The sequence below is a fragment of the Maribacter algarum (ex Zhang et al. 2020) genome (assembly GCF_005885635.1).
In the GTDB taxonomy this organism is placed as follows: Bacteria; Bacteroidota; Bacteroidia; order Flavobacteriales; family Flavobacteriaceae; genus Maribacter_C; species Maribacter_C algarum.
Window position 1 is genome coordinate 346,029 of sequence record NZ_VATY01000002.1, and the last position, 57,671, is coordinate 403,699.

A 57,671-nucleotide genomic window follows, 5' to 3' on the forward strand; every position below is an offset into this window, starting at 1 on the left:
ACACTTTTGGCAAATGGAGGTGCTGGTTTGGCTATCAAAGTAAAGAATGAATTGTTAGATTTAATGGGCGTAGTAGAACTAAATGGTTCTATTAATTATGTTGTTTCTGATGGAAACTACATATTCGCTGCCTCCGGAAATTCAGGTTTGCAAATCATACACAAAATACGAACTCAAGAAAGTCTGATTATACCTGAGGGTGATTATCTTATTAGAGCTCGGCATAGCGGTCGTGTTTTAGGACTGTCTAGTTTATCTTCAGATAATGGCATAAATATTTCACAAGAGAGCACAACAGGACAAGCTGAAAGTGAAGAATGGAATCTAGAGATTCTCGATTCTGGTGCGTATGTGATTAGATCAACGTATTCAAACAAGGCCGCTCAAATGGAACCGGTATCGGGGCAACGCTATAATAATGTTCAGCAATGGGAATATGAAGGCCAAACAAGTCAACAATGGGCAATAGAACCTGCCGCAGAAGAAGGTTATTTTTATATCAGAAACCTTTCAGATAATCAATATATGGATGTTTTTGGACGAAGGACTTCAGCTGGTACGAATCTTATTACATGGCCATTTCATGGAAGAGGTAATCAGCAATGGGAATTTGAGCGAATAGATCAATAAAAGCTTTGTCGGTTTAAATACGCTTTTTAAATATCCCGAACAGTTCATTGCCAATTCTAGGTGGAATAGAGTTATGGCATCTTTCAAAAGTAATGGTTTCGAAATAGGGCTGTAAATAACTTAAATACAAATCTTTATCGCCGCCAAAAGGTCGTTTTTCCATATCACCAGTCAAGGGAATATCAAACCAAACTCCGACAAGTTTTCCGTTTGATTTCAACAAAGAAGCCATTTGTTTTGCGTACCGATTTCTATTAGCATCCGTAGGAACAAAAGAGCAGAAAAACGTCTGTTCAAAGATGAGGTCGTATTGGTTTTCATGCTGAAAGAAATCGGCTAACAGCAATTGCTCCCCTGGAAAATCAGGATTCCGTTTTTGAAATTGTATTAGAGGAAATTCAGAAATATCCATCACAAATACATTTTGAAAACCTTGCTTCCATAGATATTCCGCTTCGTAGGCATTTCCGGCTCCTGGAATTAAAATTGAAATACCCTTATTATCAAGTTGGTCGATATATTCTTTTATAGGTCGGGAAGGATAGCCAATATCCCATCCTGTCCGTTCTTCTTTGTAGCGAAGAGTCCAATAATTTTGTTCATCGGAATTATTCATAAGTGAAAGATAGCATCATTATGAAAACTACGTTAAAAAAGGAGCTAGATTTTATCCCTTTTCCTATCTTTCGCGACAACTTTCAATTATATCTTTAATTTATGAAAACCAAACCCATTGTTATTCTCGCCTTATTTTGTTCTCTTCTAAGTTTTTCGCAAATCGAACCACAATGGGCAAGATATCCATCAATTTCTCCTGACGGAAATACCATTGCATTTACGTATAAAGGTGACTTGTATAGGGTTGCTGCACAAGGAGGCGACGCCACTCAACTAACCTTTCATGACGCCCATGATTACCGTGTAAAATGGAGTAAAGATGGTAAAACCCTGGCTTTTGCATCTGACCGTTATGGTAATTTTGATGTGTATACTATGGATGCCATGGGAGGCCCTGCCACGCGGCTTACGTTTCATAGTGCTGACGAGAAACCATATTCTTTTTCGTCTGATGATACTGCAGTTCTTTTTGGGGCTATGCGCCAAGATGATGTCAAGCATCGACAGTATCCTACGAGCAGGCAACCTGAGCTGTACAGTGTTCCAGCAAAAGGCGGTCGGGTACAACAGGTATTGACGGTTCCGGCAGAAGATGTGCAAGTGAATGCCGACGGAACTCAAATGGTTTATCATGATTTAAAAGGGTATGAAGATGAGTTTAGAAAGCACCATACTTCTGCTATTACCCGTGATTTATGGACTTATGATACGACTGCAGATACTCATAAAATGGTTACGTCTTTTAAGGGTGAGGACCGCAATCCAGTGTATTCAAAGGACGGGACCGCCCTTTTCTATTTAAGCGAAGAAAGTGGCACTTTCAATGTGCATCGAATGACATTGGATAATCCATCCGAAAAGGTGCAGGTGACCGAATTCAAAACGCATCCTATTCGCTTCTTGAGTAATGGAAATGGAATATTATCCTTTTCTTATGATGGAGAGATATACACCATGGCAGAAGGAGGAGAGCCTAAGAAAGTGAAAATCAATATCCGTACACAGGCGGGTTCGAATGCTGATAAATATGTTTCGGTAAATGGAGGTGTTCGTGAAATGGATATTTCTCCGGATGGAAAAGAAATTGCTTTTATCTCACGGGGAGAAGTATTTGTAACGTCCGTTGATGGTTCCTTAACAAAAAGATTGACCAATACTCCTGAACAAGAACGTTTTGTAAAATTTACACATGACGGAAAGGCGGTAAGTTATTCAAGTGAACGCAACGGAAAATGGGATATCTATCAAACCAAGAAAGTGCGAAAAGAGGAAAAGTATTTTTTCGCGGCAACGCTGGTAAAAGAAGACACGCTGATTAGTAATGACAAAGATAATTACCTACCAGAGTTTTCGCCCGATGGAAAGTCCGTCGCATTTATAGAAGGTCGTAGAACACTTAAAGTAATGAATCTAAAGACGAAACAGACGGTTACTTTGCTAACCCCTGAAGAACTGTATCACTTTTCAGATGGGGACAAATATTTTAAGTGGAGTCCGGATAGTAAATGGCTTTTGGTCGATTGGGGACAAACGTTGAGCAATAGCGAGGTGTTATTACTTTCTGTTGATGGAAAAAAACGTAAGAACCTTACGAAGAGCGGTTACTATGATATGTCGCCCAAGTGGGTCAATGAAGGAAAGCAAATGCTTTGGTTCAGCAATAGAAACGGATTAAAAAGTTATGCTACCAGCGGAAATAGTGAATTTGATGTCTATAGCATGTTTTTTACTAAAGATGCTTATGACAAGTTTAATCTGACCAAAGAGGAATATGACTTGATGAAGGAACTCGAAGAAGGTGATAAAAAGGATAAAGATGATTCGAAGGATGATGAAAAAGATAAAAAAGGGAAGAAGAAAAAAGGCGAGGACAAAAAGGAAAAACCGGTAACGCCCCTTAAGTTTGATTGGGAAGATATGGAACTACGAAAAAGTAGATTAACTATTCATTCTTCGCGATTGAGTGATGCCGTATTGTCAAAAGACGGTGAAAAACTCTACTATCTCGCTCGTTTTGAGAAAGATTTAAACCTTTGGGAAACAGAAATTCGTACAAAAGAAACCAAGATGTTGATTTCTTTAGGAGCTAAATCGGGCAGTTTACAATGGGATTCGAAGCAAGAAAACCTTTTTCTGTTAAGTGATGGTAAAATTGCAAAGGTCGATTTAAAGGGTTCGAAAACAAAACCGGTCAAAATCAAATCAGAAATGAAACTTGATGCTGACGCTGAACGCAGATATATGTTCGACCATGTTTGGCTTAGGACTAATGCTATTTTTTACCATTCCAACTTTCATGGCATCGATTGGAAAGCCATGCGAGCGGAATATGAAAAATATTTGCCGCATATTGGAAATTCCACTGAATTTGCGGAGTTGCTTTCTGAACTCTTGGGCGAATTGAATGTTTCGCATGCAGGGGGGCGCTATAACGACAATATAGCGAACGGAGACGCCACTGCTTCATTAGGTATTTTTATGGATTACGAACATGAAGGAAACGGAATTAAGATTGCTGAGGTAATCAAAGGAGGTCCACTTGACAAGGCCGATTTCAAATTAGGCCCTGGAATGCTTATCGACAAAATAGATGGGGAAACCATAACACCCAATCGAGATATTGCACGTTATTTGAACCGAAAAGCAGGCAACTTTACGCTGCTCGACATTGTAAATTCTTCAGGTAATCGAAAGCAAATTACGGTAAAGCCCATATCATTGCGCGAAGAATCATCGCTACTTTACAGAAGGTGGGTTAAGAAAAATGAGAAAGAGGTATTGGAAAAAAGTAACGGTGCTTTAGGTTATGTTCATATTCCCGGAATGAGCGACGAGCCATACCGTTCAATCTATGAGCAAATGATGGGTAAGTTTTCAGATAAAAAGGCAGTAATTGTTGATACGCGCTTTAATGGTGGAGGCGACTTGGTGGCCGATTTGGCCATGTTCTTTACGGGAATTCCTTTTTTATCTTATGAAACCGAGTCTAAAGTAGTAGGGGGAGAGCCAACTTCGCGATGGACAAAACCAACCTTGGCCATGTTCAATGAGTCCATGTATAGTGACGGTTCTTGTTTTGCTAGTGGTTATCGCGATTTAAAAATAGGAAAGACTGTAGGAATGCCGGTTCCTGGAACCTGTAGTTTTGCTGGATGGGAACGCCTTCCAAACGGTGGTGTTTGGGGTGTAGTGCCCGTAAGTGCAAAAAACAAGGCAGGCGAGTGGTTAGAGAACAATGAGACCGACCCTGAGATTCAGGTTAAGAATAATCCTGATGTTATTGGAAAAGGCCGCGATGAGCAGTTAGAACGCTCTATCGAAGAATTGATGAAGGAAGTAAAATAATTAGAGAAAGCGGACCAGGAATCTACATACCTGGTCCGTTTTTTAGTTCTGAGCGGCATGTTTGGCTACAATGGCAAGTTTTTCCTCGATTTCTTCTTTTGGGATCCATCTCCCTTGTAACATGACACCTGAGATTTCTTTTAGGGCATTCAAATTTTCTAACGGATTAGAATCCAATAAAACCATATCGGCATCCAAGCCTTCTTTGATTTCGCCGAAAGTATCTTCCATATCAAAGTATTTTGCTGGATTGATAGTGCCGGATTGAATGATTTCCAAGGGAGCCATCCCAGCACCTAGCATGCCATTTAATTCATGATGAATTGAAAACCCGGGAACATTAAATAGTTGTGGGGCATCAGAGCCTAATAACATTCCGTGTCCATTCTTACTTAAAGCCTTGATGAGTAGTTTTCGAATACTATCAAACATTTGCCATTGCGGTGCATTGAATCCCGTCTCTGAATCGGTGGATGCTTCTTTACGCTCTTTCCAATTTTTCAATGTAGCTCCTGGCATATATTTCATTTCAGGTTGTTTGAGCAGTTCATCAGCTGAAATAGGAGCGAACCATCTTTCAAAAAGACTTTGGGTGGATACAATCCATACCTCATTTTCCTTTGCCATTTGAACCAACTCATCAACTTTAGAAGTATCGGCTAGGGGAGTAAAAGCAAAACCGAAGAAACCATTTTTAGTTGGATCTACATTTTCTGATTCTGGAACGAGTCCTTCCAAAAATCCATCAACATGATCAATAGAGGCGTATTTACTTTCTAGGGCATGACGAATGCCGACATCAACTGGTACATGACCGGCAAAAGGGATTCCAACTTCGTTCGCCGTTTTTACAACTTGGTTAAAAACATCTCTTTGAATCCCCGGATGAATCTTTAAAAAGTCATATCCTGCTTTTTGATATGCTGTTACTTTTTCAGTGGCTTCTTCAATTGTTTTAACTGAGTTTCCATTTAAAGAAGGACTCGAAGTGAAAATACGTGGACTGATAATTTTACCTTCCTTGGCCGTAGCGCGTAAGCTTAAATGAGCCGGATGCCCCAACATACCCCGAATCGTAGTAATACCATTAGCGACATAAAGAAAAAGAACTTCTTCAATACGTTCAGAATTGGTTGATGGCGACGGAATATGAGCGTGCATTTCCGCTAGTCCAGGCATAAGGTATTTCTCGCTACCATCTATAACAGTGGTGAATATTTTTCCATTCGCATTGGATTCGGAGATACTTTTTATTTTTCCTGAGTCGATAGCGACATCACGATTTTTAAGAATTTCACCTGAACGAACATCAACAATATTCGTATTGGAAATCAAGGTTTCTGTTGGACTTGCTTTTTCCTGTGCTTGGTTACAAGCACATAGAAGTATGATGGTTAGGATAAATACTGTTTTTTTCATGATTTTTTATCTTATGAATATAGATTCCTCCTTCAAAGGGGGAATTGTTTTGGCAGCCTCTAAAAGCCCCCTTAATTGTTCTTTCGAATGAGTTTTTCCACTTTTAATTACAGTATGAATCTTCTGAGTGTTTTCTATGTTATCCAAGGGATTAGCATCCAAAATCACCAAATCGGCTACTTTTCCTGGGGAGATATTACCATAATCTGCTTCTTTTTTTAGAAACTTAGAACCGTTGTATGCTGATGTTTTTAAGGCATTCAATGGCGATATTCCGTTTGCGACCATAGCTTGTAATTCATTGTGCAACGAAATTCCGGGATAGGTATATGAGTTGTAGGCTCCGCTATCGGAGCCGGCTAACAATCCGACACCAGCCTCATTAAGTGAATTTGCAAGCTTTCCAAAGAACCTATCCAATTCTTTTCTATCGGCAATCGCTTTTTGGGTAGATTTTTTTACGCGATTGATGCGGCCCTCATAGGTTTTGATAATACCCGTACTCATGTACTTCAAGTATTTATCATTACTGTGGTCAACTTCATCTAGATAGCTCAATGTTTTTCCAATATGCAATGTAGGGACCACATAAACATTATTTCCCTTTAAATGGAAGAACATTTTTTGTGCAGTGGAATCTTCATAGTTTTCCATAAGCAAGGGCATGGCATCCCAAAAACCGATTTCATTATTTTTTAATTGTTGGGTGATTTCTTTTTCGTTGGAAGCACAGCCTTTCATTACGTAATACAAATGTTCGATAGCATCAATTCCGGAATCTACTGCTTGATTAAGTTCCACAGTGAAAGGCATGTGTCCGGAAACAATCAGGTCTCGCTTTTCTGCTTCAACGATTGTTTTTAGGTACATTTCTCCAGAAATTTTACTGTCGTAGAGTTTTACGTAATCGCTAGGTATTCTTTGTAATATATCTAAAGCGTTTCTAACGTCAATTTCATTTTCTACCTCTAAAGAACCTTCCCAAGTACCCGCTACGCCATCTATTTTTGGACCTGAAGTAAATATCGTAGGTCCGACTAGACTTCCCTCTGCAATTTGTTTTCTCCAATCTAAAATGGCAGTGGTTAAATCGCCGCCAGCATCGCGGACAGTAGTTATTCCATTGGCAATAAAAAGATTTAGGAAATTCTTGTTGGCATCAATTAAGCTATCCCCTCCTCGAAAATGCACATGATTGTCCCAGAATCCTGGTAAAATAAACTTCCCGGATGCATCAATGATTTTTTTGACTTCAAAGGAGTTTGTTTCTTCTATGTCATTGACCTTTATAATCCTTCCCTCTGAAATAAATATACTTTGTTTGGTAATGTTTCCCGTCTCTAAATCTATGCTATTTCCGTTTTGGATAACTAGGTCAAATTGCTCTTTTTCTTCCAAAGAACAGTTTAAATTCAAGGCAGCACAAAAAACAATAAGGAGTAAGATTCGCATACCTGAAAAATATGGAAAATTACCGATTTATTAATCTGCGAATTGCAATAAATACCAGAATAAAAATAGAATATCCGATAAAAAACGGAATGATATATTGCTTTAAATCGAGAGCTAACATGATACCAATAAGCAATAATTGAAATCCCAATCCGAATGTAGAAACCGCTGTCATAAACCAATTTGGTAGCTTTTGAGCTTCTACCGCTTTGGCATCCATTTTATAAATGATTTTATCAAAAACCCCATAAGATAGGGTGTAGAGCCTGAAAAGAATGTTGACGTTGCTTTGCTTTTCTCCCTTCAAGGCTTTAGGTGTTTTATTTTCAAAAACCCTACTGGTGGTATCTCCGTTATGCTTATTTCTGAGAATAACGTAGTAGTAATTGTAGAGCGTGCCCTGCAGCTGAATTCCAAAAAAGGCCAGAATAGTGAGTGCCAATGACTCATCTGTAACATACCAAATGGTCATCAAAATCAGAAGGTTCAAAATGATATCGGAGACGGAATCTAAATACCGGCCTGTATAAGACGGCGTGTTCTTAATTCTAGCTAATTCACCATCTGCGGCATCTAGAATGGACTTTAAAACCAAAAAGAATGCAGTTGCCCAGTAATAATGATTTAGAATACAGGCGATTGCTATTAAGCCCGAAATGACAAATGCAATGGTGACATGGATAGGAGTGAAGGAAGTGTCTTTAAGCGATTGCGCGATAACTTTTGCAAAAGGTCTTCCATAATCAGATAAATCCAAGAACTGATTTTCCTTGGGTAACTTTGACATAGCGTTCAAGTTCTTGAAGAAAACCAGTAACGGAAACACGTTAGCCTGGTACACTCCGCAGAACTTAAGACAAAGGTAAGATTTAATTTACATTTTGTAAAAGGTTCAATAGGTTCTTAGTATCTTCCCATTAATGGAAAAAAAAGCCCCTTGGTATTATCTTATACTTTTAATTTTAGCAGGGGAAGCTGTATTTATACTACCCTTTGTCTTGCCCCGTATTTTTAGACCGACCATATTAGACCTTTTTCAACTTGATAATACCCAACTCGGACTCTGTTTTTCAGTATATGGTATAGTTGCGGTCTTTTCGTATTTATTTGGTGGTCCCTTGGCCGACAAGTTCCCGCCTCGAAAGCTAATGGCTATCGCCCTTTGGTTGACTGCCTTAGGTGGATTGGTTTTTGTTACCTTCCCTGATTTTACAACGCTACAATTTTTGTATGGTTATTGGGGATTCACTACGATTTTTCTTTTTTGGGCACCTATGATTAAATCAGCCCGTCTTTGGGGAGGTTTAAATTCTCAAGGGAAAGCCTTTGGCTTGCTCGATGGTGGACGCGGACTCACAGGAGCACTTTTTGGTTTATTAGGCGTTGTGGTCTTTGCAATGTTTATTTCAGAACATGTTGTGACCGCCCAATTGCAGGAAAGAGAAGAAGCATTTCAATATGTCATATATTTTTCGGTAGCTATCATTGGTCTCATTGGGGTACTAACGTGGTTTTTTATGAAATCGGGTGTCGACGAAAAGGAGATTCTTTTGGAGCGAATTTCCGTTCATCAGATAATTTCCGTGCTTAAACTTCCTGCGGTTCAGCTACTAATGGTTATCATTCTTTGTGCCTATGTAGGATATAAAATTACCGATGTACTCTCTTTATATGCAAAAGAAGTTATGCAATACAATGAAGTGAAATCGGCTCAGGTAGGCACTTTTTTACAGTTTTTAAGACCTACCACTGGAATTTTATTGGGTTTGTTGGTTGACCGTTTTCGAATTAGTTTGGTACTGGTATTTAGTTTTTTAGCCTGTATTATTGGCGGTGTTCTTTTTGCTTCCGGACTCATTGCACCCTCAACGACAGCCTTATTTTTTATCTCAGTTGTGGTTATTGCTGTTGGTGTTTACTCGGCAAGGGCTTTGTATTTTGCTGTAATGCAGGAGGGAAAGATTCCTTTAGTTCTCACAGGAACGGCCGTAGGTTTGATTTCTTTAGTTGGATATACACCTGATATCTTCGCTGGACCCGCTTATGGATATTTATTGGATGCACACCCGGGGGAAGAAATCGGACACCAAAATGTTTTTTGGATGCTCACTGCTTTCTCATCTGTAGGATTTGTAGCTGCAGTACTATACTATCGCTTGTTTGGAAGAAAAGAAACCACTTAACTTCCCCAGCCACCACGAGCTTTGATGTTTTTTGCACAAAGACTGACGATTTCAGTAATCCGTTTTTGACGGGTTTCTTCCCGCTTGGCTTGATTTAGATAGTATAAATAACTCTTACGCTGTCCTCTGGTAAAGTTTTGGAAGTTGGCAAAGGCTGTTGGGTTTTTATCAAAAGCATCTTTTAATTCCTTTGGAATGATTCCATTTTCAACATCATCTAAAGAAGTCCAAGAACCATTCTTTTTGGCCACTTTTATGGATTCCAATCCGCTTTGGTGCATCAGTCCACTTTTCTTAAGCACTTTGATATGGTCTTTGTTGACTCTGCTCCAAACACTTTTGGGCTTTCTTGGGCAGAAGTATTGACGTCGTTTTCCTGGCCCGATATTTTTGACAGTACTATCAATCCATCCGTAGCATAGTGCTACCCGAACCGCTTCTTCCCAGCGCATGCTTTCATTTTTGTGGGAAACTGCATAAAATATCAAATAAATACCTTTTTCGACGGCATAATTTTCATGGAGCCACGCCCTCCATTTGGTATCGTTCTCAAAATAATATTCTTGAATTTTTTTCATTCTAAACTGTGAATTGGCTCAAATTCTTTAAAAATACGGTTTTCTAATAGATGTTCTATGGGCGTTTAAAGCCTAATGTGTATTTTAGAGACTTCACTTAACTCAAACAACAATTTAAATGAAAAAGTTAGCTATTGCTATAGTGGTAATCTTCGGATTAGTCCTTGGAAGTTGTACTAATAAAAGAGAAGGAAAACCTAAAGTTTTGGTCTTCTCGAAAACCATGGGATTTAAACATGCCTCAATTCCCGTAGGAATCGCAGCTATTGAAAAGCTTGGTGCCGAAAATGGTTTTGAAGTTGACACTACCAAAAATGGGGAGTTGTTCAACGAAGACAATTTGAAACAATACTCTGCTATAATTTTCTTAAGCACCACTATGAATGTGCTCGACCATACTCAAGAAGCGGCTTTTGAACGCTATATTCAAGCAGGTGGGGGTTATGTGGGTGTGCATGCAGCAACTGATACGGAGTATGACTGGGGCTGGTACAACAAATTGGTGGGGGCACAATTTCTGAGTCATCCAGCGGGTACTCCAGAAGCTGATTTTATTATCAAGGATAACGGTTTTATTGCAACAAAACATTTTACCGATTCTGTTTGGCACCGCTCCGATGAAATTTATAATTATAAGAACATCAATCCCGATGTCAATGTTTTGATGACCATTGACGAATCGACTTATGAAGGTGGAAAAAACGGTGATTATCATCCTTTTGCATGGTATCACGAATTTGACGGCGGACGTTCCTTTTATACAGGCGCGGGCCATACTGATGAAAGTTATGCAGAAGACCCTTTCCTAAAACATTTATTGGGTGGCATTCAGTATGCCATCGGGGAGAATTTAGAGTTGGATTATTCAAAAGCCACTTCGCAAATACCACCAGAAATTGACCGTTTTTCCAAAGTTGTTTTATCAGAAGGTGAATTTTTCGAACCTACAGAAATGACCATTTTGCCAAATAACGATGTGCTCATTGGACAACGTCATGGTGAGATTTTACGCTATAACGCGGCAACAAAAGAATTGACCGAGATAGCAAAATTTGATGTGTATGATAAAACATTGAATACACCTGGAGTAAACGCTGAAGAAGGTTTGATGGGAGTCCAGAAAGACCCGGACTATGCCACTAATAATTGGATTTATGTGTATTATGCCCCAACTGGTGATGAGGAAGTCAATCGCTTATCAAGGTTCAAATATTCAGATGGAAATTTTGATATGGCTTCCGAGCAAAAAATTATCGATGTGTATTCACAACGTGAAATTTGTTGCCATACTGGAGGTTCAATCGCTTTTGGCGGTGATGGACTCTTATACCTATCGACAGGGGATAATTCAACTCCCTTTGACGAGAAAGGTGCAAAATACGTGAATAACGGTTTTGCTCCCTTGAATGACCTTCCAGGAAAACAGCAATATGATGCGCGTCGTTCTTCTGGAAATACCAACGACCTTCGTGGAAAAATACTCCGTATTAAAGTTAATGAAGACGGGAGTTATGATATTCCGGATGGTAACCTATTCCCTGTAGGAACGGATAAAACCCGTCCTGAGATTTACACCATGGGACATCGTAATCCCTATCGTATTTCGGTAGATTCTAAAAGGGGCTATGTATACTGGGGTGACGTCGGACCCGATGCCCGTGAAGATCAATTGGGCACGCGTGGTCCAAGAGGTCATGATGAAATGAATCAAGCTCGCGAGGCTGGAAACTTTGGATGGCCTTTATTTATAGCGGATAACAAGCCGTATATCGACTACGATTATGCTACTGGAGAAAGTGGAATAACTTTCGACCCTGAAAAGCCAATCAACGATTCTAAAAACAATACAGGTTTGACCGAACTTCCACCGGCACAGCCAGCTTATGTCTATTATCCGTATGCTGAAACTTCCGAATTTCCGCAGGTTGCCACCGGAGGTAGAAATGCAATGGCTGGGCCAACCTATTATTCCGATGAATATGCGAACGGTGGTGGATTGCCCGCCTATTATGATGGAAAAGTAATTATCTATGATTGGATGCGTGGCTGGATGATGGCCGTACATTTGTTTGAAGACGGTAGTGTCAACAAAATGGAACCTTTTGCTTCGGATATCAAAGTTAACAATTTGATTGATGTGGAAATGGGCCCAGACGGAAGAATGTACCTTTTAGAATACGGTAGTGGCTGGTTCTCGGCGAATAAGGATTCCGGATTAAGTTATGTAGAGTTTAATGGCGGTAATCGTCCACCTGTTATTGATAACATGATAGTGGACAACACTTCAGGAAAACTTCCTTTGACAATTAATGCAAGGGTCGAAGCAAGGGATCGCGAAAAAGATGCGATTAGTTATGTTTGGGATTTAGGGAATGGTGAAACTAAGGAAACCAGTGAGCCAAAAATATCACATACTTACGCGGAAGCTGGAGAATATAATATCTCAGTAGAAGTAAAGGATACCGGAGGTGAATCGGCAATTAGCGCGAGTACCGCTGTAGTGGCTGGAAATTCGAGACCTGAAGTGAATATTGCTATTACGGGTGGAAATAGCTCCTTCTATGTGCCAGGGCAACCTGTTAATTATGAAGTATCCGTAACAGATGCTGAGAGCAGTGACATTGACCCAGAGAATATTTTTGTTTCTGTGGACTATTTAGAGGGAATGGATAAAGTGGCAATGTCTTTAGGACACCAACAAGTTTCTGCATCGGTTACCGGTAAGGCCTTGACCCAAGCGATGGATTGTAAAACCTGTCACAAGGAAACAGAGGTCTCAATCGGACCAAATTACAGGGATATTGCTGCAAAATACAAGGATGATAAAAATGCCAAATCCTATCTTCAAAGGAAAATAAAAGAAGGTGGTTCTGGTGTTTGGGGTGAGGTGATGATGGCTGCGCACCCAAATATCACCTCAAATGAGACAAGTCAAATAGCGACCTATATCATGTCATTGAATGGAGATGGAAGTATGAAACCATCATTACCTCCAAAAGGTTCTGTAAAAGCAGAGGCCACAACTCCCGGAAACTTAATGGTATTGACAGCTAGTTATACGGATGGAGGTGCTGAAGGTGCTGTTCCATTGACAGGTTCTAAGTCCGTCGCCTTGGCTAGCAACACTGTTGGTTTTTCGGAAGCGACTAAGACCAAAGATATGATGGCCGTTACGTTTGGAGGACAAGATTTATTGGTGCTCCAAGGAGCCAAAGGATGGTTTGAATTGGATGATATTGACCTTACAGGAGTAAGCGCTGTAGTTTTGACGGTAGGCTGGCAGGAACCTCCCAAAGTTGCGTATAATTTTGATATTCGTTTAGATTCGGCAGAAGGGGAAATTATTGGTAAAGGTAATTTGGCCGTTCAACCTCCAGGAACGCCTGGTAGCGCAATAGTGATGCCCTTAACGAAGAAACCTAGTGGAAAGAATAAACTGGTTATTACTGGTGCCGTAGAAAAGGGTAAGACACCGGCCTTGGTAGCAGTAGTAAATGCTATGTTCAATTAAATTGTAAAAATCGAACAAATGAAAGCATCCGATAAAATCGGATGCTTTTTTATATTCCGTTTTAATGATAACCAACACCACAAGAAGATTTTGGTACGCCTTTTTAATGTCAATGGCATTTTTAGTGCGTAACCGAAGTATGCGTAAGTGGTTTTGGGTGCCCATTGTGATTATAGGTATTGGTTTTCTACTCCCGCAAAATATGATTATACCTGTAAAGGACGCAACTACTAGTAGCTGGGATGACGAATCATTCTGGGCTTACCCATGGGGGACTTCAATTACACATAAAGGAATAGATATTTTTGCAGATAAAGGTACTGACATTGTCTCCGCAACAAACGGAATTGTAATTTATACATATGAAGGAGGCAAAGGAGGGAAGTCCGTTATGGTTCTAGGTCCCAAATGGCGCTTTCACTATTATGCGCACATGGATGAAATTAAAACCTTTGTTTTCAAACCCCTAAAAAGAGGAACCGTTATTGGTACCGTCGGTAATACGGGAAATGCCATAAATACACCGCCGCATTTGCATTATGCGATTACGACACCTTTTCCCTATCCGAACTTATATGATGATGAATCCGTTCAGGGCTGGAAGCGTATGTTTTATTTAGATCCTGATATTTGGTTGAGGTAATATACTTTTATTCTATGAACTATCAAGAATTCAAAAAATTGCTAACTGAAGAGTTGCCACCTAAAAATTGGGCAGGACCCCTAAAGGCTCTTTGGTATGATGCAAAAGGGGATTGGGACACTGCTCATAAGATTGTAGACGGAATGAACAATACAACCGCGAAATGGATTCATGCATATCTACACCGCAAAGAAGGAGATGATTGGAATGCCGGTTATTGGTATCGGCAAGCTGGAAAAAAAATTCCAAAAAGCAGTCTAGAAGAGGAACATCGCGAACTGGTGGAGTACATTCTCAATAATTAAGAGGTTTTCTTGAACTTTTTCCTGGGTTTTAAAGAAAGCATCAATACCAGTAAAATTGGAGTCCATAAGGCAAAAGCCCAACCAATCAAAAATAACATCGAAATGCCTATTACCGCAAAAAGAGCAAAAGCTGCTATATACAACAATCCTTTTTTAGTATCATTCTCATGATACGCATCTACCAAATAAAAAAGCACAGGAACTATTGTTAATAAAGGTAGAATACTCATAAAAAAGGTCGGAGTTTTAATTACCAAACGACCATTTGCTTCATATGTTATTTAGTTCTGAGACCAATTTGAATATTAATAATCTGAATACTCCGTAGGATACAAAAATAGTGTAACATTTTTCGAAACAGTGTTTTGATACTTCGGCATTACCTTAAGTTTTGACCATTCAGGCGAATCGACAAATGCCTTCCAGTTCGCATCCCTGCTTTCTTGATTAGCGTGGGTAGTCATGTACATGAGATTAGGCATCGTTGGGCCAGATAAAACTTCTGCATAGAAAACAGCATTAAAGCCTAGTCTATCAAACAGTTTTACTTCACCACCGGCGTTGAACATATCCACTTTGCTTTTATAAAGGGCTTCGGTGGCCGCTTCATAGCTTCGGAGCTCATAGATTCGGTCTTTACGCGCACCATCTAATTTTGATGCTTCCATTTTTGGCATATCAATAAAGGCTTTCATCAATACGGATTCAATGCGCTGATAGGGCGGATTGTCATGAGATGCTTCTAAATACGCCTTTCCATTTTCTTGATAGGAGGTATTGGCTGCCAAAGCATCATCCAATAGTCGGAACTGTACTAGGGAAGAGAAGGGAATCAATACATACGTTTTTTTAGGCGTAACAGAATCCATTGGCTTTGGTTTGAAAACTCCGACATTCTGAATATCGAACTGCTTTAATGCTGGTAGGAAAGCATTTTTCAGGAAATCATCGGTTGTCTTTTCTTGTGCCTCCGTATCAAACGAATAGGTTTTAAGCTGATAGTATTCTTGGGTCTGTGCGGTTGCAATAAATATTCCAAATAGGCATAAAATTACTAGAAGGTTTCCTAATGTTCTCATAATAAACGGATTTAGCTTATGAAGATACATTTTTTTCGAAGCAGACGCTATTTTCAATGCCTTGATATTGACCATAATTGGATATTCGCCGATAGCCGTTCTTTTCATAAAGCGCAATGGCTTCCGGCTGTCTTTTTCCAGTTTCCAAAATGCAATGTGTATTTCCTAACTCTTTGGTCCAAAGTTCCAATTCCTTTAGCACCTTGGTTGCGTATCCTTTTCCTCTTTCCTCAGAAGGAACAAACATTCGTTTAACTTCCATAGAGCTGTCGTCAAATTTCTTTATCGCCCCGCATGCAACAGCTTTTTTATCCTTATACAAAACCACAGTGTGATTCAAATTAGAAATACTATTGAATTGATTGTAAAAAGCATGGTCTTCTCCATCCCGTTCCGCTAGATTGGCATCGAGCTGTTCAACAAGCTTAATAAAATCTGGATTTTTAGAATTTGTTCGTTTTAAAGTAAACATGGTAATTGAATATCAAACGGTTATCGAAACCCCTTTTGTTCTATTATTTTTTGAACTGTCAAAATAGAAATCAATTCGGCCTAAGTTGATTCCAAAACAGCCTACTTGATTTACGAGCACCTCTTTGCCTTTATTATTTCTAACAATTGTAGGCTTGTCTAAAAATGTATGGGTATGTCCACCAATAATAAGGTTGGTATAATCTGTTTTTGAGGCAAGTGTAAGGTCGTCGGGCCTCTTCTCCCAAGCCTCATAGGCATATCCCAAATGTGATAAACAGATAACGAGGTCACATTGTTCTTCTTCTTTCAATTTACGTTCCGTGTCGAGGGCGATTTCATAAGGGTCTAAATAAACGGTTTCCCTATATAGCTTCTTGCTTACCAGTCCTTCAAGTCCGATGCCGATTCCGTAAACTCCAATTTTTATACCATCACGATTATAGGTTTTATAGGGTTTGGTATGCCCGTTCATCAAAGTATTGCTGAAATCATAATTTGCACTTAGCAATTCAAATTTGGCATTTGGTAGTTGCGCGTAGAGTCCGTTTAATCCATTGTCAAAATCGTGGTTTCCAATGGTAGCAGCATCATACTTGAGCATGCTCATGAGTTTAAATTCCAGTTCTCCGCCGTAAAAATTAAAATAAGGAGTTCCTTGGAAAATATCCCCTGCATCAAAAAGTAAAGTATTCTTGTTTTCTATTCGAATTGATTCGACTAAGGCGGCTCTTCGTGCTAGACCTCCAAGATTTGGGAATTCAGAATGGTCTTTGGGAAAAGTGTCAATGTGGCTATGGACATCATTCGTATGTAAGATAGTGATATGCTTTTTAGAATCTCCAATACAAGAGTTCAATGAAAATCCGCTTAAGCCTGCTATTGCTGCTGTCGAGGTGTTTTTTAAAAATTTTCTCCTTTTCATTTTTTACTGCTGTTTGTAGAATCTATCATCTACCGGCGAGTTAATGGTATCGACCTTTGCAAAATAATCAATCATGGCATTTCGTATCAAATAGTCTGTATCGGTTGTTCCAATTAATTCTTTAAAGAACCCCATATTATCACCTCCAGTTACTAGATAATTCGAAGTAGCCACGAAGTAATTTTTGTTCACATCAAAAGTTTCTCCTTGAATTTTTAAGGAGGCTAAGCTGTTGTTAGCGTCTAGAACTATCTGCATTCCTGCAATCGGATGTGCTCGTTTCGAATGCACTAAAAAATCTATCATTTCCAAAACAGATTTTCCGGTTAATTCAACTACGACAATGGAATTTTCAAATGGCATAACTTCATAAGCTGTTCGTGCGGAGACCTTTCCCTTGGAGATAGTAGAGCGAATTCCTCCGTGGTTCATCAGCACAAAATCAATATCTTTTCCTGTACGGGATTTGAAAATTGGGCTCGCTTCTTCAAGAATAATATCAGCCATAAGATTACCCGCTGAGGTATTGTATTCTCCATCCGTTTTTGTGAGTGTAGTAGGGGCATAGGCCAAAGTGCTATCCAATGTTTGGTTAACCCTTTCGCGATATGGAGCTACAAAGATTTCAATGGAATCGATACCGACAAAAGTACTATCAATAACCAAGTGTTTGGCATCGATTTGGGACAGGATAGTAGGGGTATCTCTACAGGAGGCAAAAAGTAATGAAGTTATAATTATAACAAATTGTTGTATTTTTAAATTCATAATCCTTTTTATCTTGCGCCCGAAATATGTATCGATATTCTTTACATTTGTCTAAAGACAAGTTCCAAAGGTAAAAATACATGTTTAAGGGAATAAAAGATAAATTCAAGTATAAATCAGGCGTTAAATTTTTAAAAGAAGAGCTTAAAAAGCCATTCAATCCTGTGCACCGTAAAAAGGGTATTACCTCGGTGGCTTGCTTGGTCGATTTGGATGCCTTTGAAAATGCGAATTTATTTTATGAGTTTGTCGAGGATTATGGATTACGACCTAATGCAGTTAAAATAATAGGATATAAAAGTTATTATGATAAAAACTCCCCTTATTCTACTCCGGTTTTCTCGGATAAGGATTTGGGTTGGAATGGAAACATCGAAAATAGTTATGTACTAGAATTTTTAAGTCGCGAGTATGATATGCTGGTCAATTACTATACGCAGGAAAATCTGCTTTTACAGATTATGAGTGTAAAGACTAGAGCTAGGGTTCGTGTTGGATTTAAAGAGGTCGATTCGAAGTACAATGATTTGATTTTAGATACTCCGATTAATGATTTTAAAGTATTTAAAAAGGAATTAAAGAAATACCTGAAGGTTCTTAACGAAATAAAATAATGAAGCAGATAGTAGGTACAGGTGTGGCGTTGGTAACTCCGTTCAAAAAAGATTTTTCTATAGATACGGATGCTTTAGGACGCATTGTGAACTATTGTATAGACGGTGGAGTTGACTATCTTGTGGTTCTAGGTACTACAGGTGAATCAGTTACCTTGAATAAGGCAGAAAAAATGCTTGTCATGGACACGATTGTCAAAGCCAATAGGGGACGATTACCTTTGGTTTTGGGAATTGGCGGCAACAGTACCCATCGCATCGTACACGAGGTTCAGGCATTTCAATCAGATGATTTTGATGCTATTCTTTCCGTTGTGCCATATTACAACAGACCTACCCAGGAGGGAATTTACCAACATTTTAAGGCTATATCAGAAGTTGCCAAAAAACCAATAATTCTTTATAATGTTCCTGCCAGAACAGGTAGTAATATGCTACCGGCTACGGTACTTCGACTTGCCGCCGATTTTGATAATATTATAGGGATTAAGGAAGCTGTTGGAGAAATGAATCAAGTTAAAGAACTTGTTGCTGGTAAACCTGAAGGGTTCCATATTATTTCAGGAGATGACCCTACGGCATTAGATACTGTTTTGGCCGGTGGTTCCGGAGTTATTTCTGTCCTAGGGCAGGGACTTCCAGAAGAATTTTCAAGTATGATTCGATTGGGATTGGATGGTAATCGAGAAGAAGCTGTAAAACTTCATGAAGCATTGTCGGAAGGGATGAATCTTATTTTTGAGGAAGGAAATCCTGCAGGTATTAAATCAGTTTTTGAAACTTTTCAACTTTGTGATGCTACTGTAAGACTTCCATTGGTTGAAGCGACATCTGGCTTGAAAGCTAGAATCTCAACCTTCGTAAAATCCTTTGGAAAAATTACTGCTTAGGAAAATATTTAAGTCGCCAACAGTTAAATCTTCGCTAAAACTATTGTCTATGGCCTGCCAACAGTCTATTTTCGTAGGGTAAAAATGTTTTTTATATCCGCTGATAATCCGTAATTTTGCAAAATGTTTTTGAAAATGAAGCACATCCTGCCTTTTTTAATAGTTATTCTATTTCTTACATCCTGCAGTGAGTACCAAAAGGTGCTTAAAGAAGTTGATGTGAAGCCAAAGTATGATTTGGCGCAGAAACTTTATGATGAGGGAGATTATAAAAGGTCACTCAGACTTTTTGAGCAAATTGCTCCGAAATATGTGGGAAAACCTCAAGGGGAAAGGGTCATGTTTTTTTTGGCGGACAGTTATTTTAAGCGGGAGGACTTTAATATGGCCGGTTATCAATTTGAGCGTTTCATCAAGTCGTACCCAAAAAGTGACAAAGTACCAGAGGCCGCATTTTCAGGTGCTAAAAGTTATTTTGAACTTTCACCCAGCCATTCTTTGGACCAAACTGATACCGACAAGGCTTTGGTAAAACTCCAGGGTTTTATTAATACATATCCTGATTCTGAGTTTTTTGCTGAGGCCAATGATATGGCGAAGGAGTTAACGACCAAAAAAGAACGGAAGGCATTTGAGATAGGAAAACAGTTTAACAAGTTAGGTGAATTTAATTATGATGTACTAAGGTCTGCCGTAGCTTCGTTAGATAACTTTGTTTCTGATTATCCGGGTTCTATTTATCGAGAAGAGGCGCTATATTTAAAACTAGAGGCTAGCACTGGTATGGCTTTGAACAGTTTTGAATCTTTGAAACAAGAGCGTTTAGAAAATGCGAAGGAGGCTTACCGGGTTCTTAAAAAACAGTATCCAGAAACAAAGTTTACCAAAAAGGCCGATAATTTACTAGAGAAAATAGAGAAAGAATTACGAAATTCTTCAGATATAACCGCAACAAAATAAATAGCTATCATTATGAACATGAATGATTTAAAAAACTCGAAAGCTCCTGTTTCTACGACAACGATTAACAAGAATGAGTTTGATGCACCAACCGATAATATCTATGAAGCAATTTCAATTGCTTCGAAAAGAGCAATTCAAATTAATTCTGACATTAAGAAAGAGCTGCTTGAAAAATTAGAAGAGTTTGCTACATACAGCGACAGTCTTGAAGAGGTTTTTGAAAACAAAGAACAGATTGAAGTTTCTAAATTCTACGAAAAATTACCAAAACCACATGCTTTAGCTGTTGAAGAGTGGTTGACCGATAAGATCTACTACAGAAATACTGAGAAAGACGCATAAATTATGCTGGGTGGCAAAAATATCCTATTAGGGATTACTGGAGGAATAGCCGCTTACAAAACTACCTTTCTCATTCGTTTACTTATTAAAGCTGGTGCAAATGTCAAGATAATCTTGACAGATAGTGCCAGCTCTTTTGTTTCCCCCTTAACGCTAGCGACACTTTCTAAGAACCCGGTGCTTTCTTCTTTTGTAAAAGAGGAAAATAATACTGTGGACTGGAATAACCATGTAGAATTAGGGCTTTGGGCTGATTTGATGCTAATAGCTCCTGCCACCGCAAATACTTTGTCAAAAATGGCAAATGGTACCTGCGATAATTTGCTTTTGGCTACTTATCTCTCGGCAAAATGTCCTGTTTTCTTTGCTCCAGCGATGGACTTGGATATGTACAAACATCCATCTACTAAAGCCTCTTTTGAAAAACTTGAATCTTTTGGCAATATTATGATTCCTGCGACCTCTGGAGAGTTAGCGAGTGGTTTACATGGAGAAGGACGCATGGCTGAACCAGAAGATATCGTACATTTTATAAAACAAATTTTATCCGAAGGGCTTGCGCTGAGTGCTAAAAAGGTACTCATTACCGCAGGACCAACATATGAAGCTATTGACCCGGTTCGTTTTGTAGGAAATCATTCGTCAGGATTAATGGGTTACGAGTTAGCGGAGGAAGCTGCAAGGTTAGGTGCAGAAGTTATTTTAATTTCAGGCCCCTCGAGTCTCAATGTTAAAAATGATTTCATCAACTTAATACGTGTGGTGTCTGCAGATGAGATGTACGATGCGGTGCATGCTCATTATTCGAATACGGATATTGCCATATGTGCTGCTGCTGTGGCTGATTATCGCCCCAAAATAGTAGCAAATCAAAAGATTAAGAAAGCCTCTGAAGACTTGTCTATTGAATTGACCAAGAACAAGGATATTCTTTTATCCCTTGGGAAAGAGAAGAAAAATCAATTTTTAGTAGGGTTTGCCCTTGAGACGGAAAACGAACTAGAAAACGCCAAAGGAAAACTTAAAAAGAAGAATCTAGACGCCATTGTTCTAAACTCTCTTAACGATTCGGGAGCTGGTTTTGGAAAGCAAACGAATAAAATCACATTTATAGATAAGAATTCAGTTATTAAAACGTTTGCTTTAAAAAGCAAGGCAGCGGTCGCTGTGGATATTTTTGAAGAAATCACAAGTAGAATCAATGCGTAATTTTTTAATTCCTATTTTTTGCATCCTTTTTTCATTAGCCACGAACGCTCAAGAGTTGAATGCCACTGTAACGGTAAACTCTAGTGAACTTCCCCAAGGTGACTTACCGGTTTTTAGGACTTTGGAAAGGTCATTGAATGATTTTGTCAATAAAAACAAATGGACCAATAGGGTTTACAAGGAAAATGAACGCGTCAATGCTCAGATGATTATTACTCTTTCTAAATACGAATCCAATCGATTTGAGGGAAATATAGTAATTCAATCTTCGCGACCCGTTTTCAACACTTCGTATGAAACGCCCATTTTTAATTATAAGGATGGCCAATTTTCATTTCAATATATCGAATTTGAGCCTTTGGTCTATAATGAAAATAATTACAGTTCAAATTTAGTTGGTGTAATGGCATACTACGTGTACGTAATTTTAGGTATGGATGCTGATACTTTTTCCTTAGAGGGAGGAAGTGAATACTTTAAAGAAGCCCAAAAGGTTGTTACGCAAGCCCAAGGTACTAATTTTAAAGGATGGAGCAATACTGGCAAAGACCGTAATCGTTTTGAATTGGTTGATGACCTATTGTCAAATACCTATCGTGAATTTCATGTGGCGATGTATAATTACCACAGAAAGGGTCTAGATATTTTGGGCGATAATAACAGTACTGGCAAGCAAGTGATTGCAGGTACTATGAAATTGTTCGAAGCTATTCAGAAGCGTAGACCTAACGCTTTTTTGATTCAAACCTTTTTTGACGCGAAGTCAGAAGAGATTAAAAGTGTCTTCTCTGATGGACCAAAGGTTGATGTTGTAAAGTTAAAAGAAACTTTGAACAATGTAGCCCCTTTATTTCGTTCAGCTTGGGACGATATTAAATACTGATTTCTTCTATTATTTAAAATATCAATTATCTTTACTGCACTAATATTTTTCAATAGTGCTATCAAACCTATCCATTAAAAATTACGCCTTAATAGATTTTTTAAACGTTTCATTTTCTGATGGTTTTACCATTATAACAGGTGAAACAGGGGCAGGTAAATCGATTCTTTTAGGGGGGCTCTCCCTTGTATTAGGAAAACGGGCTGATTTAAGTGCGCTTCGTGACAAAGACAAGAAATGCATTATTGAAGCTGAGTTTGAAATTAAAAAGTATAAGCTTAAATCTTTTTTTAAAGGGAATGATTTAGACTACGAGGATACAACTATTGTTCGACGAGAGATACTCCCTAGTGGAAAATCGAGAGCTTTTATTAATGATACCCCAATTACACTAGACATACTTTCGCAATTAGGAAATCAGCTAATCGATGTGCATTCACAGCATCAAACTTTACAACTAGGAGATATTGATTATCAGATGAAAGTTATAGATGCTTTAGCAGATAATACATCTACTCTGCATAATTATTCCGAGAAGTTGGAGCACTACAAGAATACTTCAAAAGAACTGGGTCAACTTGTTGATTTTCAAAATAATGCGGATAAAGAATATGAATACAATAGCTTCTTGTTGAAGGAGTTGGAAGAGGCTTCGTTAAAAGTTGGAATGCAGCAGGAACTTGAAAAGCAGTACGAGCAGTTGAACAATGTAGAGGCCATTACAGAACAATTGTCTATAAGTGGGCAATTGATGAATGGTGAGCAAATTGGTATATTAAGTATGTTAAGTGAACTGAAACAGGCTTCTAACAAATTATCTGAATTCGGAAGTCAATATTCAGATTTAAACGAGCGCATACAATCCGTTTTTATAGAGCTTAATGATATCGCTGGTGAGATATATTCGTTACAAGAGCAAACGGAAGCAAATCCTCAATTGTTAGAAGAATTGAGTGGTAAACTACAGCTGCTATTCAACTTACAAAAGAAACATTCTGCCTTAGATATTGCTGAGCTACTAAAAGTAAAAGAAGAACTCACCGAGAGTGTTGGAGCAACGGAAAATATTGAATCTAATATTGATAGGCTACAAGAAGAACTATTAGAAAGTGAGAAAGATTTAAAAACAGTAGCTGAAACACTTACAAAACGGAGATTATCCGTTTTGTCAAATTTAAAACAACAACTTGAGGATAGTTTGGCCTTGTTGGGAATGCCAAGTGCAGAATTTCAAATAGAGATGCATCTCTCTTCAGAATTTAAATCAAATGGTTGTGATAATCTTACTTTTTTGTTCTCTGCGAATAAGGGTAGTGGTTTTGGTGAGTTAAAGAAAGTAGCCTCAGGAGGTGAGCTTTCAAGAATTATGCTTACGATTAAAGCGATTTTGGCCAAATATGACCATTTACCAACAATGATGTTTGATGAAATTGATACAGGAGTTTCAGGTGAGATTTCGAATAAAATGGGAGATATTATGGCGGCCATGAGCAAGAATATGCAAGTGTTTTCAATTACACACTTACCTCAGGTTGCTTCAAAAGGCAACGAACACTTTAAGGTCTATAAAACCGAAGAGGGTAAAACTACAAACACCAAAATGAAAAAGCTTTCCCAAGATGAAAGAGTGGTGGAATTGGCCGAAATGCTTGGAGGTGCTGATCTTTCTGATTCCGCAATTGCACATGCAAGACAGCTTTTGAATTAGTTAAGGACTTCTGCCAACTTTTTTGAATATCTTTGACAACTTTAAAGAACAATTGAAAACGAAAATACATGTCTTACGATTTATTAAAGGGTAAAAGAGGAATCATTTTTGGTGCTCTTGATGAAAATTCCATTGCTTGGAAAACCGCTGAAAGGGTTCATTCCGAAGGAGGAACTTTTGTACTGACAAATGCTCCGGTTGCAATGCGTATGGGGCAAATCAAAACTTTGGCTGAGCAAACGGGATCTGAAGTAATTCCTGCTGATGCTACCAATCAAGAGGATTTGGAAAATTTGGTAAGTAGGTCGGTGGAGATTCTTGGCGGTAAGTTGGATTTTGTTTTGCACTCTATTGGAATGTCAATTAATGTTCGAAAAGGAAGGCATTATACCGATGAAAAATATGATTTCACTGCTAAAGGATGGGACATTTCGGCACTTTCATTTCACAGAGTTATGCAAACTTTATATAAGGCTGATGCAATGAATGAATGGGGAAGTATTGTTGCCCTAACTTATATGGCTGCACAACGAACTTTTCCAGATTATAATGATATGGCTGACAATAAAGCTTATTTGGAATCGGTAGCACGTAGTTTCGGCTATTTCTTCGGAAAAGAAAAGAAGGTACGCGTGAATACCATTTCTCAGTCGCCGACAGCAACAACAGCAGGTTCAGGAGTAAAAGGATTTGACGGATTTATCAGTTATGCGGAAAAAATGTCTCCTTTAGGAAACGCTTCTGCCCAAGATTGTGCTGATTTTACGGTTTCCTTGTTTTCAGACCTTACTAGAAAAGTTACTATGCAAAACCTATTTCACGATGGAGGTTTTTCAAATACAGGAGTGAGTCAAGAAGTGATTGAAAAGTTCGAGTAGGAAACCACTCAAGTCCTTACTTTTTATCGGTTTATCAAATTCAAACAAATGGAGCTATCCTTTTCCTTTATTATTCCTGTATATAATAGGCCTAATGAGATTGAGGAATTGCTTGAGAGTATAGAGGCACAAACTTTTCATAACCCTTTTGAGGTGGTTATTATTGAGGATGGTTCGACTGAAACATCCGAGGAAATTGTCAGGAAGTTTCAGAACGAAATCTCCATTTCCTATTACAAAAAAGATAATACAGGTCCGGGTGATTCACGTAACTACGGTATGCAAAAGGCCCTGGGCAACTACTTTATTGTGCTTGACTCAGACTGCATCCTTCCTGTGCAATACCTAGAAGTTGTTTATCAATCCCTAAAAGAAAGCTATGTACATTGTTTTGGAGGTCCTGATAATGCTCATGAGTCCTTTAGTTTGGTACAGAAAGCCATAAATTATGCAATGACCTCGGTCTTAAGCACAGGAGGAATTCGGGGAGGTAAAAATTCCGTAGATAAATTTCAACCACGGAGTTTCAATATGGGTATTTCAAAAGAAGCTTTTGAAGCTACAAACGGTTTTGGAAAAATCCATCCTGGAGAAGACCCAGATTTGACCTTTCGTTTATGGAACAAAGGATATGAAACCCGTTTGATTCCGGAAGCTTATGTCTATCACAAGCGCCGAATTGATTGGGGCAAATTTTATACTCAAGTGAATAAGTTCGGGATCGTACGCCCAATATTGAACAAGTGGCACCCCCAAACGGCTAAAGTTACCTATTGGTTTCCAATTCTTTTTTGCCTTGGTTTCGTTGTCGCATTGATTTTGACAACAGTGGGTATATTAGTTCCTTTATTCCTTTATGGGGTCTATTTTCTAGTTGTTTTTATCGATGCACTATTTAAGACAAAAAGTATAGCAATTGCTTTGTGGGCGGTGCTTGCTGTACAAATACAGTTTGTGGGCTATGGATTAGGTTTTTTAAAATCAACAGTTCTTCTTAACTTCACAAGTAAGAAGCCTCAAGAGATTTTCCCAAAATTATTCTTTTAAAATGCCTACACGTGATACAAAAAATCAGAAACAGCTTAAAAAAGCGAAAAGTTAAAGTCTTTTTGGTGTTCTTATTTTGCTCAACTTCAGCTTGGTTCATTAGCAATTTATCGGAATCTTATATTAGCAATACAACTTTCGAACTGGAATATGCAAATGCCAAGGAAGATCTTATGCTGGTCAACTCTTCCCAAGATAAAATTAATGTGAAATTGGAGGCCGTAGGTTTTCAATTCTTAGGATTCAATTTCAAAAAGAAAAATATTGCTATTGATTTATCCGCCGTTGCAAAAGAAGGGCGTCAATATTACTTGTCCTATCAAAATTATAGGGCCCAAATAGAAAAACAACTTCCAAGTTCAATGCGGCTGATAGACATCGAAAAAGATACCTTGTTTTTTGATTTTCAAGAAGTTATTTCTAAGGAAGTTCCGGTTAAGCCCCAATTAAATTTAAGTTTGGAGCAAAATTATTTGTTGGATGGAAAATTAAAAGTTACTCCTGCCACAGTTATTATTAAAGGCCCAAGGAACGAGATTGATACCATTGCAAATGTGAAGTCATCTAAAATAAACCTTATCGATTTGACTTCTGATTTTACTCGTAAAGCCACTGTCATAGTTCCTGTTGGATTACGCTTTAGCACCTTCTCTGAAACATCGATTACGGTTTCTGGAAAGGTTTCAAGATTTTCTGAAAAAATGATTACCATTAAGGTTAAAGTGTTGAACCTTCCAACAGGAACATCGGTCAAAATGTTTCCTGATAAAGTTAATGTTTTATGTAAAGGTACAATTGGTGCTCTAAAAGACCTGGAACCTTCTGATTTTACTGTAATTGCAGACTTCGACAAAAAGAAGAACAGCAAATCGAAAAGAATTGCTTTGAGACTGAACAAAATACCAGAGCAACTATCTAGTGCTATACTGCAAGAAATGGAAGTAGAATACATTCTAAAACGAGAATAATGATTGTAGGTTTAACCGGAGGAATAGGTAGTGGTAAAACCACGGTTGCTAACTTTTTCAAAGAATTAGGTGTCCCAATTTACAATTCTGATAAGGAGGCACGTAAATTAATGAGGACTTCGAAAAAGGTAAAAAATGCTATAATTGAACTACTTGGCGAAGAAGCCTTTACAGGTAAAAAGTTAAACAAAACGTTGATTTCTGATAAAATTTTCAATAACAAAAAGCTGCTACAAAAGTTAAATTCAATTGTGCACCCAGCTGTTAGAGCTCATTTTGTAAAGTGGGAAAAGAAGCAGGATGCTCCTTACGTAATACAAGAAACCGCACTTATTTTTGAAAATAAATCCCAAGATTTTTATGATAAGATTATTTTAGTTGTGGCCCTAGAAGCTCAAAGAATACAAAGAGTTTCGGAACGAGACGGTATTTCTGAGGAGCAAGTTCAAAATCGATTAATGAACCAGTTGGAAGATGTAGAAAAAATACCATTTGCCGACTATGTTATCGAGAACACCAACTTATCGAAAACCAAAAAAGAAGTCAATCGAGTGAATAAGGCTCTCCTTGATTATTGCTAGAGTTCCACGTTTTTTTAACATTTTTGTTAAGGTTTGGTTAAAGCCGTAATTTGCCCGAAGTATAATCTTTAAATTAGCTTAGAGATGAATAAAAGATTGTTTATTCTTTTGGTAATCTTAATGAGCCTCTCACTTATTGGAATAATTTTTGTCCAGTTTTATTGGATAAAAAAGTCGGTAGAAGACAAAGAAGAACAATTTTCCAATGCTGTTACAGAGGTTTTAAGTAAAGTTACTGATAAGATAGAAGGAAGGGAGCGGAAGGATTATTCTGATCGCTATTTAAATCAAAAAGATAGCATTGGCGAATTGAAGGACGCCAATTATACCAATATCATGTTTGGTTATCGCGACTTTGATTCGAACGAGTTGCGTTTATACGAACATGGTATTTTAGAAGAAGATTACAACATCCCCTACACGTTCTTTGACACTAGCATTGGTGATACGACTACTATTAAGAGTTACACCAGCAAGCGAACTACAACTGTTTTGAAGGAAGAGTTTGGATTGGACGGAAAAGAATATCGTTTGACTCCACTTCAAAAATATCAAAAAATCGGTGGGTTAAGTGCAATAGAAAAAGCCCAGTTCGAGGATATTTTCAGCGAGTTCGCCAAGAAAGTACCTATCCATGAAAGAGTCTCTACCCAAGAGGTAGAACTTTTGCTCAATCGTGAACTCAAAAATAGAGGGGTTGATACGGAATATGAATATGGCATTTATAGTAATGGTTTGCCTACTAAGGTTAAATCAAAGCGATTCAAGTATAAGGTCAATACATTTTATGAAGCTCCGATTTTTGTCGATAGCGAAGGAAAAACTAATTTTTCACTTTTACTTTCTTTTCCAAAGAAAAAGAGCTTTCTAATAAGTTCAATACTTGGGTTGGCAATTTTATCGCTTTTGTTCACTTTGGTAATTGTAGCCTCCTATTCGGGTGCGATTTATCAGTTAATCAAACAAAAACAGATTTCTGAAATTAAGTCTGATTTTATTAACAATATGACGCATGAGTTTAAAACTCCAATTGCTACGATAAATTTAGCGGTCGAAGCGATACGGAATCCGAAAATTATCGATGATAAGGAAAAAGTGATGCGTTATTTGCAAATGATACGTGACGAGAACAAGCGAATGCATGCGCAGGTTGAAAACGTTTTACGTATTTCAAAACTTGAGAAGAATCAGCTTGATATTAGTAAGGACAGAGTAGATGTTCACGACATAGTACAAGACGCTATAGCCCATGTCGAACTTATTGTTGCTGACCGTGGAGGATATATAGAAACCCATCTAGATGCAGATAGAAGAGAGGTTTTAGCGAACGAAATGCATTTTACCAATGTAATTGTGAATATACTTGACAATGCTATTAAATACTCAGTTGAACCTCCCAAAATAGATGTGTTCACTGAATTGGCGAAGAATAATATTATTATAAAAATACAGGATCAAGGTGCCGGAATGAGTAAGGCGGTACTTAAAAAAGTTTTTGAGAAATTTTACCGTGAACACACCGGTAACATACATAATGTAAAGGGACACGGATTAGGGCTCTCTTACGTAAAAAAAATAATAGACGATCATCAAGGTGAAGTTTATGCAGAAAGTGAGAAAGGAAAAGGAAGCACTTTTTACATTAAACTGCCTTTAATTTAAATTTTATGGAAGCGATAAACAAAAAAATTCTTTTAGTAGAGGATGACCCAAACTTTGGTATCGTACTGAAGGACTATTTGTCAATGAACGATTTTGATGTGGTTTTGGCAAAAAATGGAATGGAAGGTTTTGAGAAATTCAAGAAAGACAACTATGATGTTTGTATTCTTGATGTAATGATGCCTTATAAGGATGGATTTACTTTGGCTAAGGAAATACGTGAGAAGAATGAAAATGTTCCTATCGTATTCCTTACAGCCAAGACAATGAAAGAAGATGTATTGAAGGGATACAAGGCCGGTGCGGATGATTATCTAAACAAGCCTTTCGATTCTGAGGTATTATTGATGAAGTTGAAGGCAATCTTGCAAAGAAAAGCTTCTAATACGCTTGCGGATAGTAGAAAATTTGAGTTCCAGATTGGTGGTTTCCATTTGAATTCAAAACTTCGTTTCTTAAAGTACAAAGAAACAGATGCTATCAAGCTTTCCCCTAAAGAGAATGAATTGCTTCGTCTTTTGGCTTTACATGAAAATGATTTAATGCCCAGAGAGTTGGCACTTACCAAGATTTGGAGAGATGACAACTATTTCACGTCTAGAAGTATGGATGTGTATATCGCAAAACTTCGCAAGTATCTCAAGGTTGATGATACGGTTGAAATCCTAAATATTCATGGTGAAGGATTTAGATTGGTGGTAAAGACAGAAACTGAATAATAGCTAATAACAAGAATAAGAAAGCCTTGGCATTTAAGTCAAGGCTTTTTTGTTTTATAAAGCTCAATCACTTCGGATAGTATTTCTACTGGCGTTTTCATGATAGAAACGGTTATCGCATCTGAGGGTATTTCTAAAGCATCGAACTGCGATTGCAACAAACCTGATGGCATAAAATGATTCTTTCGTTGTAAAAGGCGTTCCGATATCTCTTCGAAGGTTCCACTTAAATAGACAAACTCTACTTGACTTGCCACATGCTTGCGAAGTATTTCTCTATAGACTTTTTTCAGGGCAGAACAGGCAATTACAAGACCTCTATCTTTATGGTCTAAAGATAAAGTATTTAGTTGCTCAAGCCACCCTTGCCGGTCATCATCGTTTAATGGATTGCCTGCGGCCATTTTTTTAACATTGCCCTCTGGATGGTAATCGTCCCCATCAAAAAAGGGAATGCCAAATTCCTTCGCTAGGAGTTTTCCAATCGTGCTCTTTCCGCAACCGGAAACTCCCATAACATAAAAAATTGGGGCTTTATTCATTACTTATTTTGCTTTCTATTTTTCGCAAGATTTCCGAGCTATTTTCTTCAAAATCAACCCAAAGGGTTTCTTTATTTTTTTTGAACCAAGTTAATTGACGTTTTGCAAATCTACGGGTGTTTTTTTTGATTTCAGATAGGGCAAAATCAAGTTCCCACTCACCCTCAAAAAATTTGAATAGTTCTTTATAACCGACTGTTTTAAGGGCATTAAGTTCTTTATATTGGTAAACGGACTTCGCCTCTTCTAAAAGCCCTTCTGCCAACATTGAGTCTACTCGTCGATTAATGCGGTCATAAATAATTTCTCGATCTGCACTAATGCCCACTGTACAAATATCAAAAGGTCTTTTTGATTTTTCTTGATTGATGAAATAGGAGTAGGGCTCACCCGAACCAATGCAAACTTCTAATGCGCGAATCAATCGATGTGGGTTTTCTAAATCTACTTGGGCATAGTAAGACGCATCAAGTTCTTTAAGTCGTTCTTGTAGATGGGTTATTCCGTGTTCTTTTAATTCGGTGTTCAACTTTGTCCGTATTTCTGGGTTGATTTTTGGAAAGGTATCTAAACCCTTTGTGACGGCATCCACATATAATCCGCTTCCACCAACAAGAACTATAATGTCTTTTTCTTTAAATAGAGAATGCAGAAGTTCTATAGCATCCCTTTCAAAATCACCGACGGAATACGATTGGTTTATGCTTTTATGTTGAATAAAATGATGTGGAGCACTATACAGTTCTTCTTTAGAGGGGACAGCTGTACCAATTCTCATTTCCTTAAAAAACTGACGGGAATCCGCTGAAAGGATTTCTGTCTCAAAATGCTGCGCTATGGCGATAGCTAATTTTGTTTTCCCTATAGCCGTTGGGCCAACAACGGTAATCAGTGTTTTCTTCATCACAATTCACTTCCGCAATTAAAACAATGTGAAGCTTCATCGCGATGACCTTCGCAAGAACATGTCGGACAGGATTGTGTGTTGAGATGAATTTTATCCTCTTCGGTATTACCCTGTTTAGTAAATTCTGAGGTAACTATTCCCGTAGGTACAGCGATTATCCCGTAACCCAATATCATTACTATGGTCGCTATAAGTTGCCCTAAACTTGTTTGAGGAGCAATGTCTCCATAACCTACCGTAGTTAAGGTTACGATAGCCCAGTAGATACTTCTCGGGATACTTGTGAAACCTGCAGCATCATCTTCAACTAGATACATGATGGTTCCCATAATAACAGATAAAATCAAAACCGCGTAAATAAATACCGCGATTTTCGCTCTACTTGCCTTCAATGCTCTCGTAAGTTGAGAGGCTTCGCCTAAGAACTGAACCAACTTTAGAATTCTAAAAACACGTAATAATCGGAGTGCTCGAACCGCCAATAATACTTGAGAACCTGCAAAAATATAAGAGATGTAAAGCGGTATAGTGGAGATTAAATCTATAATCCCATAAAAGCTAAATATGTACTTGAATGGTTTTTTTATACTTACGATACGCGCTATATATTCTACTGTAAAGAAGATGGTAATTACCCATTCAAGGCTTAGTAGAATATCATGGTATTTAGTATCAATTTCCTTAACACTTTCAAGCATTACCAAGATGACGCTCGTAATAATTAGAATAAAAAGGACGATATCAAACCACTTGCCCATGGGCGTATCCGCCTCATAGATGATTTCATGAATTTTACTTTTCCAGCCTTGGTTCGGTTTCTTGTTTTTCAAAGCGTATACTTTATAAGTCGATAACTTTCTTTACACGACGCTTTCGTAGGTATGATTCAATGATATGGGTGGTATTGGCATTACTTTTCATGGGAGTGATAATCGATTCTAAGATATGAATATTATTTATTTGATGATTCAAATCGTAAAATCCTATACCTTTGAGTTCTCCATTTTGAATTAGAATGGCACTGTATTCACCCACCTCACGGCCTTTATCAGTAAGAATGCAGTTTTTCATTGATAAGGAAAAGGTCTTCAGTGCTTCCAAAGCCCTTTCATTATACGTATCCACCCCTTCTTTTTGAATACAAGCTCCTTTACAGTTACCTTCTTTGTATTTTGAGCAATTACTTTTGGCTTCTGAGAGTCCGTTTATCTTGTCACATAGATTAAAATCTTTGCTAATCTTATAGAGTAGGTTTTTAGCACTTGCATTGCTGCTGAAAGTAGTGACCAATCCCGTACTTCCTTTTGCATTTATAGCGGCTGTGTAGAATTGGATATATCCATCCTCCGAAATCGTTTGATACAAACCATGGGAAAATAGTTTTGGTTTTACTCGGTGATTGTATCTAGGTTTGTTTCGTTTTAATTCTTCGTTCTCCTTTAAGAGCGCGATTAATTCGCTTCCCGTTTTCTCGAAAGTTACTTTTTTTGTCTCTTTTTGGAGTTTTCTTGCCTTATTTCCACTCTTGGTAAAGTGTTGATTTACCCTTTTTTTGATGTTACTGCTTTTCCCTAAGAAAATAATCTCGCCATCCTTATTGTGCATGTAGTAAACTCCAGTTTCTGAAGGAAGTGTATCAACAATATCAAGCTGACGTGTCGACAATTCTCCCAACGTTTCGGCACGTACTACCGTTTTTATAATGGACTTATCTAAGTCTTTACTAAGTAATAATCGAAAAAGCTTTAAAGTCGCTAACGCATCTCCATTAGCACGGTGGCGGTCGCTGACCGCAATACCAAGAGAACGGACCAACTTTCCTAAACTATAGGATTCAGCATCTGGCAATAATTTCTGCGATAACTCAACTGTACAAAGGGTTTTACGCTCAAAATTGTACCCCAATCGTCTAAATTCTGTTCTTAGAATACGATAATCAAATTGTGCATTGTGAGCTATGATAACAGCACCTTCGGTGATTTCAACAATGCGTTTCGCTACCTCATGAAACTTGGGAGCAGTGCGGAGCATCTTATTATTAATACCGGTCAGTTTGACTACGAAAGGTTGTATATCTTTCTCAGGATTAACCAAAGAGATAAACTTATCCACCACCTCATGTCCGTCATATTTATGGATTGCAATTTCCGTTATGCCTTCCTCATTGTATTTTCCTCCGGTAGTTTCAATATCTAGTATTGCGTACATGTAGGGTATTCAGATGTTTTCTAGACCAATTCGGCCTTGCTAATAATTTCTTGTTCCAAAGATACTACTTCCAATGCGCACCATGGTGCTGCCTTCTTCAATTGCCATTTGGTAGTCACCGCTCATGCCCATCGAAAGAATACCGAGGTTTTCGATTTCTTTTTCAAGTGTAGTATAGATGGATTTCAATTGTTTAAATTCCCTTCGGATTTGTTCTTGATTTTCAGTAAAAGTGGCCATTCCCATAAGCCCGACAACCTTGATGTTTTCTAACTGATGGAATTCTTCGGAAGTAATAATTTCATTTAACTCATTTTCATCTAATCCGAATTTGGTATCCTCTTCTGCAATATGAATCTGTAAAAGGCAATCAATAACACGATTGTGCCTTTTGGCTTGCTTATCAATTTCTTTGAGCAATTTAAAAGAGTCCACACCGTGGATTAAGGAAACGAATTTAGCCATGTACTTGACTTTATTGCGCTGTACATGCCCAATCATATGCCAGTGGATATCTTTGGGCATGGCTTCCCACTTTTGTGTCATCTCTTGAATTTTATTCTCTCCAAAAACCCGCTGCCCAGCGTCGTATGCTTCCAGTAAATCGGATACGGGTTTGGTTTTGGAAACCGCAACTAGCGTGACTTCTGAAGGAAGTGAATCTTTAATTTTTTCTAAATTATCTCCTATAGACATAAATTCTATTTAATTATTTTTCAGAATGCCTTTAATTTTGAACACGAATTTTTGTTAATATTTACTCTGAATTCTAAACTCACAACTCGTAAATCGCCAAACCACTTCTTAATTTTGGCTCGATAAAGGTGCTTTTTGGCGGCATAACCAATCCTGCATCGGCTATAGCCTTAATCTCAGAGATGGTTATCGGAACCAAGCCAAAACCAACAGCAAACTTGCCCTTATCAATTTCGTCTTTCATTCTGATGATGTTGTGCTTGCCAGAACCATACTGAATGCGCTTATCTTTACGCAAATCATGAATTCCCAAAATAGGTTCAAGAATTGTTTTAAAAAGTATTTGCGTATCTAGTTTGCTTAGAGCGTCCTTGAATTTGTATACTTTTTTACGAAGATATAAGGAGTAAAACTCGCCATCAAGATACATGCTGAAATGATGTTTTTTGCTGGGGTTATAGTCATTATCTCCTTGATTTTCAATCCGATAGAATTCATCTAAACGTATTAGAAATTCTTCTTTGCTTAATCCGTTTAAATCTTTTACCATGCGATTGAATTCGTAAATGCGGATTTCAGATTCAGGAAGTAAATAACTCATAAAATAGTTATACGGCTCTTTTCCACTGTGAGTCGGATTCTTCTTTTCTGCGTTCTCAGCCAATAAATTGGAAGAGGCACTTCTGTGATGACCATCGGCAATATATAGCGAATCAATTTCTTTGAAGGCCTTTTGAATCTTGCCAATTATTTTCGAATCAGAAATGGTCCATAAGCGATGGGTGATTTTATCTCTGGTCGTAAACAGATACTCAGGCCCAGCCTGCATTTCCTTTCTTAAAATTGCAGCAATGGTTTTATTATCAGCATAAGTCATCAAAACCGGTTCTGCATTGAATTTTACTGTTTCCAAATAGTTTGCAAAAAGCTTCTCTCTGTGTTGTAAAGTATCTTCATGTTTCTTTATTTGGTTGTGGCGATATTCTTGAACACTAGTGCCGCAGAAAAGACCTGTAAAAGTGGCACTACCTTTTTGCATCTGATAGAGGTAGAGTGAATCTTTATCATCCTTGAGAAAAACAGAATCTTCTAAAAACTCTAGATAGCGATTATGGACTAATTTGAAACGTTCTTGCCCCGAAACGTTTTTAGCGTATTTATACCCCGGATTGATAATGTGTAAAAATGAAAAGGGATTGAAATCGAGCACCGCATTTAATTCTCTTCGCGAATATTCTTGATACGAACGGGAAGCTACAAAACTTACTTTGTCTTTTACTGGTCTTATGGCTTGGAATGGTTTGATTATCGCCATTTACCTAAATTGTTTTGATACTGTTTCTGCTCTTCGTGATTCTGAATAGTCATAGAACCCTTCTCCTGATTTCACTCCGAATTTCCCAGCCATAACCATATTTACTAGTAGCGGACAAGGAGCATACTTCGGATTCTTGAATCCGTCATACATCACATTTAGAATAGACAAGCAAACGTCAAGTCCTATAAAGTCTGCTAATTGCAAGGGTCCCATCGGATGTGCCATACCCAGTTTCATCACCGTATCGATTTCTTGAACCCCAGCAACGCCGTTATACAAAGTTTCAATGGCTTCATTAATCATTGGCATTAAAATTCGATTTGCCACAAAGCCTGGATAATCATTTACCTCGGTCGGTGTTTTGCCTAATTTTGAGGAAAGTTCCATGATGATGTTTGTCGTTTCATCAGAAGTACTATACCCTCTAATGATTTCAACCAACTTCATAATCGGCACCGGATTCATAAAGTGCATTCCGATAATCTTTTCAGGTCGACTAGTTACCGCAGCGATTTGAGTAATTGAAATTGAAGAAGTATTCGTTGCCAAAATTGTTTTGTCAGCACAAATTTCATCCAACTCCTTGAAAATTTTAAGTTTTAAATCTAGATTTTCTGTAGCAGCTTCTACTACCAAATCAACATCGGACACCCCTTTCGATAAGGAATTAAAAGTGCTGATATTATTCAAAGTTCCTTCCTTATCACTCTCGGAGATTCGTTCTTTGGCCACCATGCGGTCTAAGTTCTTACCTATAGTTGCCATGCCTTTATCCAATGAGGCTTGCGATATATCAATTAATTTTACTTGGTATCCATTTTGGGCAAAAACATGGGCTATTCCGTTCCCCATAGTTCCTGCACCGATAACTGCTATATTCTTCATGTATAATTACTTTTATTGTCATTCCCGAGAAAACGGGAATTCTTTTACTCGATAATCGAGATTTAAAATGCTCCGACGCCTGCATCGAAATCAATGTTGATTTTCCTTTTGATGCCTCATGGGCTTGCCCTGAGATTATTTACTCAAACTAACCTATTTTTCAAAACAATCAATAATCTGCAAAGCTACTTTCAAAGCTTGCGTACCTTGCTTTAAACTAACCACAGGAACTAAGTCATTTTCAATAGCATTTGCGAAGGTTTCCAACTCATCAGTGATAGCGTTGTTCGTTTCGATATCAGGGTTTTCAAAATAGATTTGCTTTTTAACGCCCTCTGCGTTCTGTAGAATCATATCAAAGTCACCGGGATTTTCTGGCGCATCTTTCATCTTTACAACTTCTACTTTCTTTTCTAAAAAGTCCACCGAGATATAGGCATCTTTTTGAAAAAAGCGCGATTTACGCATGTTTTTCAAGGAAATTCGACTCGCCGTTAAATTAGCAACACAGCCACTCTCAAACTCAATTCTGGCATTGGCAATATCTGGGGAATTGCTAATTACAGAAACCCCGCTTGCATTAATATTTTTCACTTCAGAATTTACAACACTCAAAATGGCATCAATGTCGTGAATCATCAAATCTAAAACCACAGGAACATCAGTGCCACGGGGATTGAACTCTGCCAGCCGATGTGTCTCAATAAACATCGGGTTTTCGATTTTGTCTTTTACTGCGGTAAATGCAGGATTGAATCGCTCTACATGACCAACTTGACCTTTTACGTTGAATTCTTTCTCAAGATAAAGTAGCTTTTCAGCTTCCTCTAACGTATTGGTAATGGGCTTTTCGATGAAAATATGTCTTCCTTTTTCAATCGCTTTTTTAGCACAGTCAAAATGGGAAAGAGTAGGGGTGACGATATCAACCACATCCACAGCATCAATAAGTGTATTGATATTCTCAAAATAAGAATACCCAAACTCTTCAGATACTTTTTTGGCATTAATGGCATCAGGGTCGTAAAAACCAATCAATTGATATTTTTCCGATTCGTTGAGAAGACGTAAATGGATTTTTCCTAAATGTCCAGCTCCCAAAACACCAACTTTGAGCATAGGTTGAATTTTTACTCGATAATCGAGATTAAAATGCTCCGAGGCTTGCCTCGAAACGATACGTTATTTTTTTTCGAATACCTCATAGGCTTGCCTCAAGGTAATTTGCTTCAAAAATAGGGAGATTTGTTCAATTATGTTCCTGTGAATTCGAATAAGCAAAGGAAATAATTCGGAATATTATCCGTAAGATTGTTGAAACATAATACTTTAGAAATATGCGTAAGTTCAGTCTATACATTTTGGTGTTTTCAGTCGCTTTTGTTTCCGCTCAAGATGCACAATCGATACAAAAAGAAATCAATCAAACGCTTTGGAAACCCTTCAAAGCAGCCTTTGAAAATATAGACGGACCAGCATTGAATGCCCTATATGGAAAGCAAGTTTTGCGAGTAACTCCAAATGGAATAGATACTGAAAACAAATTCAAGGAAGCTAACTTAAAACGCTTTGAGGATAACAAGAATAGTCAAACCAGTATTCAATTGGACTTTTGGTTTGATAGCCGGCATACCAATTCCGATACCTCTTATGAGGTCGGATTCTATAAGATGCAATTAACGAACTCAGAAGGAGAAAATACTATTTATGGGCAGTTTCATATTGTTTTGAAAAAGATGGATGGTGTATGGAAAATCACCCAAGATTGGGATACTACGACGATAAACGGAAATGCAATCACCCCACGAGATTTTGAAAAGCAAGCCCCAATTCAATTTGAATGAAACAGTTCCTGAAGGATACTTTAAATTTCCAGTGAGGCTTGGTACATTTTTAATGGCGATTATCAGCTAAACTTTTTTAACTTCGTGACACCAAAATCAAACCCTTGAAAGATACCCTCAAACATCGCGGAATGCGAAATAAACTGGCTAATGTGCTGATAGGCAAAGGCATTACGAACACCAAAGTTTTAGATGCGATTCGAATTATTCCAAGACACTTGTTTATGGATAGTAGTTTTGAAGTACATGCGTATCAGGACAAGGCTTTCCCCATCGGAGCCGACCAAACAATTTCTCAGCCTTATACAGTGGCTTTTCAAACGGAACTTTTAGAATTAAAACCCAACCACAAAATCTTAGAAATTGGTACGGGTAGTGGCTACCAAACCGCTGTTTTGTTGCAGTTAAAGGCGAAAGTATTTTCCATTGAAAGACAGCGAGAACTTTTTAAAAAAACAAACCTATTTTTTAAGAAATTGGGGTATCGCCCCAAAAAAGTCATTTTTGGTGATGGGTATAAAGGCTTGCCTGAAGAGGCTCCATTTGATGGAATAATAGTCACTGCGGGTGCTCCAGAAGTCCCGAAACCTTTGATGTCGCAATTAAAAGTTGGTGGAAGGTTAGTAATTCCCGTAGGGGTTGATGAACAGATTATGACTTTATTTGTTCGTAAATCCGCCACTGAATTTGAGAAGAAAGAATTCGGTTCTTTTCGATTTGTTCCTTTGTTGGAGAATAAAAATTGAATCGTGTTTACGCCTAAACCTCCTAAAGCGGACTTCTTTTCTAGACAACTTATGGAGGTATTGTTTGGCATCCCTCTTGAGACCTAGGAGAAGCTAGTTATTAAACCCCTTTTTAATACGAGCCAAATCTCTTTTGTTGTCACGGTCTTTCATCACCTCGCGTTTGTCGTAGAGTTTTTTTCCTTTTGCCAAAGCGATATTGATTTTGGCTAAACCTCTTTCATTTAGAAATAGATTCAAAGGAACTATAGTCAGACCTGATTGATTGACCTCTTTCTGTAATTTTTTTAATTCACGTTTGTTCAGCAGTAATTTTCGTTGTGCCTTAGGTAAATGGTTGTAGTGCGAACCATGAGAGTATTGGTCAATATTCATATTGATAATAAAAAGTTCACCACGGTCACTGAATTCACAGAAGCTTTCTGAAATAGAAGCTTTACTCTCGCGAATTGATTTGATTTCAGTCCCGCCCAAAACAATGCCAGCTGTATACTTGTCAAGCAACTCATACTCAAAGCGGGCTTTTCTGTTTTTAATATTGACGTTTTTCTGAATCATAAGACAAAAATAGGTTTTTTAACTTCTATCTTTTGTAAGATTGTGTCACTTTTGCGTACTCATACTAAAAAGATTCCCTTCTTTAAGGGAATGACAATAAATAGATTACTTATGAGCAAAATCGTATTCCTATTAGCGGTGATTGTAACTTTTTCTTGTAAAGATAAAGTTGAGCCGAAATTATCTGCTCAAGATATTGTGGATAAGAGTATTGAAGCTAGTGGTGGGGTTGCGCGGTATGAAAAGAGTACAATCGCTTTCAATTTCAGGGATAAGGATTATATATCAGAGATGAAGGGAAAACGAAAGATTTTGAAAAGAATTCAAAAGAACGATACGATTGATTTGCTGGATATTCTTTCCCCTGAGGGATTTGAAAGATTCGATAATGACAGATTAGTTTCGTTACATGATTCGTTGTCAACTAAATATGGAAATTCTGTTAACTCAGTACATTACTTTTCAAAGCTCCCTTATGGATTGAATGACCCTGCTGTACAAAAGGAATTATTAGGAGAAACTAAAGTAAAAGGGAAGCAGTACTACAAGGTAAAAGTTACTTTTAATCAAGTTGGTGGCGGAGATGATTTTGATGATACCTATGTATACTTTTTCAATAAAAGTACTTTTAAGCCGGACTATCTTGCCTATGATTTTCATGTAAATGGCGGTGGAATGCGTTTTCGAGAAGCCTATAACGAAAGATATGTGAACGGAATTCGATTCGTAGACTACAATAATATGAAACCTATTGACGAAGGTACATCCGTCTTACAGGTGGATAGTCTATTCAATATGAACAGATTAAAATTGCTTTCGAAAATTGAACTAAAAGATGTAAAAGTTAGTCAGGGCAGTTACAACTAATGTGTAATCGCTGTGAAATTACAGCACCATTCGCTAGCTGAACAACAAAAAGACTTCCATTATCATCATCATCCATAGCAGGGTATTTTTCCTCACCAATCATATTGTTGACGAAATCCGGAGTCGTATTACTATGCCCTACTACTAGAACTGTACGGTTTAAATTTTCAACTTTAAATTGTTCAAAATCAATAATTCTAGGGTCATAATATTCTACATCAACATCCTGTTTTACCGATGTTGGAGCTGCAGTCATAGAAGTTCTGTTATAGTCAGTGCTGTAAATTGCATCTAGCTCAACATCCTTTAAAATTTCAGCCCAGTGCATAGCTCTGCCTAAACCTCTTTGGGTCAATTCGGGGTCAGAGTTTTCTGAATTACTCCTGTCTTTCTCAGCATGTCGAATAAAATAGAAAGTTGAAACTCCGGTGTCAACCGGTTCAGCAACGATTACTTTAGGGTCTTCCTTGCATCCTACAATACTCAATAGGAAAAGAGAAATTAATACTACTTTTAGCTGTCTCATAATTAGTTGGTCGAATTGTTGAAAACTTTTCTTCTATTTTAACTAAAATTACCGGAAAATAGTATGTAGAACAAGTGGTTTTTTGTTTTTTTGCATATGTTCAAACCAGCTGTTCTAGTAGCAATTTTTTTATTTTTTTTTCTAGGTCAAGCACAGGAAGTTTCACTTCCAGCTGATTTGAGACAACATGCGTTAACTCAATATAATGCCAGCCTATTTAATCCAGCGTTTTCACTGGATAGGAATAACCCCCAATCCGTAGCTTTTTGGACTAGATGGCAATGGCAAGATGTGGATACTGATCCTACAACCCTGTTTCTAAACTACTCGAGAAGTCTGAATAAAAATTCAGTAGCAGGCATTGGTTTTTTTCAGCACAATACAGGAATCTATTTTAATACTGGTGGCGCTCTTAATTATGCTTATCAAATTGAATTTAATCGATTGATTAAACTTTCTGTTGGAGCCAATGTTTTCGGATTTCAACAGCAAATTGCAGATACCCGTTTTCCTGTAACCCCCATACCTGGCATTCCTCAGTCAATTCCTACCGACGATTTTATTCTACAAGTTGCGCCTGGGTTTAATATACAGGTGGAGAATTTTTCGCTGAGCCTGGCTTCAGAAAACTTATTCGACTATAATTTTACTGATAATGCTGCAAATACCGCTCCCTCGGATAAGATTTTTATGGGAATGGCATCCTATGATTTCCCGGTAATGGCTTCTGATTCTACGGCATATATCCGTCCCTCTATTTATTTGAGAACAATTCCTGAACAGGAAAATCAAATAGGACTAAATGCTTTATTTAGCACCCAAAAGTTTTGGATACAATCAGGTTACAATAATTTCTACGGAATTTCGGTAGGTGCTGGAGGAACTTTTTTCAATCGGTTTTCTTTAGGAGCTTTGGTCGAGTTTGGAACAAGTGCATCGCTAAATTCCAAGGACCCATCCTTTGAAATTATAGCTTCCTATTATCTCGGGAAACCGGATACAAGAAGACCAGTTGTAGCGAGTGGAATACTAGACGATACTGAACAAGTAGTATTAATAGGAGAGGACCTCACCAACGAGGAAATTCAAGAGGAGCTCGAAAAGGCGGAAAAAATGGCTAATCCAGATGAGGAAGAGACGGATGAACTAGAGGAGATACATGAAGAGAAGACGGAAGAGGTAATAGAAGTAAATCCAACAGAAGAAATCATTGATGAAACAAATGCCAAAGTCGATAAGAAAGAAATCCGTAGGCTAGCTGCGGAACAAAAGGCACTAGAGAAGCAACAGCGCAAAGACTCAATTGCTGAGGTCAAGAAAGAAAAAGAAGCTTTGGACCTACTTAAAAAGCAGGAAGAAGAACAAGCAAAAAAAGATGCTGAGGAAGCTAAAAAAGCCAAAGAACTTGAGGCTGAAGAGGCTAAAAAAGCAGCCGAACTTGCTCGAGCGGAAAAGCTAAAAGAACAGCAACGCCAAGAAGAACTTAAGAAAAAGAGAGACGAAGAGACATCAGCCGAAGCTCAAAGAATCGAACAACAAAGAAGATTAGACTCAATTAGTGACGTTAGAAAAGCAGTAGCAATTGCAGCTGAGCTTAAGTTGAAAGAGCAACAACAACTGGATTCTATAAATGAAGCTAAAAGGGCTGAAGCAATTGTTGAAGCAACAAAGTTAAGAGAAAAGCAACGTTTAGATTCTATAACAAGAGCTAATGAAGCAGAGGAGCTAGCCATCAAGAAGGCGGCAGAAGAGGCCGCGGTTAGGGCGGAAGCAGCTAAACAGATTGAGACTGAAGTTGTCAAACCGCGGGCAGGTGAAAAATATGAAGAAGTCGCTAATGAAGACGGCTTAGAACCTGGCTACTATTTAATAGCCAACGTATTTGGAACGAAAAAGTATTTTGATGCTTTTATGGCAGACTTGAGAAGAAAGGGGCTTCAACCAAAGTCATTCTTTAGAAGTTTAAATAAGTATAATTACGCGTACCTCGAACGTTATGATACGATAAGCGCGGCAAGACAAGGAAGAGATAGTAAGTTCAATGGTCAGTATGGTGGTAAAACATGGATCTTCCGAGTAGTTGGAAAGTAAATTTGCTACTGCAAGCGAATTGAAAAAGAAGAGGTTCTATTTAGAGCCTCTTTTTTTATATCACATAGTTTGAAAGATTACTTCTTGATTTCTTTATTTACCAATTGTTCCAGGTAAGCTACCGTATTGATAAGGTATTTTCTATCACGGGTCATAGTTGACATCGCAACAGCGCCTTGTAGCATTGTATATAGCTGTTTGGCAAATTGAAGTGGTGTTACCGGAATTCGAATCTCTCCGGAATTGACACCGTTTTCAAAAACCAATGCTATTTTACCTTCAATAGTTTTTATGGTTTCTTTTGCCGCAGCACTAAGCAAAGGATTATTATGCTGGGCATCTACACCGATATTTAAAATTGGGCAACCACCCATATCCAAGGTAAAGACATCATAGTTGCGATAAAAATTAGTCAAGACGAAAATCTTTTCTATGGCAGTTTTTCCTTCTTCTAATTTTTCATCTATTTTGTTCAGTAACTTATTGCTATTGTATTCAAAAGCGGAAAGTGCCAAAGCTTCTTTGTTTTCAAAATTACCATAGATTGCGCCTTTGGTAAGGCCTGTAGCCTCTGTGAGATCGCTCATACTTGTGCCAACATATCCATGTTTATTGAAAACTGGCGCAACAGTTTCAATAATAAAGGCGGTAGTTCTCTCAGCTTTGGTTGACATAAGGTGTAAGCAATTTTATACGAATATAAAAAAACTATATACTGTATGGTATATATTTTTGTAAAAAAGCATCCTTTAATATTTCTATCTTAAGGATGCTTTTAAATTAGTTAAACTATTTTATTTTACCAATTCGTTTTGATTTCTAAAGACCAACTTACCATCAAAGGAATCGATTAAAACAATGCTATCTGTTTTGATTTTTCCGCTCAATATTTCTTTTGATAAATTATTGAGCACCTCTTTTTGAATAATACGTTTTACGGGTCGGGCTCCATATTGAGGGTCGTATCCTTTTCTAGCGAGGTACTCAACGGCTTCTTCTGTGGCATCTATTGTAATATTTTGTAACGCTACCATCTTTTTTAATTGATTTAATTGTAGTCTTACAATTTTTGCAATGTCTTCGCTAGACAAAGGTGTAAACATCACAATATCGTCAATTCTATTTAAGAACTCTGGCCGAACAGATCGTTTCAAAAGTCCTAAGACTTCAACGCGAGCAATTTCGGTGGCACTTTCGATATTTTCCGTGCCTTCGAATTTCTCTTGTATAATATGGCTTCCAATATTACTTGTCATAATAATAATGGCATTTTTAAAATCAGCAATGCGTCCCTTATTATCTGTTAACCTTCCTTCATCTAAAACCTGCAGCAGAACATTAAAAGTATCTGGATGTGCTTTTTCAATCTCATCCAATAACACGACAGAGTAGGGGCGTCTTCGAACGGCTTCAGTAAGCTGTCCCCCTTCATCATAACCCACATACCCGGGAGGAGCTCCCACCAATCGACTCACAGAATGACTTTCTTGGTATTCACTCATATCAATTCTCGTCATTGCGTTCTCATCATCAAATAAATAAGAAGCCAAGGTTTTAGCCAACTCTGTTTTTCCAACGCCCGTTGTGCCTAAGAAAAGGAACGAACCTATTGGTTTTTTGGTGTCCTGTAAGCCTGCTCTACTTCTTCTGATAGCATCTGAAACCGCAGCAATAGCTTCTTCCTGACCTACAACTCTTTTGTGTAACACGTTTTCAAGTCGCAATAGCTTTTCGCGTTCACTTTGCAGCATTTTAGTTACCGGAATTCCAGTCCATTTGGCGACGACCTCTGCGATATCCTCGTTGGTTACCTCCTCTTTAATTAGAGTTCCGATTTCTTGCTGCTGTTGTAATTCTTGCTGTAGATGCTCCAAGTTTTCTTGAGCATCTTTGATTTTCCCATATCGAAGTTCTGCTACTTGACCATAATCACCATTACGTTCAGCGCGTTCGGCCTCCTGCTTGAAGTTTTCAATATCCTGTTTTGTTTTTTGAATATTGTCGACTACAATTTTTTCACCTTCCCACTTTGCGAAAATCTCATTTCGTTCTTCTTTGAAATTTGCTAAGTCTACATTCAAAGACTTCAGTTTAGCCTTGTCATCTTCACGTTTTATAGCTTCTATCTCAATTTCCAGTTGCATGATTTTGCGGTCTAGTACATCCAATTCTTCAGGTTTTGAATTGATTTCCATCCGGAGTTTTGATGCAGCCTCATCCATTAAATCAATGGCCTTGTCTGGCAAAAATCGACTTGTGATATAACGCTGAGAAAGCTTTACTGCGGCGATAACAGCTTCATCTTTAATCCGGACTTTGTGATGTGCCTCGTATTTTTCTTTGATTCCTCTAAGAATCGAGATTGCACTTTCAGTATCAGGCTCGTTTACAGTAACCTTTTGAAACCTTCGTTCTAAAGCCTTGTCTTGTTCAAAGTATTTTTGATATTCATCTAAAGTGGTTGCTCCTATTGCCCTAAGTTCTCCTCGAGCCAAAGCAGGTTTCAAAATATTTGCGGCATCCATTGCACCCTGACCGCCACCGGCACCAACTAGTGTATGTATCTCATCAATAAAAAGAACAATGTCCCCATCAGAAGAGGTAACTTCTTTAATAACAGACTTTAAGCGTTCCTCAAATTCACCCTTATATTTCGCTCCCGCTATCAGGGCACCCATATCCAAAGAATAAATCATTTTATCCTTTAAATTTTCAGGAACATCGCCTTGAATTATGCGATGAGCTAGACCCTCTGCGATTGCTGTTTTACCAGTTCCGGGTTCCCCCACCAAAATTGGATTGTTTTTTGTTCTCCTCGATAAAATCTGAAGAATGCGTCGAATCTCGTCGTCCCTACCAATTACGGGGTCTAATTTTCCACTATCAGCGAGGGCGTTTAGATTATTGGCATATTTGTCCAATGAATTATAGGTTTCTTCTGCACTTTGAGAGGTTACCTTGCCACCTTTACGCAGTTCTTCAATCGCTGACTTTAAATCTTTTTCTGTAGCGCCTTGGTCCTTTAGAATTTGAGCAATCTTACTTTTTGATTTAAGAATGGCCACTATCAGGTGTTCTATGGATACGAATTCGTCTTCCATTTTTTTAGCTATGATACTGGCTTCGTTTAGTGCTTTGTTCGCCTCACGAGAAATCATAAGTTCTCCACCTGAAACTTTAGGGAAGTTTTCCAACTCTTTTTCAAGTATCTGTTTAAGAAGCTCAACATTGATGTTCAGCTTTTTTAATATAAACGGTAGCACATTTTCATCCACTTCTGAAATGGACTGAAAAAGGTGTTCGTTTTCAATCTGTTGATGCCCCATTTCTTGTGCAAGCAATTGCGCTTGCTGGAGGGCTTCTTGTGATTTTATGGTATAATTATTAAAGTTCATTTCTATATATTTTTTGGGATTGCTTACTTTTAACAGCTTTAAGTCAACAACCTTACCAATACAAGTAACCCGACAAAATGTCGCTTAACCTCAACAAAAACAGGACATTTCGGCAGTTGTAAGTATTTGTGTAGCCTACGACTTATTCAAGGTAATTAATAGAAATTAAAATTATGGGAGTTTTTGGCGGTTTGTTTGGAGGCAAAGGAAATAAAGAGAAGAAGGAGGAAAAAAGTATTCCATGGATAGCTTTGACCTCTCTTGAACAGTTGGAAGAAATTGAGAAAAAATCCCTTTCAAAACCACAGTTTATTTTCAAGCATTCCACAACATGTGGTATAAGTAGAATGGTTATCAATATGTTTAAAAGTAGCTATGAGCTAACAGAAAACCAGGCTGATTTATACTATTTAGACTTGCATGCTTTTCGAGAAGTATCTAACGAAGTAGGGTACAGGTTTCAAGTGATGCACCAATCACCACAACTATTGGTAATTAAAAACGGTACAACAGTAGCGCATTCGTCACACGGAGCGATTGCAGAAATTGATGTACAAAAGTTCATATAATAAAAACGTCTTTGTACGGTTCAACCAGAAACAAAGACGTTTAATAACTTTATATAACATTTAGTTAAATCGATGTCTTCCTACAATCGATTTTATTCGTGCCTTCAAATCTTCACCTGCATCGTAGACCATTTGCTCATTAGTTGGAAAGGGAATGGCAACCTGATCTAGGTAGGGTCTTAAATCATTGTCCAAAGCTCTTTTATCTCCGTCAATATTAGCATATATATGCTCAAAAATGAACTCACTAGCTAATGGATACGAATTCAATTGTTGCTTGGTTTTGAAATCAAGATAAATTACATTTCCGGCTACTCGCGCAGACTTGAATTGGGTAAACTGATTAAATCTACATCGAACGGTTTTGAACTTGTCGATTTTAATCTTATTGCCAAGACTGTCCTTTACAACATTACCATTTGAATCTGTTGCATATTTGTAACCATCTTTGATTTGTTTTTCCCTGATGATTTCCTTTTCACTTAATTGTTCAGGCGAAATATCAATTTGATTGAAGGAGACTTGCATTCCATAATCATATTTGATATTAGACACTGGATTACTATGGTATTTCGTCCAAAGATCATCTAAACCAAAAGTATTGAAATTTAAGAGTTCCTCTGATAGTCGAACAGGTATTATCTGATTCGAGTTATTCAGCACTTGAACCTCTACATAGTCAATTCCTTTTTCATGAGCTTCTTCAATCTTTTGTCTAGTATCTTCAAATCCTGGGTTGATTTCTTCTAGATACACAAAATCATTATAGGCTTTTCTATAATCCCGCTTCGTTACTGCATTAGTCAATAAATCTTCAGCATTATCAAAAAGATATTCAGATAAATCTTCTTTGTAGTCTATGATATCATTTTCATAGTTGCTAAAAGAAAACTCAGCGTCTCTATTTTCCTCAGTAATTCTGAGCGGCAATAGTGGTCGTATTCTTTCTTGGATGTCTCGTAGGCTGACATAACTTTTATAAATGTCTTCATAACTAGCCTCATTTCCGTCTTTTTCTAAGAAGGCAATATACTTCAATTCACGTTCGGTATTTTTCTTAAAAGCATCTTCCAAAAGTACAATGTAGGGTTGATGACTTTTTTTCGTTTTGTTTTCCGCTAAATTTTGGAGTGCATTGTTTATGGCGTTCGAATAATCACCCGCATTTAGGGCTTTCTGCGTTTTCTTTACGCCTCCACACGCAATTAATAAAACCAAAATAGGTACTAAGAGTATCATTTTCTTCATAATAGATGTATTAACGTTTTGGGGGAATAAATTCAACAGCCATGCCAAAAACGTATTTGCTTCTAACGGAAAAACAACAAATTATCGTATAACCACTATAACATAAAGGCTGAACAGCAAATTATTTTTCTTGTAACAGAGCCGGAAGTAACTTGGTAGACACCTCACCGAATCCAATATGAACACCATTTTTTTGACAATATCCTGTTAAAATAACGGTATCATTATCCTGAATGAATTTTCTTGTTTCACCATTGTTTAGGGGAACAGGTTTTGTTCCTTGCCATGACAGCTCAAGCATCGACCCATAGGAGTCCGAAGTAGGGCCCGAGATAGTACCGCTGCCCATCATATCACCACTATTTACAATGCATCCGTTAATGGTGTGGTGGGCCAATTGTTGAGCCATCGTCCAATACATATATTTAAAGTTGGATTTAGACACTGTAGTTGCTTCATTGTTTTCGGGTTGAATAGCGACTTCGAGATGAATATCAAAACTGTGCTTACCCATTTGCTGTAAGTAAGGGAAAGGCTTTGGTTCTTGCTTCGGACTATCAACTCTAAAAGGTTCTAGGGCATCCATCGTAACAATCCATGGAGAAATTGAAGAAGCAAAATTCTTCGCCAAAAATGGGCCTAAAGGAACATACTCCCATTTCTGAATATCTCGCGCACTCCAATCGTTAAAAAGTACCATTCCGAAAATGTAGTCTTCAGCTTCTTCAATAGGAACATGCTCTCCCAATGTATTGGCATCGGTTGTTATGAATGCCATTTCAAGCTCAAAATCCACTAATCTTGAAGGTCCGAAAATAGGTTTTTCAGCTCCTTTTGGGAACTGTTGTCCTAATGGTCTTCGGACGGGTGTTCCACTCGGAATTATGGTAGAACTCCTACCATGATACCCTACTGGAATATGAAGCCAGTTGGGCAAGAGCGCATTTTCAGGGTCACGAAACATGGTTCCCACGTTCGTTGCATGCTCTTTGCTGGAATAAAAATCAGTATAATCTCCTATCTGAACAGGAAGCTTCATTTCTATTTCATCCATAGAAAAGAGGACAACCTTTTTGTGTTCTTCATTACTTTGAAGCGTACTATTTTCAATATCAAAAATTTCACTAATTCGATTTCTTACCGCGCGCCATGTTTTCTTTCCGTCGGAAATAAAATCATTCAAAGTGTCTTGTAGAAAAATATCTTCGGTTAGTGGGATGCCTTCAAAATAACCCAATTGATGTAATGCCCCTAAATCAATAGCAGTGTCACCTATTCTTGTTCCAATTGTAATGATGTCTTCTCTTGTTAAAAACACACCAAAAGGAATATTTTGAATAGGAAAATCTGAATTTTCCGTTACATTAAGCCATGTTTTTTTATTCGGATTATTTGTACTCTCAAGCATACAACAATTGTTAATTTTTATTTGATAAATTCCTATTCAAATATATTCTTTTCTTCTAATTTACTGCTCGCAATTTGTACTTTTGCTCTTCATTTAACATAAACTCTTTATATGCAACGCGACGAGATAATTTTTGACCTTATTAATGATGAAAAAGAGCGTCAACTTAGTGGAATTGAACTAATAGCTTCGGAAAATTTCACTAGCCCGCAAGTAATGGAAGCTTGTGGCTCAGTTCTTACGAACAAATATGCCGAAGGATACCCAGGAAAGCGTTATTACGGAGGTTGCGAGGTTGTTGATAAAATTGAACAATTGGCGATAGATCGTGCCAAACAACTGTTTGGAGCAGAATATGCGAATGTTCAGCCACATTCGGGCTCGCAGGCCAATGCATCTGTATATCATGCTTGTTTGAAGCCAGGTGATACAATTCTTGGTTTTGATTTATCTCATGGTGGACATTTAACGCACGGCTCACCGGTAAATTTTTCTGGAAGGTTATACAATCCTGTTTTTTATGGAGTAGAAGAGGAGACTGGAGTTTTAAACTATGATTCTATTCAAGAAATTGCTAGTCGTGAAAAGCCTAAAATGATAATTGCGGGAGCCTCGGCTTATTCAAGGGATATGGACTTTAAACGTTTTCGAGAAATTGCTGATAGTGTTGGAGCTCTTTTGTTGGCCGATATTTCGCATCCTGCAGGTTTGATAGCCAAGGGAATATTAAATGACCCAATTCCACATTGTCATATCGTTACCACTACAACGCACAAAACACTTAGAGGACCAAGAGGAGGGCTTATTTTAATGGGTAAAGATTTCGATAACCCATTTGGAATCACCTTAAAAAATGGTAACCTTAGAAAAATGTCTGCGTTGCTAAACTTGGCTGTTTTTCCAGGCAATCAGGGAGGACCTCTTGAGCATATTATTGCGGGAAAAGCAATTGCCTTTGGGGAAGCATTAAAAGACGATTTTCTTCATTATATGCTTCAGGTTAAGAAAAATGCAGAAGCGATGGCCGCCGCATTTGTTGCAAAAGACTATCATATTATTTCTGGAGGTACTGACAATCATATGATGTTGATTGATCTCCGCAATAAGGATATAACAGGTAAAGATGCAGAAAGAGTTTTGGTAGCGGCTGACATTACGGCGAATAAAAATATGGTGCCTTTTGATGACAAATCTCCTTTTGTTACTTCAGGAATTCGATTTGGTACTGCGGCTATAACGACCAGAGGCTTGATTGAGAACGATATGGCTACAATTGTTGATTTGGTAGATGAAGTCCTGATAAATGCTGAAGATGAAGCTATTATAGCTAACGTAAAGTCAAAAGTTAACAAATTGATGGCTGGTAAAGCTCTTTTTAATGCCTAATACTAGAATTATAGATTTGAGATTGAATTCTATCTATTTAGCATTTGAAGATTGCCTATGATTATTGATCGATTTTTTAAATCATAAACAACAGCATCATCTTCTGAATAGTAGTAAAGCCCCCAAAAACTGAAGTAGTCTTGTTCGCTATTGTTTCCCGATTTTATATTCATTAGAAGTGTATGCTCATTTTCCATGACATTGTCTTCAAAGACCGGAATGTATACCTCAAATGGAATTTCAGTAAATCCTTTCGTGAAATTGATAGCGTGCTCGTTCAGTTTGATTAGAATATTTTCTAGCTGTAATGAAATGCTCTCATCGTAAATTCTATTAATAATAATGGAGGTGTCTTTCAAAAAAAGAGAAAATTCTTCGACTTCTATTGGCAGGTCATTACACTCTTTCAATTGTTGAAGCGCACCTGCAAAAGATTTTTCTTGCGATTGAAAATTTCCCCATGTCTCTTTTTCGAAATGATGCAAAGTTTCGGTTAAACCGAAATTACAATCTAATTCAATGACAAGATTCACCGAGTCATTCGAAATAGAGCAGTTTCGAACTGTTACTTGGGAAAAAAAGTGTTTTTCGAGATTTTTGGTAAAGCAATCAAGACCTTCTATTTCTAAATTCTTGTTAAATCCAACGCGTGAAAAGTTATCAAAATTATCCTTGTTTAACGGCATACGGCAATAATAAAATGGTTAGCTCTTAAGAGTAAAGTTAATTTTAAACCATTTCACAGCACCATAGAAAAACCGTATAAATATGGAGGTTTTCCTTAGTTGGTAAAATCTGAATTCCTTAAAAATCTAATTATCAGATATTTATATTTAAAGAGGAGGTTAAAAAAATCGATTAAATGAAGCCTTTTTTTCGCGCTTCTTCGATTAAAGTGATGTCATTGCCACTTTCTATACCAAAAAGTGTCTTTAATTGTCGCTTGCGAGACTCAACGGTCGTAGTTGCCGAGGAGATTAGAGGTGCAATATCTTTTGTTCTGGTTCCAATGGACAAGTAATACAATATTTTTTTATCTAATTCATCAACTACTATATCACTAGTCATTCTTCTCCGAATAGCGGCGAAAGCTCCGGCGGTGTAATAAGGAGGTTTTGTAATCACTGTTTCCACCATTGTTCTTAGGGATTTTTCATCGATTTCGGATTTAACCATATAGCCATCTGGGTCCACTGATTTGAAAATACTGTTAATACGAAGATTATCACTGAAAGAAGACATGAAAACCACTTTCGATTCAGGAGAAATTTTTCGAGCTAAAATTCCCAAATCTTCTCCACTTCTAATTTCATTTGAATGAGCTGGAAACAATTGTATATCCAGTAAAATAATATCATACTTCAAAGATCGAGCAGAAAACTCAATTTTTTCTTGACCCATTTCATAGGTTGTGGCGATATCAACTCTTACCTCAAAATTTTCAAAAGGTTCTCCTTCTAAGATGTACTTATAACCAGTAGTGGTCATCTCGTGATCATCAATCGCCAAAATGCGTATTATTTCCATATACTATATTTCTTGTAGGTTGCTTTTTTTTGGTGAGATGCTTGGGGCATTTTCACTATCGTTCGAAACTAGTGGTATAATAAAAGTAACTGTTGTTCCTTTTCCAACTTCACTTTTAATATCCCAATTACCATTTATTTTTTTTATTCGAGAGGCCATATTTCGTATGCCAATTCCTCTTTTACCTCTTTTTTGTACAAATCCCTTTCCGTCATCCACTATATTGACTGTTAGTAAACTCTCATCTGAAAAAAAATTCATGTAAATATTTTCGCAATTGGCATGTTTTACCGAATTCTGAAGACTTTCTTGAACCATTCGGTACAAGTTAATCTTGATTTCCCCACTCAATGCATCCCAATCCAATTCATCAGTAAAATTAAAATCAATATTTATTTTCGAGGCATTTTCAATAGTTTGCACCAACTCTTTAATCGAAAGAATAAAGTTATGAATTTTTTGATAAGCGGCGTGACTTAAATCGTGAGAAATAGATCGGACTTCACCTTCGACATCTTGCAGAATTGAGATGGCTTTTGCTCTTTCCCCGATTGCTTCGGGGTCTGTTTTTTTATTGAGACCCAGTAACATCATACGGGCCCCTAGCATTTTACCTAGAACACCATCGTGTAGCTCTTCGGAAACCCGCTTTTGCTCCATTTTTTTGCCTTCCTCCACTTTTTCACCTTGAGCTAACATGAGGTTGAATATCTCTTGGTTATTCGCCTGTTGTTGCTGTCTGAACTTTAGAATTCTGTTTTTTACGCGTTGATTAATGATGATAAAACTAGCGAGTCCTAGTAAAATTAGGGAGGCGGCTATACCTGTCCAGAGTTGTTTTTCACGCGCCAGAACCTCATTCTCGGCGATAAATTCGTCAGTTTCGAATTGGATGCGCGCAAATTTATTTCTAATCTGACGTTCTTGCATCTGCAGGCTGTCGTTAAGAGTGATGAACTGTTCAGAGTATTTTACTGCATTTTTGGTGTCAGCTTTTGGTAACATTCTTAAAACATTTAGTCGAAGCTTACTATCACCCGTTGCAAGTGCTAGACTTTCGGAGGCTTTCAAGTTACTTAGGGCCTTGGCGGAATCTTTTACCATTAAATGGTACTCGGCAAACTTTAAAGCCCCAGAAGATTTACCTCTTATATCATTTATGCTATCCTGCACTTTTTGGGCCTCGAGAAATGGGCCTGGAAGCTTTTCATATTGCTCACTTTTAAGATAACTATAGCCTAGATTATTTAATACCTTCCCATAAAAAGAAATATTTTCTTGTTTAAAATTTTCAAGAGCTAGAACCTCTAGAAAAATTGGTATCGCTTTTTTATGCTGTCCTTGTTTTTGATAAACTAGCGCCATATTATGTTTTGTAATAAGAATTCTAACTGGAGAAGCGTTGGCCTTTTTATAATAATCTAAAGATTCGTTATAGTGATTCAAAGCCCTTTCATGTTCGTTTAACAATTTAGCGTTATCAGCTAGAAGGTCATAACATCTGGCAAGTTCACGATATTTCTTTAGGGGTTTTAGCTTTTTGATTGCTTTTATGATTGTTGCTTCAGCGCCAGAATTATCCCCAATATCTGATTGAATATTTGCCATACTTCGCAGTAATTGACCTGCACGAAATTGATCGTCCAAGGCTTCAAATATCAGCTGTGCTTCCTTGTAGTGAAAATAAGCACTATCTTTTATGTTGTGTTGGCTCAAAAAAGCTGCTAAATCCCAATAAACTTCTCCTAGGTTGGACGAATCACCCATGATTTTATTGAGTTGAATAGCCTTAGAATTAATTTTTCTAAATCTTGAGGAATCCTTGAGGTTGTAATTGATTAAAGATAGCTGAGTAAAAAATCTTGCTTTTAGTGAGTCGTTAGAAAGAGAACTGGCTTTGTTTAAGGCCTTATTTAATAGATCGGATTTTACCTCCGGAGTAATATCTGCCAATTTGCTTTGGTTAATCCAGATTTGTATACTATCGGGTTCAACAGTTCTTACGGAACCCTTAGAACTATTTTGGTTCTGACAAGCAGATACCCAACAAAACAAAAATAAAACAGCAAGGAAGGATGGTTTCTGGAACGGGGATGGTTTTAGCATTCAACTTTTTCCTACAAGATAAAAAAAAAGCTCCAAATGCATTGCATTTGGAGCTCCATATGAAATAAGATAAAAATTTATGCTGTTCCTCCTCTAGGATCTTCATCAGGACAGTCAGCACAAGTTAACATTGTCGCTAAGTCAAAATCTAAGTCTATTTTTTCTGCTTGAGTTGCTATCATACTTACTGCGAATACCGCTACTGCCAAAATACTTGCTACTTTCTTCATGTTCATTTTGTTTTAAGGGGTTGAATTTTTGCTTGTTATGTTTAAACAAAATTATACAACAGCTATTATGAAGAAGGCAGTCTAGAAATTTTGAAAGTAGATGGTCCAGTTTTGAGAGTATTCGAATTAAATCTGAGAGTATTCGATTAATTTAAGGAGGAAATTGCGTTTTTTGTCAGGAGTTTCTTTAGCGTGTCAATATTTTCCCGGTATGATTTTGAGAAAGGCAATTGCTGTTTTTTATATTTTAAGGTACAGCTGGCTTTTCCGTAGCTAATACGGGAGATATAGTCGCTATTTACGATATAGCTTTGGTGTATACGTATGAAGTTTTTTGGCATCTGACCTTCGAAGGTTTTCAACGTTTTGAAAGCATGATTTATTGTTCCATCTTTCATAATGAATTCAGTGGCATTATTGTCGGCTTTCAAATAAAGTATGTCATTTGTGTTTATATAATGAAAGTCACGATAGGATTTTAAACATATGGTCTGGGCCTGAACCTCTTGAGGCATAGTTTTTGTTAATCGCATTATCGTTTTTCGAACATCGAACTCATCGTAGGGTAATAACCAATAATCGAAAAAGTTATTCTTTATGGCCTCATAAGCGTGATTCTTCGTCTTTGAAATACCAATATAAATTGGAAGATTACTTGTGTATTGATGTAGCTCAACACTCATTTGAAAATAGGAGCCGGCATTTTCATTTAAGTTAACGAAAACAATATCAGGCGTATACTTTAAAATAGCATTTAGTCCCTCCGCGCTATTTTCGGCAATTGCTACGCAATCAAACTCACCACATTTAGCTAAATGGTGTTGCAAGTTTAGAGTCGCAGAGGTCTCTGAATCGATTATGGTGTATGTATAGGACAAAATTTCAATACTATATTTGCAAAGTACTGATAGTGTTGCGAAAAATGGATGAGGTAAACCTTATATAAATGGAGGTTTTTGTTTAAAATTCAAGACTTTTGTTAAAATTTGATGATATCTTTTGAAAAAAGAAAGAAAAATCTTATAATTTAATTTTGTGTTGATATTTGATACGCTCCGATTGAAGGAGATGATGTTCGGTCAATTCCTAAAAGATCAAAGGGAATTCGCAATGCGGTTCCGATATTAGCCCTTCCTTCCGCAGCTGAAGGGTTTTCTATTCTAAAATCGTTTTTGGCGACATTCAGATAGTTGGCGTCCTCATTGATAAATACCTCCTTATACAAACTTAAATTTCCAAAGTCGTAAAGCGGGTCTGAATCAAACATTCCGCCAGAATCCCTAAACTTCAAGAGGCAATTAATAAATGAGTATTCAAATAGGTTTGTATTGTTGTTTCTTAAAACGAGTTCAATGGCATTATTCCCGTCTATAATGCAATTGAAGAACTCTGCTCTTTCCAGTTCACCATTAGACGAACGTGTGAAATTATCAATTTCTAATGCCGTTCCCCCACGGAAGCCATTACTCCAGTAGTTCGCGACAGTACAATGTGCAAATTCATATTTACCTCCTAAATTTAAGAACAGTGAGGTATTCCCTGAACTTCCTAAGACTACGTTTTCTGCGTTAATTGCTGCTTTTTTGCCCCACAGGTTCACACTTGCGCTATTATAAATTTGAGAGTTGGTTACTGTTAGGGTAGGCGAGTTTAGAATACCATCTCCGTCAACCAATAAACCTACGGTGGCGTTTTTAAGGGTTAAATAATTTATGGTGTTATTGATACTACCCGAGGTAATCCATAAAGTCCCCCATTGGCCTGCAACATTTGTTAACTCACTTTCCAACCTGTCTCCAGAGAAAATCACTTCATTTTCTAGCAGGTCTTGATCTTCACTAAGTCCTCCGTTGACTTGTAATGAAGCGTTGGATTTTATCAGCATTCCAGAATCTTTATGAAAGTGGACACGACTACCAGCATCAACGATAAGCTCTTTTCCTTCGGGAACTACGGCATAACCATAAATGACATAGGGTTTTTGATTTGTAAAATTCAACTGGTCGTCTTCCAATTCAAATCCTTCGGCTCGGATTTCGTTTCCAGAATCATCAAACCCAATCAAAACAGTTTCTTTCGAGCCGTCAGGCAGACTTTTTGGATACAAGAAAACAGCGTCTTTGATTAAGGTTACCAGTTGTACCTCCTGCAGGTATTCACCATTATCAAATTGAATGGCATCGGTATACAGAAATTCATTTAGAGCAGTATCAGGAACGTTAA

55 protein-coding genes (2 of these 55 cut by a window edge) are annotated in these 57,671 nt (G+C 37.7%); 25 read left to right on the forward strand and 30 right to left on the reverse strand.

The window, feature by feature from the left end:
* Nucleotides 1-630: the end of an RICIN domain-containing protein gene (locus FEE95_RS10355; protein ID WP_138657872.1), read on the forward strand. Its footprint begins 1,029 nt before the window's first position; the window shows 630 of its 1,659 coding nt (coding positions 1,030-1,659); the start codon falls outside the window, past its left edge; the stop codon is at nt 628-630.
* 13 nt (nt 631-643) lie between these two features.
* Here FEE95_RS10355 and FEE95_RS10360 read toward each other — a convergent pair whose 3' ends face one another.
* Entirely contained in the window at nt 644-1,246 is a 603-nt protein-coding gene (locus FEE95_RS10360; RefSeq protein ID WP_138657873.1) for a methyltransferase domain-containing protein, read from the reverse strand.
* Nucleotides 1,247-1,347: 101 nt separating this feature from the next.
* Here FEE95_RS10360 and FEE95_RS10365 point away from each other — a divergent pair, with 101 nt between their 5' ends.
* The gene (locus FEE95_RS10365) at nt 1,348-4,593 is read left to right on the forward strand and encodes a S41 family peptidase (protein WP_138657874.1); all 3,246 of its coding nucleotides are present in this window, start codon (nt 1,348-1,350) and stop codon (nt 4,591-4,593) included.
* 42 nt (nt 4,594-4,635) lie between these two features.
* Here FEE95_RS10365 and FEE95_RS10370 read toward each other — a convergent pair whose 3' ends face one another.
* From FEE95_RS10370 to FEE95_RS10380, 3 genes are read right to left on the reverse strand one after another with little or no spacing between them, the layout of a single operon-like run.
* Entirely contained in the window at nt 4,636-6,012 is a 1,377-nt protein-coding gene (locus FEE95_RS10370) for an amidohydrolase family protein (protein ID WP_138657875.1), read from the reverse strand.
* A 6-nt stretch (nt 6,013-6,018) separates the two neighbouring features.
* Nucleotides 6,019-7,464, reverse strand: coding sequence for an amidohydrolase family protein (locus tag FEE95_RS10375; protein ID WP_138657876.1), 1,446 nt, complete (start codon nt 7,462-7,464; stop codon nt 6,019-6,021).
* Between the two features lie 19 nt (nt 7,465-7,483).
* Nucleotides 7,484-8,251 carry a CDP-alcohol phosphatidyltransferase family protein gene (locus FEE95_RS10380; RefSeq protein WP_138657877.1) on the reverse strand — a complete coding sequence of 256 codons (768 nt, stop codon included), beginning with the start codon at nt 8,249-8,251 and terminating at the stop codon, nt 7,484-7,486.
* A 133-nt stretch (nt 8,252-8,384) separates the two neighbouring features.
* Here FEE95_RS10380 and FEE95_RS10385 point away from each other — a divergent pair, with 133 nt between their 5' ends.
* On the forward strand, nt 8,385-9,647 hold the full coding sequence (locus FEE95_RS10385; RefSeq protein WP_138657878.1) for an MFS transporter: 1,263 nt from the start codon (nt 8,385-8,387) through the stop codon (nt 9,645-9,647).
* Here FEE95_RS10385 and FEE95_RS10390 read toward each other — a convergent pair.
* Nucleotides 9,644-10,225 (reverse strand): YdeI/OmpD-associated family protein, encoded by a 582-nt coding sequence (locus tag FEE95_RS10390; RefSeq protein WP_138657879.1) that lies wholly within the window; start codon nt 10,223-10,225, stop codon nt 9,644-9,646. The two genes, FEE95_RS10385 and FEE95_RS10390, sit on opposite strands and share 4 nt — an antisense overlap.
* A 118-nt stretch (nt 10,226-10,343) precedes the next feature.
* On the opposite strand from FEE95_RS10390, the gene FEE95_RS10395 reads away from it, so the two are divergent.
* The 3 genes from FEE95_RS10395 to FEE95_RS10405 all read left to right on the forward strand — a co-directional run bounded on the left by FEE95_RS10395 (nt 10,344) and on the right by FEE95_RS10405 (nt 14,684).
* Complete coding sequence (locus FEE95_RS10395) at nt 10,344-13,736, forward strand: ThuA domain-containing protein (RefSeq protein ID WP_138657880.1); 3,393 nt, start codon at nt 10,344-10,346, stop codon at nt 13,734-13,736.
* Between the two features lie 64 nt (nt 13,737-13,800).
* Complete coding sequence (locus tag FEE95_RS10400; RefSeq protein WP_138657881.1) at nt 13,801-14,379, forward strand: M23 family metallopeptidase; 579 nt, start codon at nt 13,801-13,803, stop codon at nt 14,377-14,379.
* A gap of 14 nt (nt 14,380-14,393) precedes the next feature.
* Entirely contained in the window at nt 14,394-14,684 is a 291-nt protein-coding gene (locus FEE95_RS10405; protein WP_138657882.1) for a hypothetical protein, read from the forward strand.
* On the opposite strand, the gene FEE95_RS10410 is transcribed toward FEE95_RS10405, so the two are convergent.
* The 5 genes from FEE95_RS10410 to FEE95_RS10430 form a co-directional block, all read right to left on the reverse strand.
* On the reverse strand, nt 14,681-14,914 hold the full coding sequence (locus FEE95_RS10410) for a hypothetical protein (RefSeq protein WP_138657883.1): 234 nt from the start codon (nt 14,912-14,914) through the stop codon (nt 14,681-14,683). The two genes, FEE95_RS10405 and FEE95_RS10410, sit on opposite strands and share 4 nt — an antisense overlap.
* Before the next feature lie 75 nt (nt 14,915-14,989).
* Nucleotides 14,990-15,763 carry an NIPSNAP family protein gene (locus tag FEE95_RS10415; RefSeq protein ID WP_138657884.1) on the reverse strand — a complete coding sequence of 258 codons (774 nt, stop codon included), beginning with the start codon at nt 15,761-15,763 and terminating at the stop codon, nt 14,990-14,992.
* Between the two features lie 16 nt (nt 15,764-15,779).
* Nucleotides 15,780-16,235 carry a GNAT family N-acetyltransferase gene (locus tag FEE95_RS10420; protein WP_138657885.1) on the reverse strand — a complete coding sequence of 152 codons (456 nt, stop codon included), beginning with the start codon at nt 16,233-16,235 and terminating at the stop codon, nt 15,780-15,782.
* Between the two features lie 12 nt (nt 16,236-16,247).
* Nucleotides 16,248-17,159, reverse strand: a complete 912-nt coding sequence (locus tag FEE95_RS10425) for a bifunctional metallophosphatase/5'-nucleotidase (protein ID WP_138657886.1) — start codon at nt 17,157-17,159, stop codon at nt 16,248-16,250.
* Nucleotides 17,160-17,162: 3 nt separating this feature from the next.
* On the reverse strand, nt 17,163-17,927 hold the full coding sequence (locus tag FEE95_RS10430; RefSeq protein WP_138657887.1) for a 5'-nucleotidase C-terminal domain-containing protein: 765 nt from the start codon (nt 17,925-17,927) through the stop codon (nt 17,163-17,165).
* Between the two features lie 80 nt (nt 17,928-18,007).
* On the opposite strand from FEE95_RS10430, the gene FEE95_RS10435 reads away from it, so the two are divergent.
* The 13 genes from FEE95_RS10435 to FEE95_RS10495 all read left to right on the forward strand — a co-directional run bounded on the left by FEE95_RS10435 (nt 18,008) and on the right by FEE95_RS10495 (nt 30,391).
* Nucleotides 18,008-18,541, forward strand: coding sequence for a DUF6913 domain-containing protein (locus tag FEE95_RS10435; protein WP_138657888.1), 534 nt, complete (start codon nt 18,008-18,010; stop codon nt 18,539-18,541).
* Nucleotides 18,541-19,431 carry a 4-hydroxy-tetrahydrodipicolinate synthase gene (gene dapA, locus FEE95_RS10440; protein ID WP_138657889.1) on the forward strand — a complete coding sequence of 297 codons (891 nt, stop codon included), beginning with the start codon at nt 18,541-18,543 and terminating at the stop codon, nt 19,429-19,431. The genes FEE95_RS10435 and dapA overlap by 1 nt, the downstream gene beginning before the upstream one ends.
* 123 nt (nt 19,432-19,554) lie before the next feature.
* Nucleotides 19,555-20,391 (forward strand): outer membrane protein assembly factor BamD, encoded by an 837-nt coding sequence (locus FEE95_RS10445; RefSeq protein ID WP_138657890.1) that lies wholly within the window; start codon nt 19,555-19,557, stop codon nt 20,389-20,391.
* Nucleotides 20,392-20,403: 12 nt separating this feature from the next.
* Nucleotides 20,404-20,736 carry a DNA-directed RNA polymerase subunit omega gene (locus tag FEE95_RS10450; protein ID WP_171037027.1) on the forward strand — a complete coding sequence of 111 codons (333 nt, stop codon included), beginning with the start codon at nt 20,404-20,406 and terminating at the stop codon, nt 20,734-20,736.
* A 3-nt stretch (nt 20,737-20,739) separates the two neighbouring features.
* Complete coding sequence (coaBC, locus tag FEE95_RS10455; protein ID WP_138657891.1) at nt 20,740-21,945, forward strand: bifunctional phosphopantothenoylcysteine decarboxylase/phosphopantothenate--cysteine ligase CoaBC; 1,206 nt, start codon at nt 20,740-20,742, stop codon at nt 21,943-21,945.
* On the forward strand, nt 21,938-22,828 hold the full coding sequence (gene porD, locus FEE95_RS10460) for a type IX secretion system protein PorD (protein ID WP_138657892.1): 891 nt from the start codon (nt 21,938-21,940) through the stop codon (nt 22,826-22,828). Before coaBC ends, porD begins: the two co-directional genes overlap by 8 nt.
* Nucleotides 22,829-22,883: 55 nt before the next feature.
* Nucleotides 22,884-24,536 (forward strand): DNA repair protein RecN, encoded by a 1,653-nt coding sequence (gene recN, locus FEE95_RS10465; protein ID WP_138657893.1) that lies wholly within the window; start codon nt 22,884-22,886, stop codon nt 24,534-24,536.
* Between the two features lie 68 nt (nt 24,537-24,604).
* On the forward strand, nt 24,605-25,414 hold the full coding sequence (locus FEE95_RS10470; protein ID WP_138657894.1) for an enoyl-ACP reductase FabI: 810 nt from the start codon (nt 24,605-24,607) through the stop codon (nt 25,412-25,414).
* A gap of 48 nt (nt 25,415-25,462) precedes the next feature.
* A complete protein-coding gene (locus tag FEE95_RS10475; RefSeq protein ID WP_138657895.1) occupies nt 25,463-26,461 on the forward strand; it encodes a glycosyltransferase family 2 protein in 999 nt (332 codons plus the stop codon).
* Nucleotides 26,462-26,472: 11 nt separating this feature from the next.
* A complete protein-coding gene (locus tag FEE95_RS10480) occupies nt 26,473-27,429 on the forward strand; it encodes a CdaR family protein (RefSeq protein WP_138657896.1) in 957 nt (318 codons plus the stop codon).
* Nucleotides 27,429-28,010, forward strand: a complete 582-nt coding sequence (gene coaE / locus FEE95_RS10485; protein WP_317129246.1) for a dephospho-CoA kinase — start codon at nt 27,429-27,431, stop codon at nt 28,008-28,010. Before FEE95_RS10480 ends, coaE begins: the two co-directional genes overlap by 1 nt.
* Nucleotides 28,011-28,094: 84 nt before the next feature.
* On the forward strand, nt 28,095-29,672 hold the full coding sequence (locus FEE95_RS10490; RefSeq protein ID WP_138657898.1) for a sensor histidine kinase: 1,578 nt from the start codon (nt 28,095-28,097) through the stop codon (nt 29,670-29,672).
* Between the two features lie 5 nt (nt 29,673-29,677).
* Nucleotides 29,678-30,391 carry a response regulator transcription factor gene (locus FEE95_RS10495; protein ID WP_138657899.1) on the forward strand — a complete coding sequence of 238 codons (714 nt, stop codon included), beginning with the start codon at nt 29,678-29,680 and terminating at the stop codon, nt 30,389-30,391.
* A gap of 38 nt (nt 30,392-30,429) precedes the next feature.
* Here the strand turns inward: FEE95_RS10495 and FEE95_RS10500 are convergent, their stop codons facing one another.
* The 8 genes from FEE95_RS10500 to FEE95_RS10535 form a co-directional block, all read right to left on the reverse strand.
* Complete coding sequence (locus tag FEE95_RS10500) at nt 30,430-30,933, reverse strand: gluconokinase (RefSeq protein WP_138657900.1); 504 nt, start codon at nt 30,931-30,933, stop codon at nt 30,430-30,432.
* Nucleotides 30,926-31,837, reverse strand: coding sequence for a tRNA (adenosine(37)-N6)-dimethylallyltransferase MiaA (gene miaA / locus FEE95_RS10505; RefSeq protein ID WP_138657901.1), 912 nt, complete (start codon nt 31,835-31,837; stop codon nt 30,926-30,928). The genes FEE95_RS10500 and miaA overlap by 8 nt, the downstream gene beginning before the upstream one ends.
* The gene (locus tag FEE95_RS10510; protein ID WP_138657902.1) at nt 31,837-32,670 is read right to left on the reverse strand and encodes an ion transporter; all 834 of its coding nucleotides are present in this window, start codon (nt 32,668-32,670) and stop codon (nt 31,837-31,839) included. Before FEE95_RS10510 ends, miaA begins: the two co-directional genes overlap by 1 nt.
* Nucleotides 32,671-32,680: 10 nt before the next feature.
* Nucleotides 32,681-34,048, reverse strand: a complete 1,368-nt coding sequence (locus FEE95_RS10515; protein WP_138657903.1) for an exonuclease domain-containing protein — start codon at nt 34,046-34,048, stop codon at nt 32,681-32,683.
* 39 nt (nt 34,049-34,087) lie between these two features.
* The gene (locus tag FEE95_RS10520; RefSeq protein WP_138657904.1) at nt 34,088-34,744 is read right to left on the reverse strand and encodes a YggS family pyridoxal phosphate-dependent enzyme; all 657 of its coding nucleotides are present in this window, start codon (nt 34,742-34,744) and stop codon (nt 34,088-34,090) included.
* Between the two features lie 79 nt (nt 34,745-34,823).
* A complete protein-coding gene (locus FEE95_RS10525) occupies nt 34,824-36,059 on the reverse strand; it encodes a DUF1015 domain-containing protein (RefSeq protein WP_138657905.1) in 1,236 nt (411 codons plus the stop codon).
* Entirely contained in the window at nt 36,060-36,947 is an 888-nt protein-coding gene (locus FEE95_RS10530) for a 3-hydroxyacyl-CoA dehydrogenase family protein (RefSeq protein WP_138657906.1), read from the reverse strand. It abuts the gene before it with no gap.
* A 153-nt stretch (nt 36,948-37,100) separates the two neighbouring features.
* Nucleotides 37,101-38,066: a Gfo/Idh/MocA family oxidoreductase gene (locus FEE95_RS10535; RefSeq protein WP_138657907.1), complete on the reverse strand. Its 966-nt coding sequence runs from the start codon at nt 38,064-38,066 to the stop codon at nt 37,101-37,103.
* A 218-nt stretch (nt 38,067-38,284) separates the two neighbouring features.
* Here FEE95_RS10535 and FEE95_RS10540 point away from each other — a divergent pair, with 218 nt between their 5' ends.
* Together FEE95_RS10540 and FEE95_RS10545 are read left to right on the forward strand one after the other, a co-directional pair.
* Nucleotides 38,285-38,791 (forward strand): nuclear transport factor 2 family protein, encoded by a 507-nt coding sequence (locus FEE95_RS10540; RefSeq protein ID WP_138657908.1) that lies wholly within the window; start codon nt 38,285-38,287, stop codon nt 38,789-38,791.
* A 104-nt stretch (nt 38,792-38,895) separates the two neighbouring features.
* A complete protein-coding gene (locus FEE95_RS10545) occupies nt 38,896-39,537 on the forward strand; it encodes a protein-L-isoaspartate(D-aspartate) O-methyltransferase (RefSeq protein WP_138657909.1) in 642 nt (213 codons plus the stop codon).
* 93 nt (nt 39,538-39,630) lie between these two features.
* On the opposite strand, the gene smpB is transcribed toward FEE95_RS10545, so the two are convergent.
* Nucleotides 39,631-40,092: an SsrA-binding protein SmpB gene (gene smpB, locus FEE95_RS10550; RefSeq protein ID WP_138658588.1), complete on the reverse strand. Its 462-nt coding sequence runs from the start codon at nt 40,090-40,092 to the stop codon at nt 39,631-39,633.
* Between the two features lie 114 nt (nt 40,093-40,206).
* On the opposite strand from smpB, the gene FEE95_RS10555 reads away from it, so the two are divergent.
* A complete protein-coding gene (locus FEE95_RS10555) occupies nt 40,207-40,962 on the forward strand; it encodes a DUF6503 family protein (RefSeq protein WP_138657910.1) in 756 nt (251 codons plus the stop codon).
* Here the strand turns inward: FEE95_RS10555 and FEE95_RS10560 are convergent.
* Nucleotides 40,940-41,488, reverse strand: a complete 549-nt coding sequence (locus FEE95_RS10560; protein WP_138657911.1) for a SixA phosphatase family protein — start codon at nt 41,486-41,488, stop codon at nt 40,940-40,942. The two genes, FEE95_RS10555 and FEE95_RS10560, sit on opposite strands and share 23 nt — an antisense overlap.
* Before the next feature lie 96 nt (nt 41,489-41,584).
* On the opposite strand from FEE95_RS10560, the gene FEE95_RS10565 reads away from it, so the two are divergent.
* On the forward strand, nt 41,585-43,579 hold the full coding sequence (locus FEE95_RS10565) for a PorP/SprF family type IX secretion system membrane protein (RefSeq protein ID WP_138657912.1): 1,995 nt from the start codon (nt 41,585-41,587) through the stop codon (nt 43,577-43,579).
* Nucleotides 43,580-43,656: 77 nt separating this feature from the next.
* Here FEE95_RS10565 and FEE95_RS10570 read toward each other — a convergent pair whose 3' ends face one another.
* On the reverse strand, nt 43,657-44,253 hold the full coding sequence (locus FEE95_RS10570; protein WP_138657913.1) for a TetR/AcrR family transcriptional regulator: 597 nt from the start codon (nt 44,251-44,253) through the stop codon (nt 43,657-43,659).
* 120 nt (nt 44,254-44,373) lie between these two features.
* Nucleotides 44,374-46,974 (reverse strand): ATP-dependent chaperone ClpB, encoded by a 2,601-nt coding sequence (clpB, locus tag FEE95_RS10575; RefSeq protein ID WP_138657914.1) that lies wholly within the window; start codon nt 46,972-46,974, stop codon nt 44,374-44,376.
* A gap of 173 nt (nt 46,975-47,147) precedes the next feature.
* Here clpB and ytxJ point away from each other — a divergent pair, with 173 nt between their 5' ends.
* Complete coding sequence (ytxJ, locus tag FEE95_RS10580) at nt 47,148-47,543, forward strand: bacillithiol system redox-active protein YtxJ (RefSeq protein ID WP_138657915.1); 396 nt, start codon at nt 47,148-47,150, stop codon at nt 47,541-47,543.
* Between the two features lie 60 nt (nt 47,544-47,603).
* Here the strand turns inward: ytxJ and FEE95_RS10585 are convergent, their stop codons facing one another.
* Together FEE95_RS10585 and fahA are read right to left on the reverse strand one after the other, a co-directional pair.
* Nucleotides 47,604-48,791 carry a hypothetical protein gene (locus tag FEE95_RS10585; protein ID WP_138657916.1) on the reverse strand — a complete coding sequence of 396 codons (1,188 nt, stop codon included), beginning with the start codon at nt 48,789-48,791 and terminating at the stop codon, nt 47,604-47,606.
* A gap of 121 nt (nt 48,792-48,912) precedes the next feature.
* The gene (fahA, locus tag FEE95_RS10590) at nt 48,913-50,199 is read right to left on the reverse strand and encodes a fumarylacetoacetase (RefSeq protein ID WP_138657917.1); all 1,287 of its coding nucleotides are present in this window, start codon (nt 50,197-50,199) and stop codon (nt 48,913-48,915) included.
* A gap of 111 nt (nt 50,200-50,310) precedes the next feature.
* Here fahA and glyA point away from each other — a divergent pair, with 111 nt between their 5' ends.
* Nucleotides 50,311-51,585, forward strand: coding sequence for a serine hydroxymethyltransferase (gene glyA / locus FEE95_RS10595; RefSeq protein ID WP_138657918.1), 1,275 nt, complete (start codon nt 50,311-50,313; stop codon nt 51,583-51,585).
* Nucleotides 51,586-51,614: 29 nt separating this feature from the next.
* Here the strand turns inward: glyA and FEE95_RS10600 are convergent, their stop codons facing one another.
* The 6 genes from FEE95_RS10600 to FEE95_RS10620 form a co-directional block, all read right to left on the reverse strand.
* Nucleotides 51,615-52,271, reverse strand: coding sequence for a hypothetical protein (locus FEE95_RS10600; protein ID WP_138657919.1), 657 nt, complete (start codon nt 52,269-52,271; stop codon nt 51,615-51,617).
* 172 nt (nt 52,272-52,443) lie between these two features.
* The gene (locus FEE95_RS10605; protein ID WP_138657920.1) at nt 52,444-53,112 is read right to left on the reverse strand and encodes a response regulator; all 669 of its coding nucleotides are present in this window, start codon (nt 53,110-53,112) and stop codon (nt 52,444-52,446) included.
* Nucleotides 53,113-53,115: 3 nt separating this feature from the next.
* Nucleotides 53,116-54,879: a tetratricopeptide repeat-containing sensor histidine kinase gene (locus FEE95_RS10610; RefSeq protein ID WP_171037028.1), complete on the reverse strand. Its 1,764-nt coding sequence runs from the start codon at nt 54,877-54,879 to the stop codon at nt 53,116-53,118.
* Nucleotides 54,880-55,295: 416 nt separating this feature from the next.
* Nucleotides 55,296-55,448, reverse strand: a complete 153-nt coding sequence (locus FEE95_RS22125) for a hypothetical protein (protein WP_171037029.1) — start codon at nt 55,446-55,448, stop codon at nt 55,296-55,298.
* Between the two features lie 146 nt (nt 55,449-55,594).
* Nucleotides 55,595-56,326 (reverse strand): LytR/AlgR family response regulator transcription factor, encoded by a 732-nt coding sequence (locus FEE95_RS10615; RefSeq protein WP_138657922.1) that lies wholly within the window; start codon nt 56,324-56,326, stop codon nt 55,595-55,597.
* Nucleotides 56,327-56,475: 149 nt separating this feature from the next.
* Nucleotides 56,476-57,671 carry the 3' portion of a hypothetical protein gene (locus FEE95_RS10620; protein WP_138657923.1) on the reverse strand. 334 nt of this gene lie beyond the right edge of the window, so only the last 1,196 of its 1,530 coding nucleotides appear in the window; its start codon lies off the right edge, out of view; its stop codon occupies nt 56,476-56,478.

Bases quoted from the DNA above. Each gene is read 5' to 3' on its own strand.
- FEE95_RS10360 (WP_138657873.1), bottom strand. From the start codon at position 1,246: ATGAATAATTCCGATGAACAAAATTATTGGACTCTTCGCTACAAAGAA.
- FEE95_RS10365 (WP_138657874.1), top strand. From the start codon at position 1,348: ATGAAAACCAAACCCATTGTTATTCTCGCCTTATTTTGTTCTCTTCTA.
- FEE95_RS10370 (WP_138657875.1), bottom strand. From the start codon at position 6,012: ATGAAAAAAACAGTATTTATCCTAACCATCATACTTCTATGTGCTTGT.
- FEE95_RS10375 (WP_138657876.1), bottom strand. From the start codon at position 7,464: ATGCGAATCTTACTCCTTATTGTTTTTTGTGCTGCCTTGAATTTAAAC.
- FEE95_RS10380 (WP_138657877.1), bottom strand. From the start codon at position 8,251: ATGTCAAAGTTACCCAAGGAAAATCAGTTCTTGGATTTATCTGATTAT.
- FEE95_RS10385 (WP_138657878.1), top strand. From the start codon at position 8,385: ATGGAAAAAAAAGCCCCTTGGTATTATCTTATACTTTTAATTTTAGCA.
- FEE95_RS10390 (WP_138657879.1), bottom strand. From the start codon at position 10,225: ATGAAAAAAATTCAAGAATATTATTTTGAGAACGATACCAAATGGAGG.
- FEE95_RS10395 (WP_138657880.1), top strand. From the start codon at position 10,344: ATGAAAAAGTTAGCTATTGCTATAGTGGTAATCTTCGGATTAGTCCTT.
- FEE95_RS10400 (WP_138657881.1), top strand. From the start codon at position 13,801: ATGATAACCAACACCACAAGAAGATTTTGGTACGCCTTTTTAATGTCA.
- FEE95_RS10405 (WP_138657882.1), top strand. From the start codon at position 14,394: ATGAACTATCAAGAATTCAAAAAATTGCTAACTGAAGAGTTGCCACCT.
- FEE95_RS10410 (WP_138657883.1), bottom strand. From the start codon at position 14,914: ATGAGTATTCTACCTTTATTAACAATAGTTCCTGTGCTTTTTTATTTG.
- FEE95_RS10415 (WP_138657884.1), bottom strand. From the start codon at position 15,763: ATGAGAACATTAGGAAACCTTCTAGTAATTTTATGCCTATTTGGAATA.
- FEE95_RS10420 (WP_138657885.1), bottom strand. From the start codon at position 16,235: ATGTTTACTTTAAAACGAACAAATTCTAAAAATCCAGATTTTATTAAG.
- FEE95_RS10425 (WP_138657886.1), bottom strand. From the start codon at position 17,159: ATGAAAAGGAGAAAATTTTTAAAAAACACCTCGACAGCAGCAATAGCA.
- FEE95_RS10430 (WP_138657887.1), bottom strand. From the start codon at position 17,927: ATGAATTTAAAAATACAACAATTTGTTATAATTATAACTTCATTACTT.
- FEE95_RS10435 (WP_138657888.1), top strand. From the start codon at position 18,008: ATGTTTAAGGGAATAAAAGATAAATTCAAGTATAAATCAGGCGTTAAA.
- dapA (WP_138657889.1), top strand. From the start codon at position 18,541: ATGAAGCAGATAGTAGGTACAGGTGTGGCGTTGGTAACTCCGTTCAAA.
- FEE95_RS10445 (WP_138657890.1), top strand. From the start codon at position 19,555: ATGTTTTTGAAAATGAAGCACATCCTGCCTTTTTTAATAGTTATTCTA.
- FEE95_RS10450 (WP_171037027.1), top strand. From the start codon at position 20,404: ATGAACATGAATGATTTAAAAAACTCGAAAGCTCCTGTTTCTACGACA.
- coaBC (WP_138657891.1), top strand. From the start codon at position 20,740: ATGCTGGGTGGCAAAAATATCCTATTAGGGATTACTGGAGGAATAGCC.
- porD (WP_138657892.1), top strand. From the start codon at position 21,938: ATGCGTAATTTTTTAATTCCTATTTTTTGCATCCTTTTTTCATTAGCC.
- FEE95_RS10470 (WP_138657894.1), top strand. From the start codon at position 24,605: ATGTCTTACGATTTATTAAAGGGTAAAAGAGGAATCATTTTTGGTGCT.
- FEE95_RS10475 (WP_138657895.1), top strand. From the start codon at position 25,463: ATGGAGCTATCCTTTTCCTTTATTATTCCTGTATATAATAGGCCTAAT.
- coaE (WP_317129246.1), top strand. From the start codon at position 27,429: ATGATTGTAGGTTTAACCGGAGGAATAGGTAGTGGTAAAACCACGGTT.
- FEE95_RS10490 (WP_138657898.1), top strand. From the start codon at position 28,095: ATGAATAAAAGATTGTTTATTCTTTTGGTAATCTTAATGAGCCTCTCA.
- FEE95_RS10495 (WP_138657899.1), top strand. From the start codon at position 29,678: ATGGAAGCGATAAACAAAAAAATTCTTTTAGTAGAGGATGACCCAAAC.
- FEE95_RS10500 (WP_138657900.1), bottom strand. From the start codon at position 30,933: ATGAATAAAGCCCCAATTTTTTATGTTATGGGAGTTTCCGGTTGCGGA.
- miaA (WP_138657901.1), bottom strand. From the start codon at position 31,837: ATGAAGAAAACACTGATTACCGTTGTTGGCCCAACGGCTATAGGGAAA.
- FEE95_RS10515 (WP_138657903.1), bottom strand. From the start codon at position 34,048: ATGTACGCAATACTAGATATTGAAACTACCGGAGGAAAATACAATGAG.
- FEE95_RS10520 (WP_138657904.1), bottom strand. From the start codon at position 34,744: ATGTCTATAGGAGATAATTTAGAAAAAATTAAAGATTCACTTCCTTCA.
- FEE95_RS10525 (WP_138657905.1), bottom strand. From the start codon at position 36,059: ATGGCGATAATCAAACCATTCCAAGCCATAAGACCAGTAAAAGACAAA.
- FEE95_RS10530 (WP_138657906.1), bottom strand. From the start codon at position 36,947: ATGAAGAATATAGCAGTTATCGGTGCAGGAACTATGGGGAACGGAATA.
- FEE95_RS10535 (WP_138657907.1), bottom strand. From the start codon at position 38,066: ATGCTCAAAGTTGGTGTTTTGGGAGCTGGACATTTAGGAAAAATCCAT.
- FEE95_RS10540 (WP_138657908.1), top strand. From the start codon at position 38,285: ATGCGTAAGTTCAGTCTATACATTTTGGTGTTTTCAGTCGCTTTTGTT.
- FEE95_RS10555 (WP_138657910.1), top strand. From the start codon at position 40,207: ATGAGCAAAATCGTATTCCTATTAGCGGTGATTGTAACTTTTTCTTGT.
- FEE95_RS10560 (WP_138657911.1), bottom strand. From the start codon at position 41,488: ATGAGACAGCTAAAAGTAGTATTAATTTCTCTTTTCCTATTGAGTATT.
- FEE95_RS10565 (WP_138657912.1), top strand. From the start codon at position 41,585: ATGTTCAAACCAGCTGTTCTAGTAGCAATTTTTTTATTTTTTTTTCTA.
- FEE95_RS10570 (WP_138657913.1), bottom strand. From the start codon at position 44,253: ATGTCAACCAAAGCTGAGAGAACTACCGCCTTTATTATTGAAACTGTT.
- clpB (WP_138657914.1), bottom strand. From the start codon at position 46,974: ATGAACTTTAATAATTATACCATAAAATCACAAGAAGCCCTCCAGCAA.
- ytxJ (WP_138657915.1), top strand. From the start codon at position 47,148: ATGGGAGTTTTTGGCGGTTTGTTTGGAGGCAAAGGAAATAAAGAGAAG.
- FEE95_RS10585 (WP_138657916.1), bottom strand. From the start codon at position 48,791: ATGAAGAAAATGATACTCTTAGTACCTATTTTGGTTTTATTAATTGCG.
- fahA (WP_138657917.1), bottom strand. From the start codon at position 50,199: ATGCTTGAGAGTACAAATAATCCGAATAAAAAAACATGGCTTAATGTA.
- glyA (WP_138657918.1), top strand. From the start codon at position 50,311: ATGCAACGCGACGAGATAATTTTTGACCTTATTAATGATGAAAAAGAG.
- FEE95_RS10600 (WP_138657919.1), bottom strand. From the start codon at position 52,271: ATGCCGTTAAACAAGGATAATTTTGATAACTTTTCACGCGTTGGATTT.
- FEE95_RS10605 (WP_138657920.1), bottom strand. From the start codon at position 53,112: ATGGAAATAATACGCATTTTGGCGATTGATGATCACGAGATGACCACT.
- FEE95_RS10610 (WP_171037028.1), bottom strand. From the start codon at position 54,879: ATGGGTGATTCGTCCAACCTAGGAGAAGTTTATTGGGATTTAGCAGCT.
- FEE95_RS22125 (WP_171037029.1), bottom strand. From the start codon at position 55,448: ATGAAGAAAGTAGCAAGTATTTTGGCAGTAGCGGTATTCGCAGTAAGT.